Origin of the sequence: Nucisporomicrobium flavum, from assembly GCF_016464385.1 — a bacterium.
Classification (GTDB): domain Bacteria; phylum Actinomycetota; class Actinomycetes; order Mycobacteriales; family Micromonosporaceae; genus Actinoplanes; species Actinoplanes flavus_A.
This window is the reverse complement of sequence record NZ_JADMLH010000028.1, coordinates 1-55,650: the sequence shown is the minus strand read 5'-3', so window position 1 is coordinate 55,650 and position 55,650 is coordinate 1. Positions and strand designations below refer to the sequence as shown.

Below are 55,650 nucleotides of genomic sequence, written 5' to 3'. Positions count from 1 at the left end.
GAGCCAGTGCGGCTGGCTCACGGACACTGCCCCGCCGAGCAGGTTGTCGGTCGTCTGGCGGCTGGACGCCAGGTCGAGCTGACGTCGCAGCTCTCCTAGAGCGCCGAGCGCCGCTTCGGCCGCCCTGACCGCCTCGTGCAGTTCGCGCAGCTCCGCCTCGACCCGGCCGCGCTCGTCCGCCAGCGCCAGCAGGCGGGCGACCTGGGGATCGCCGCTGTCGAGCAGGTGGCGCTCCTTGTCGTCGATCGCCGCGGCGTACCGGGCCGGTACATCGGCCAGGGCGGTCAGCCGAGCCTCGACCGCCGCGCGTTCCGTCTGGATCGCGGCCAGCCGGCTCTCAGCCTCGGCGACCCGGTAGCGGGCCGCATCCGCCTCCGCCCGCTCACGGGACATCTCCTCGGAGTACGTGCCGCGCAATGCGACCAGGACTCGGGACAGCGAAACGCTCTCCAGCCGTTCCACGTCGCGGACCTCGCCGGCCCAGCTCCGCCGCAGCTCGGTCACGGCGGCCGCGTGCTCGGCGTGACGTCGGTCCAGCTCGGCGCGCCGGCTTCGGAGCAGCTCGGCCTCCCGGACCAGGGCGGCAACCTCGACGAGCCGCGCTTCGATATTCTCGATCATGGCCTCATTTGAGCAGGTCAGGGCAAGTATTCGGGCAGCGGGACGGCGTCGGGCGGGCGGTGGCAGTGTGACGGCGGTTGACGTCGCCGGGCCTGAACGGCTGTGGATGGGCGAGGATGGCGGTGTGCCTGTCATTGAGGCGACCATCGTCGTCCCCGTGCCGCCGGATGTCGCTTTCGCCGTGTCGCAGACCACCGTACCGGTGCGGTACCGGTGGGATCCGTTCGTGCGGGAGCAGCATTTCATCGATGGCGCCACCCGGCCTGGCAAGGGCGTACGCACCTTCACCCGGTCGCGGCACGGCATCACGATGATCAGCGAGTACGTGTCGTTCCACCCGCCCACCAACGTCGGCATGAAGATGGTGCGCGGGCCGTGGTTCTTCGAGATGTTCGGCGGCGGCTGGCGTTTCGCGCCCGCACCGGACCAGCCCGGCCACACCGTTGCCACCTGGCGATACAACTTCCGGTGCCGGCCTGCCGTGCTGCGCCCGGCCGCCGAGCGGATCGGTGGGTGGCTGCTCGGCCGCGACATCCGCCGACGGATCGCCGGGTACGCCCGAGGATGCGAGGACCCGATCGTGCTCGCCTCAGCCCGCCAGAGCCTCAATGACCAGCCCGGATAGCTTGCGCCGCCCTGACCCGACCAACGTGACGGCGAGCGTGTCCGGGGGACACGGCTGCGTATCGCCGCCCTGCCGACCCACGGAGGACGTAGTTGTGAAGGCGTACGACGTGGTGCCCGGAACGTACGAGAGTGCCCTGGCCGCCCACAGGGTCGGGCCGCCTCCGCAGCCCGCCGGATGGGCCGGTCCGGCCGGACCCGCGATCACCCCGGCTGCCTGGCCTCGCTCACCGAGAACCGGGCAGCCCTTCGTACACGACGCGACCATCGGCCTGCCGCCCGAGTACCGGCGCCGCAGCGCCGACCTCGTCGCCATCGCGGTCTTCGACTGGCCGGACGGGGACGGCATGATGCCCGCCCCGGCCGGCTTCGCTGCAGGCCTCGCGGGCGATCTGTCCCACGTCGCGCACCCGGACGACCCGTTCTGGGACGACGTCGCCGCCGCCCGCCCGCATCCGCATGCGAGCGTCGTCCGCGACCCGGACACCGGCTTCTTCTACGCCGCGCTCTGGCTCACCGCCGCCGAATTCACCGGTCCACGGACGGAACGTCCACGCCAGGGCCTTCAGCTGGCGGCCGACGAAAGTGACTGGCCGAGCGATGAGCGGGACCGGTTCGGCCGCTTCGGTGACCTGTGGCTCGTCGAGCGTGCCGATGATCCCAACGCCGGCCGCGCACCGGGGCATACCGGTTACGTAGACCTCATCGAGATGGACGACGATGTCTACACCGACGTGCAAGAGCGGTTCTCGCACGTGCACTTCGGCGGCACGATGATGGATTCGAACATCAGCGCCACCTTCGCGGGCTCGAGCGTCAACGACGGTAGCGATCTGTCCGTGTGGTACATGGAGATCCATCGGCTGGGCGGGATGTGGGTCGGCGACGACGGCAACCTGCTCCTCGACCTCGCCACCGACCAGGTCTTCAGCTTCCGCTGAGTCGCCAGGCAGGTCGCCGACGGCGGTATCCGTACGCGTTCTTCGTCCTCGGTGATCGGTTTCCCCGGGGCTGCTCACTGCAAGCCGTCGGCACGGCCCGTGGGAGAATCCCACCATGGCAGATCAGAGTGTGACCGGCAGTGTCGAACAGCGGGTCGCCCTCGCGCGCAATCGCAAGACCTCGCAGGAGAAGCTGTACAGCATGGTCGCGGACCCGTCGGTGCAGGTGCGTGCTGCGCTGGCCGCCCGCCCCGACGCCACGGCGCAGATGCTGCGCGCCCTCACCCGTGACCGGGACCGTGGGGTCCGGGAGATCGTCGCGCGCAACGCCGCCGCTTCGCAGGGCAACCTGCTGCGCCTGCTCGGCGACGCCGACCGGCGGGTGCGCTGGGCCGTCGCCACGAACCCGTCCTGCGACGAGCGCATCCGGGGCGTCATGCTGAAGGCCCAGGACAAGGAGCTGCGGGGCCTGCTCGCCGAGATGCCCGCGCTCGAGCCCGACTCCGCCGCCGAACTCGTCGGGGACGCCTCGTCCGAGGTTCGCGAGCGGCTGGCCACGCACACCGCCATTCCCGAGATCATCGATGCCCTGCTGGAGGACCGCGCCGTACGCGTGCGCAAGGGCCTCGCCGTCAACGAGTGGACCAGCCCGGAGCAGCGGCACCGACTCGCCACGGACTTCTCCCCTGAGATCCGGGCCACGCTGGTGAGCGCCCTCGACCTCGAAGAAGCCGACCTTCGTGCCCTGCTGGACGACCGGTCTGCCGACGTACGAAAGGCGATGGCCACCTCCGACCGCACACCGCAGCACATCCGCGAGGCTCTCATGGCCGACGCCGACGAGCAGGTCAGGCGAGCCGCCCTCACCTATCGGGCTTCGGAGCAGCCACCCGCGGCCGGAGCGCCGGCCGAGGAACGGAAGGTTAGCCTGCGTACCACTGCGCGAAAGCCTGTCGCCCGCAGGTTCCCAGGTAAGAACGCATGACCGGTGCGGAGTTCCCGCCGAGCCGGTCTCCGGCTCGGGCGTGAATGCCGGCACCGTCACCGCGGCCAGGTTCCTCAACCACGCGGGCGAGCTACGAGACGGCCAAGTCCGGCCCGTCCTGGCACCTCAACGTGCAGACTCCCAAGACATGGGCGACAACCACCCAGGTCTTCCGGATCACGCTGGTCGACGGGTCCACGTACGACGCGAAGTTCACCCTGACATGCAGTTCCTGACGTCCTTGGTGGTGCGAACAGCGGCGGTGCTGCTGCTCGCACCTCTGGTGGCGGCATGCACCGGCCCGTCACACGACGGCCTGACCGGCAAAGCGGTCGCCGTGGACGACACCGGGCGCGGTGATTCACCGATCGACGAAGGCTGGATCATCGCCGTACCGGCCGCAGCCGTCGACGACCTGTGGAGCACCACCGGCAACAAGCCGATCGGCCAGCAAGACCTGCCGTACATGGCTGCGCAGCTCAATCGCGACCAGGTGACCCGGGCCGGTGGCGTGGTCGCCCCCCTCGACGATGACGGCGAGTTCGTCCTACCCGCCAAGGAAGGCGAATACCTCCTCTGCCATCTCGAATCGGCCGATATCGGGGGCGGCGAGGTGATTCAAGGCTGCGGGTTCCTGACTCTCCCGGCGTCCGGCGAACTGGAGATCTCCCGCGGAGAAGGCGGCTTCCGCGCTGGGATCAAGGAGTAGTCGCAGGCGCGAACGCCCCGGCGACGACACCGTCGAGTGCCGAGAAGCGGCCAACTAAGGCGTGTCTCACAACCGTTCGCTGATGGTGGACTGATGCGAAGAAGCTCGTGGAGCGCGGGCCGCCGGAGCTGCCACCGCGTCCGGGGGCGGTCTCCTTTGGTGGGTACGTGATCCGAACTGCAACAATGACCGCGTGTCGTCCCCTGTGCAGCGCTACGTGATTGGTCGCCGGCATCGTCAGCTGGTGCTCCGGCTGGCCCGGGCCGCGGTGACCGAGGTGGCGCCCGAGGAGTTGGCGCTGTTCGACCGTACGGCCGGCGCTTTGTTCCGGCGCCGTGGCTGGCCGGCTTTCCGGCACCGCGACGTCTTGAGTTCCGGACTCGAGCTCACGCTGCACACGGTGACGGAGGTGGCGCTGGCTGCGGCGTCGGCCGGAGCCGGGGTGTTCCTGTCGACCGGTGCCGAGCAGCTCAGTGCCGGGTTCTGGGGGAGGCTGACCGGTCGGCTGCGCCGGCGCCGCACGAGCGGCAAGGCCGCCACCGTCGTAGCGTTGTCCGTCGCCGATCTCGAGCGCGTCCGCGACGCCGCGAGCGCCGCCGCTCGGGGCGCAGGCGTGGCCGAACCCACCGCGACGGTGATCGCCGAGGCCATCGTCGGGCGCCTGGTTCTCGGCGGGGGCGCCGAGGCGGTCGCCGCCGACGGCGTGGTCGGGACGGATGCGCCCAGCGCCGGCCCTTCCCCGAAGCTGGACGGCTGAGCGGGATGTCAGCCCCGCCCCTGCACGGCCCGCCCGCCGGGCCGGCAGCGGAGCGGCGGACCGTTCCCGGCACCGGGCCGTGGTCGTCGAGTACCACGGCCCGGTTCGCGGTCCTGGTGATGCTGATGCTGACGGTCACGGCGGGCATCGGATCGCTGTGGCGCGATGCCAGTCAGCCCTGGCTCGACGAGGGCAGCGCCTGTCACCGCACGCTGGTGGCCATCCGGTACGAACTGATCGGCGACCACCAGCGGCAGGCCATGCTCGATGGGCTCGCTTCGCCGGTCCGGACGCCGTGGGCGCCCACGTCAGGCGTCGGCTCACCGGCCGAGCAGACGACCTGGCTTCTGCTGCTGCCCACGCTGACCCGCGACGAGCTGCGGCGGCGCCAGCCGGACTGCTTCCGGACGCCGCTGCCCTTCGGGGATCGGCTGGAGTACGCCCTGCCCGCCGCCGTGGCCGCCGCGGGCCTGCTGTTGTACGGGCTGATGCCGCACTGGCGGATCCGCAGCCGGCGGCTTCTGCCCCTCGCCCAGGTGGCTCCCACCGAGGTCACCGCCGAGGTACGCAGCATGGCGGCGGCCGCCGGGTTACGCGCCCGCTTCCTGGTGCATCCGCTGGACCCGCGGGTGGACGGAGTGGCGTTCGGGCACGTGGGCCGCCGGTACGTGGCGCTCAACCGAGGTGTGCTCCGGCTGCACCGGGTCGACCCCGACGGCTTCCGGGCCGTGGTCGCGCACGAGCTGGGCCACCTGCACAACCGCGATGTGGACCTGGGCGGGCTCACCGTGGCGTTGTGGTACGCGTACCTGCTCGTCGTGGTCACCCCGACGCTCTTCCTGGTCCCGGACTGGACCGGCACGGAAGACCTTTTCTTCGGTACGCGCTCAGCCAGCCTCGGTGCCTGGCTGCACATGGCCGCCCTCACCGCGGTGATCTACCTGGCCCGGAACGGCGTGCTGCAGACTCGTGAGATCTACGCCGATCGCTTCGCCGCCGCCGCGTACGGTCAGCCGCTCGAACAGCTCCTCCGCCGGGCCGTGGCGGAACACGACGCACCCGTCGGCTGGAAAGCCGACGAAGCCCTCCCCGACGCGCGAACCCGGCGAGGCCCCGGCCACCTGTGGCGGCGTCTCGTACGCGTCCACCCCGCACCGGCGGACCGGTACCTCGCCCTCCAGCATGACCAGTACCGGTTCGAGTTCAGCCCCGGCGGCATGTTCGCCCTGAGCGTGGCCGTCATGCTCGTTTTGCCGGTCTGGCTGAACGAGACCAGCGTCCAGATCAAGAAGATCCTGCTGGCCCGGGGCGACCTCGCCGTGGAAAGGATCTGGAGCGAGGCCATGAGCGTGTACCCGGCGCTGGCGGTCCTGATCACCGTTCCGCTGGGCGCGGGCCTGGCGGTCGGTGTGACACGGATCGCCGCGACCGCACCGCGACGTGAGGCCGTACGCCACGCGCTCGCCCTGGCACTCGCGCTGGCCGCCGGGCTGGTGGTCGGGGAGCTGGTCACGCCGGCCGACACCCGGCTGGCCCCGCTGACACCGTACGCCGACGGCTGGCGGTGGCCGCTCCTGGTGGCCGCGGGCGCCCTCGCCAGCGTCCTGCTGCTCCTGCTCACAGCCTGGTCCTGGCACCGTACGACGCGAGGCCGCCGGCCGCGTCCGGCATCGATCCTGGTCGCCGCCCACGGCGCAATACTGATCACGCTGTGGCTACCGGGGCTGATCGCCGCCCGGTACACCTCGCTCGGTACGCGCGACACCTCCATCTCCCTCCCGGCCCTGGCCGACCTCGCCGTGGCATGGCTCCCCGACGGCCTCACCGGCTTCGCCGTCCTCGCCCTCGCCGCCCTCCCGGCAGCCGGCCTGGTGGCACCGCTCGCCGCCGCGGCCGCCGCGCGGGGCCGCTCTTCCCCGGTCGTCGGGCCGCCGCATCCCCCCGAGGGGAGCAGCCGGTGTCGTCGTGGTGGCTGCCAAGGGTGCCGAGCAGGGCGTTGAAGTCGTAGGTCACCACCTCGCAATAACACAGCACCGGGACCAGCTCGACACCGCATGCGGCGACGGCGTCAGCAGGCTGTCAGTTGTGTCTGTATGCCCCGGGCGGCGTCGGACTCGGATATAAGCTGCACTTATAATGAAGGTATGTGGGAGGTGCGGCTGCATCCTGAAGTCGAAGCGTGGTTTCTCGACCTGTGTCGTTCGGATCCTGAAACGGCTGATCTCGTGTCCGAGGCGATCGACGTGTTGACCGACCAAGGGCCGGCGCTCGGCCGGCCACTGGTCGACAGGTTGAAGGGCAGCATCTACCACAACATGAAGGAGTTGCGTCCGGGCTCCGCGGGGACCACCGAAGTTAGGATGATCTTTGCGTTCGATCCGGTCCGCGAGGCGGTCTTCCTCGTGGCCGGTGACAAATCGGGCCGGTGGCAGGCCTGGTACCGCGAAGCGATCGGGCTGGCCGATGCCCGGTTTGCCGAGCACCTGGCGGCCCTGAAGCAGGAGGAGCAGTCATGACCGACGCGGCCAACTGGCGCGACGTCAAGGCGAAGGCCCGCGCCGCTGATCCCACCTGGGACAACGCTGACCGTGTCGCCCGCCGGCAGCAGATGCGCGAACAGATGCTCGCCTCCGTGAGTGGCGCCAAGCTCGCCGAGATCCGGCAGCAGCTCGGCGTCACCCAGACACAATTGGCCGAGGCGACCGGCCTGTCGCAGGCGCGGATCAGTCAGATCGAGAACGGTGACGCCGTCGGCCTGGACACACTGCGCGCCTATGTCGCCGGGCTCGGGGGACACCTCGACATCGTCGCCCGGATCGGCAACATCCAGCTCAACGTGGCGTAGCGGGGGACGGCTCCGCCGACATCATGCCGCGAGCGCCAGACTCATCGTGCGCCACCACGTCGCCGGTCATGCCGCTCCCAGGGTTGTCTCACCGGGGCGGGGTCCCCGAAAGTGATGCCGCGTTATCACCGGGGAAACATGCGAGATCGCGACCCGAAATAGCAGCTGGCGAGCATCGGACGGTGACCGTCGACCAGATCGCCGATGCCGGGCCGCTTGCCGGCTTCACCGTGGCCGTGACCGCCGAGCGGCGGCGGGAGGAGCTTGCCGCCCTGTTGGAGCGGCGGGGGGCCCGGGTGGTGGTCGCTCCCGCCATCACGATCGTGCCGTTGGGGGATGATGAGGCGCTGCTGCATGCGACCGAGGCCTGTGTAGGGCTGGCGCCGGACATTGTCATCGCGACGACCGGGATCGGGTTCCGGGGGTGGCTGGAGGCCGCCGAGGGGTGGGGGATGGGTGACACCCTGCGGGCCGCGCTGGGGCGGGCGCGGCTGATCGCGCGGGGGGCGAAGCCGTGCGGGGCGATCCGGGCCGCCGATCTGACCGAGGAGTGGTCGGCCGCGACCGAGTCGTCGGAGGAGATCCTGGAGCGGCTGTTGTCGCAGGGTATCGCCGGGCGGCGGATCGCGGTGCAGCTGCACGGCGGGCCGCAGGCGGAGTTCACCGCGGCGCTCCGGGCGGCCGGGGCCGCCGTCGTGGAGGTTCCGGTCTACCGGTGGACGCTGCCGCCGGATCCGGCACCCGTACGCCGGCTCGTCGGGCAGCTCGTCGCCGGGCAGGTCGACGCCGTCACCTTCACCAGCGCCCCGGCCGTGCAGGCCCTGCTCGACATCGCCGCCGACGCCGCGGGGGAGGTGCTGGACCGGTTCCGGGGCCGGACCCTGGCGGCCTGCGTCGGTCCGGTCACCGCCGCCTCGCTGGTCGAGCAGCGGGTCCCGGTCGTCACGCCGCACCGGTCGCGGCTGGGGGCGCTGGTCAAGGTGGTCACCGACGAGTTGCCGCGGCGGGCCGTACGGCTGGCGGTGGCCGGTGAGGAGCTGGAGATCCGGGGGCACGCGGTGCTGGTCGGGGGGCGGTTGCAGACCCTCGCGCCGGCCGCGATGGCGATCCTCGGGGCGCTGGCCGCACGGCCGGGGGCCGTCGTCTCCAAGGATCGGCTGGCCGAGGCGCTGCCCCGGGGCACCGACGGGCACGCCGTGGACGTGGCGATCGCCCGGCTGCGGACCGCGCTGGGCGGCGGCGGGCACATCGAGACAGTCATCAAACGGGGTTACCGGCTGAGGGTGGACGAACAGTGAGCGTTCTGCTGGCGGTCGCGCACGGTACGAGGTCCGCCGCGGGCCAGGCGCAGATCCGCGACCTCGTGGACCGGGTCGCCCTGCGCCGCCCGGATGTCGACGTGCGGCTGGCCTACGTGGACGTGCAGCACCCCCGCGTCGGGGAGGTCGCCGGCGATCCCGGCACCGTGATCGTGCCGTTGCTGCTCTCGGCCGGCTACCACGTACGCGTGGACATCGCGGAGGCCGCGGCGGCCGGCGGGGCGAGAGTCGCGCCGCCGCTGGGGCCGGACCCGGTGCTCGTCGACAGCCTCCGCGGACACCTGACGGGCGGGGACGCCGTCGTGCTGGCCGCGGCCGGCTCCTCCGATCCGGCGTGGCGGGCCGATGTGGACCGGGTGGCCGCCGAGCTGGGCGCCACGGTCGCGTACGCCTCCGGCACCGAGCGCCGCGTCCCCGACGTCGTCGCCCGGCTGAGGGAACAGGGGGCCGAGCGGGTGACCGTGGCCGCGTACCTGCTCGCCGAGGGGCTGTTCTACCGGGCGCTGCACAACGCCGGAGCGGACCGGGTCACGCCTCCGCTGTGCGAGGACCCGGCCGTCGTCGACCTGGTGCTGGCCCGGTACGCCGATCTCACAATGGCCGCCGGCCGGTTGTAGGGAATTCCGTACGTCGGCGCAACCGAGCAGCGCCGGTGCGCGAAACGCCACACCAGCACGATCAGTGGCGTGACGGTGACCGAGACCCATTGCCCGTACTGCGCTCTGCAGTGCGGCATCCGGCTGACGCCCGAGATCCCGCGGGTGCGGCTCGAGCCCGCCGAGTTCCCGGTGAACCGGGGCGGGCTGTGCGCCAAGGGCTGGACCGCCGCGGAACTGCTCGACCACAAGGACCGCCTGCTCACCCCGCTGGTCCGCAAGGATCCCGCGGACCGCACCAGCCCGCTGCGCGAGGCCACCTGGGACGAGGCCATGGAGCGGATCGTCACGGCGATCCGGGCCAGCCAGGAGAGGTACGGCCCGGACAGCGTCGGCGCGTTCGGCGGGGGCGGGCTGACCAACGAGAAGGCGTACACGCTGGGCAAGTTCGTCCGGGTGGCGCTGCGCTCGGCGTCCATCGACTACAACGGCCGGTTCTGCATGTCGTCGGCCGCGACGGCCGCCAACCGGGCGTTCGGCGTGGACCGCGGGCTGCCGTTCCCGCTCGAGGACCTCGCTGGGGCCCGTACGGTCCTGCTGGTCGGCGCCAACCCGGCCGACGCGATGCCGCCGTCGATGCAGTACCTGGACGCGGGGCGGGCCGAGGGTGCCCGGCACATCGTCGTGGACCCGCGGCTGACGGCGACCGCGAAGGGCGCGTACCGGCATCTGCAGCCTCTGCCCGGCACGGACCTGGCGCTGGCCAACGGCCTGCTGCACATCGCGATCCGGGAGGGCCTGGTCGACGAGGAGTACATCCGCGAGCGCACGACCGGCTTCGACGCCGTCCGCGCCGCGGTGAACTCCTACTGGCCCGGGCGGGTCGAGCGGATGACCGGCGTTCCCGAGGCGCACCTGCGCGAGACGGTCCGCCTGCTGGCCACCGAGAAGCCGGCGATGATCCTCACCGCGCGGGGCGCCGAACAGCACAGCAACGGTACGGACACCGCCCAGGCCTACCTCAACCTCGCGCTCGCGCTGGGCCTGGTGGGCCGGCCGTTCTCGGGCTACGGGACGATCACCGGCCAGGGCAACGGGCAGGGCGGCCGGGAGCACGGGCAGAAGGCCGACCAGCTGCCCGGGTACCGGCGCCTCGACGACCCGGCCGCCCGCGCGCACGTCGCGAAGGTGTGGGGCATCGACCCCGACGAGCTGCCCAGGCCCGGCCGGAGCGCGTACGAGATGCTCGACCGCCTCGGCACCGACGGCGGCGTCCGGGTCCTGCTCGTGCTGGCCAGCAACATCGCCGTCTCGGCGCCGCACGCGAACCACGTCATCGACCGGCTGCGCGCCCTCGACCTGCTCGTGGTCAGCGACATCTTCCTCTCCGAGACGGCCGCGCTCGCCGACGTCGTGCTGCCGACCGCGCAGTGGGCGGAGGAGGAGGGCACGATGACCAACCTGGAGGGCCGGGTCATCCGCCGCCGCATCGCCCTGCCGCCGCCCCCCGACGTCCGCACCGACCTGCGCTTCCTCAAGGACCTCGCGGACCGCCTCGGCCGCGGCGAGTTCTTCAGCGACGAGCCGCGTGAGGTGTTCGAGGAGCTGCGCCGCGCGAGCGCGGGCGGGGTCGCCGACTACGCCGGCATCACCTGGGAGCGGGTCGAGGCCGAGCAGGGTGTGTTCTGGCCGTGCCCGAGCGAGGACCACCCCGGCACGCCGCGGCTGTTCGCCGACGGCTTCCCGACCCCGGACGGCAGGGCCCGTTTCGTCCGGGTCGAGCACCGCGACCCGCACGAGGTTCCCGACCGGCATTACCCGTACGTCCTGACGACCGGCCGGACGATGCAGCAGTACCAGAGCGGCAACCAGACCCGCCGGATCGCCGCGCTCAGCGTGGCGATGCCGGAGCCCCGCGTCGAGCTGCACCCCGATCTGGCGCGGCGGCACGGCATCGCGGACAGCGACATGGTCGAGCTGCGCAGCCGCCGCGGCCGGGCGTTCTTCCGCGCCCGGCTGAACCCGGGGATCCGCCCCGACACCGTCTTCGCGCCCTTCCACTGGGGCGGCGACAACGCCGTCAACGCCCTCACCGATCCCGCGCTCGACAGGCATTCCCGGATGCCCGCTTTCAAGGCGTGCGCGGTCGCGATCGCGCGTACCGAAGAACCAGAAGGGACCAGTTAGGTGCACTCCACTCCCCGTTTCCTGCAGGGCGTCTTCGCCTTCGAGGGCAAGGGGCTCGACCAGCCGTTGCCGCTCGGCGGTGCCCTGAGCCTCGTGGTGCCCGACGGTGTCGTGGCGCAGGCCGTCTACTTCCGCGGCGGCAACTCCGCCGGCGAACTCGTCTGCGTGGTGCTCATGCGCGACGGCAAGCCGATGCGGTACTTCCCGATCGGCGCCAAGGGCGACGTCCACGTGCCGCTGCGCGTGGTGGAGGACCTGGACTCCGGCACCTCCGTCGAGCTGTGGCTGGCCGCGCCGGACGGCGTGACCGGCACCGTCGTGATCGATCTCGGACTGGTGGAGGTCTGATGGCCCAGCGTCTGGTCGTCATCGGCAACGGCATGGCCGGCGCCCGTACGGTCGAGGAGATCCTCGCCCGCGGCGGGGACTTCGACATCACGGTCTTCGGCGACGAGCCGTACGGCAACTACAACCGGATCATGCTCTCCAACGTCCTCGCGGGCGTGGAGGACGAGTCCGGCATCTTCCTCAACGACCTGTCCTGGTACGCCGACAACGGCATCACGCTGAATGCCGGCGTCCGGGTCGCGCGCATCGACCGGTTCGCCAAGCAGGTGTACGCCGAGGACGGCACCGCCACGCCGTACGACAAGCTGATCATCGCCACCGGCAGCCGCGCGTGGGTGCCGCCGATCCCCGGCGTGCACCGCAAGGGCCGCGGCTACCACCAGGGCGTCTTCGCCTTCCGCACGCTGGACGACACCCGGGCGATGATCCGGTACGCCCGCGAGCACGAACGCGCGGTCGTGATCGGCGGCGGCCTGCTCGGCCTCGAGGCGGCCCGCGGGCTGCAGAACCACCTCGGCCACGTCACGCTCGTGCACGCCGCCGGGCACCTGATGAACACCCAGCTGGACGCGGCGGGCGGTGCGATCCTGCAGCGCAGCGTGGAGGCCCTGGGCATCGAGGTGGTGACCGACGCGCTGACCACCGAGATCCTCGGCAAGCACTCGGTCACCGGCGTCAAGCTCAAGGACGGCCGGACCATTCCCTGCGACGTCGTGGTCATCGCCGCCGGCATCCGCGCCAACGCCGACGTCGCCGAGGTGAGCGGCCTGGTGGTCGAGCGCGGCATCGTCGTCGACGACCAGATGCGCGCATTGGACGAGGCGGACATCTACGCCGTGGGCGAGTGCGCCCAGCACCGCGGCCAGACGTACGGGCTGGTCGCGCCCCTGTGGGACCAGGCCAAGGTGCTCGCCGACCACCTCACCGGCCGGGACCCCGACGCGGCGTACCACGGCTCCCGGATCGCCACCAAGCTCAAGGTCGCCGGGGTGGACGTCGCCGCGATGGGCATCCAGACGGCCGAGCGTGACGACGACGAGACGCTGGTCTTCAGCGAGCCGCGCAAGGGTGTCTACAAGAGCCTCGTCATCCGCGACGGGCGCCTCGTCGGGGCCACGCTCGTCGGCGACGTGCGCAAGTACGCCTTCCTCATGCAGGCCTTCGACCGGGAACTGGCGCTGCCCGAGGACCGCGTCGAGCTCATGTTCGACCTGGGCGGCCCGCCGGCCGAGGTCAGCGCCGCCGACATGGCCGACGACGCGCAGGTCTGCAACTGCAACGGCGTCAGCAAGGGCACCCTCGTCGAGACCGTGCACGGCGGCTGCAAGACCGTCAACGGGGTCATGGACAAGACCCGCGCCGGCAAGGGCTGCGGCACCTGCAAGAGCCTTGTCCAGCAGATCGTCGAGTGGGCCGCCGGGGGAGAGGTCGAGGAGGACCCCAAGGCGAGCTGGTACGTGCCCGGCGTACCGATGCCGAAGCCCGAGCTCATGGCGGCCATCCGTACCCATGGGCTGAAGTCGGTGTCCTCGGTCTTCGCCACGCTCGTGCCCGGCGGTGAGGAGGACGCCAAGAGCAAGATGGGTCTGGCCTCGCTGCTGAAGATGATGTGGGGCGACGAGTACGTCGACGAGCGCGACGCCCGGTTCATCAACGACCGGGTGCACGCCAACATCCAGCGCGACGGCACGTTCTCCGTGGTGCCGCAGATGAAGGGCGGCGTCACCACTCCCGCCCAGCTCAAGCGGATCGCGGAGGTGGCCGAACGGCACTCCGTACCCATGGTCAAGCTGACCGGCGGGCAGCGCATCGACCTGCTCGGGGTGCCCAAGGAGAAGTTGCCGCAGATCTGGTCGGAGCTCGACATGCCGTCCGGGTACGCGTACGGCAAGAGCTTCCGCACGGTGAAGACCTGCGTCGGCTCGGACTTCTGCCGCTTCGGCGTCGGCGACTCCACCGCACTGGGCATCGCCCTCGAGGAGCGCTACCAGGGCATCGAGGGCCCCGGGAAGATGAAGCTCGCCGTCACCGGGTGCCCTCGCAACTGCGCCGAGGCGTACGTGAAGGACCTGGGTGTCGTGGCGATCGACGGCGGCCGCTGGGAGATCTATGTCGGCGGGGCGGCCGGGGCGCACGTGCGCAAGGGTGACCTGCTGGCCACCGTGAGCAGCCCGGACGAGGTCGTCACACTCACCGGCCGGTTCCTGCAGTACTACCGCGAGAACGCCAACTGGCTCGAGCGCACCTACGCGTGGGTCCCCCGGGTGGGCATCGAGCGCATCCGCGAGGTCGTCGTCGACGACGCCGACGGCATCGCCGCCGACCTGGACGCTGCGATGGACGCCTCCGTGGGCGCCTACCGGGACCCGTGGAAGGAACGCGTCGAACCCGTGACACCAGGACAATTCCGTACCTCGCTGCCGCTGGTGGTCCTGCCCCAGGTGCCGGTCCGATGAGCATCCGGCTCGGGCCCGTGGCCGAGATCCCGGTGGGTGAGGGACGCACGTACGCCGTCGACGGCGACATGGTGGCCGTCTTCCGCCTGCGGGACGGCTCCCTGCGCGCACTGTCCGCGGTGTGCCCGCACAAGGGCGGCCCGCTCGCGGACGGGCAGATCGACATGAAGGTCGTGGTCTGCCCGCTGCACCTGAACGCCTTCGACCTGACCACCGGCTGCTCGCTGACCGGGCAGCCCGACCTGACCGTCTACCCCGTCGGCGTCGACGACGAGGGGCACATCGTGATCTATTCGGAGGTTCCCGCATGACTGACTGCACCGAGCAACGCCCGCCGCAGGCCGGAAACGGCCGTGACGGCGAGGGCCAGGAAGGCATGCGAATGGAGGGCACAGCATGACTGCCACCTTGGAACGTCCCGCGGCGAGAAGCGTCCGGGGCCACTGGATCGACGACTGGCGGCCCGAGGACCCCGCCTTCTGGGCCAACGGGGGCGCCGCGATCGCCCGGCGCAACCTGACCTTCTCGATCTTCTCCGAGCACATCGGCTTCTCCGTGTGGACGCTGTGGTCGGTGCTCGTGCTGTTCCTCGGGCCCGCGTACGGCGTCGACCCGGCCGGGAAGTTCCTGCTCACCGCGGTGCCGGCGCTGGTGGGGGCGGTGCTGCGGATCCCGTACACGTTCGCGGTGGCCCGGTTCGGCGGGCGCAACTGGACGATCATCAGCGCCTCCCTGCTGCTCATCCCGGCGGTGCTGGCCGCGTTCCTGATCAAGCCCGGGGTCTCGTACGGCACCCTGCTCCTGCTGGCCGCGGTCGCCGGCGTCGGCGGCGGCAACTTCGCCTCGTCGATGGCCAACATCAACGCGTTCTACCCGGACCGGCTCAAGGGCTGGGCGCTGGGCATCAACGCCGGCGGCGGCAACCTGGGCGTGGCGGCGGTACAGCTCGTCGGGTTGTTCGTGCTGGCGGTCTTCGGCGCCGGCCACCCCGGCATCGTGGCGGGCATCTACCTCCCGCTGATCGTCGTCGCCGCGGTGGGCTCGGCGCTGTCCATGGACAACCTCAGCCAGGCCCGCAACGAGAAGCGGGGGATGCGCGACGCCGCCCGGCAGCCGCACACCTGGATCATGTCGCTGCTGTACATCGGCACGTTCGGCTCGTTCATCGGCTTCGGCTTCGCCTTCGGCCAGGTGCTGCAGGTCCAGTTCGGCGACGTGTTCAGCACCCCGGTCAAGGCCGCGTACCTGACGTTCCTCGGCCCGCTGCTCGGCTCGCTGATCCGCCCGGTCGGCGGCGCCCTCGCGGACCGCCTCGGCGGCGCCCGCGTCACGTTCTGGAACTTCGTCGCGATGGCGGCCGGCGCGAGCGTCGTCCTGCTCGCCTCCCAGCTCAAGTCGCTGCCGCTCTACCTCGTCGGCTTCGTCGCCCTGTTCGTGTTCAGCGGCATCGGCAACGGCTCGACGTACAAGATGATCCCGCGCATCTTCGCCCTGAAGAACCCGGGCGACGAGCACGAGGCCCGCCGCCTCTCCGGCGCGGTCATCGGCATCGCCGGCGCGATCGGCGCCTTCGGCGGCGTACTGGTCAACCTGGCGTTCCGGCAGTCCTTCCTGGAGTACAAGACGGCCGACGCGGCGTACCTGGCGTTCATCGCCTTCTACGCGCTCTGCGTGGCCGTCACCTGGGCGGTCTACCGCCGGCCGGGGCAGAGCCTCACCGGCGTCTGACGGACGCGGCGATCTCCCACTACGATGGCGCGAGCAGATGCCACGGACACCCGGGGCATCTGCTCGCCACATTGTCACGGACGACAGGAGATCGTGGTGGGCACCGAAGGCGACCCCCGGCCGGGCGCGGTCCGGATCGACGCGACCAAGCCTCACCCGGCGCGACGGTACGACTACTGGCTGGGCGGCAAGGACAACTTCCAGGCCGACCGCGAGGCAGCAGAGGCGATCGCCTCGGTCTTCCCGCACATCCGCACCGCGGCCCGTGAGAACCGCGCCTTCATGCGCCGCGCGGTCCGCCACCTCACCGCCGAAGCGGGCATCCGCCAGTTCCTCGACATCGGCACCGGCCTGCCCACGGCGGAGAACGTGCACGACGTCGCGCAGGCCATCGCCCCGACGTCGCGGATCGTGTACGTGGACAACGACCCGCTCGTGCTCACCCACGCCCGCGCCCTGCTGACCAGCTCCGACGAGGGCCGCACCGCGTACATCGACGCCGACGTCCGCGACCCCGAGGCGATCCTCAACGACCCGGCCGTGCGGGAAACCCTCGACTTCTCCCAGCCGGTGGCGCTCCTCCTCGTGGCGATCCTCCACTTCGTCGAGGACCACGAGGACCCGTGGGCGATCGTGAAACGCCTCTTCGACGCGATGCCGGCGGGAAGCTACCTGGTCCTGTCCCATGCGACGTTCGACCCGCTGGACCCCGAGACGATCGCGGCCATGAACGCGGTCAACGAGCCGATCAAGCCCCGGTTCAGCCCCCGGCCGCTGGCGGAGGTGTCACGGTTCTTCGAAGGGCTCGACCTGCTCGAACCGGGCATCGTCTCGGTCTCGGACTGGCGCCCCGAACCGGGGCCGCGACCGACGCCGGCGGAGGCGACGGGGTACGGGGCGGTCGCCCGGGCTCACTGACCCGCTCCGCCGGCGGACGCGCCGAGACCAACAGGTCGCAGACCGCCTGGGTCAGGGGCTGCCCGGTATGCGCCTCGTAGTAGGTGAACACGGGCGAAGGGTTCGCCTCGAAACACAGCCACTTCCCGGCCTCGTCCCGCCGGAAATCGATGCCGGCCAGCGGCAACGACAGGCCGGCCGAGATGCGCAGGCACAGCTCACGCAGCCCGGCCGGCACCGCGACCTGGCTGATCGACACCGGGTGGCCGGAGCGTTCCGCGTATCGGTAGTCGTCGGCCGGGCTGACGACCATGCAGCCCAGGACGAGGCTGCCGATGACGTGGACCCGCCAATCGGGGCCGGGAACGTACGCCTGGAACTGGGTCGGGCACGCGGTCAGGTCGCGCTGGGCGAGCAGCTCCCGGAGGCTGCCGGTGGTGGCCGTCCGCGTCACGCTGCGTACGCCGCTGATCGACTTGAACACCACCCTGCCGTGGCGCCGGCAGAACGCCAGCGCCTCGGCCGGATCGGTGGTCACCAGCGTGGGTGGCACCGTCGCGCCGAGCCCTCGCAGCAGCCCGGTCTGATACGGCTTCGAGTTGTTCGACGCCGCGGCGGCGGGGCGCGTGATCACCAGCGCGGGTGTCGTCTCAGCCCAGTCGAGCACAGCGGGCCGGCCCTCGCCGGGCGCCACGCCGCCCGGCGGTGGTGGCCGGAGATAGGCCGCTGAGATCGTGTTGAGGGGTACGGAGCGACCGTGCACGACCAGCGTGCCGTGGCTGCCATCCGATGCGGGACGCACCGAGAACGGGTCGGCCGCACCGACCTGGATCACCGGCTCGGCGGATGCGCGGAGCCGGTCGCCGACGGCCCGGGCCGGCGGGTCCGACCCCCACACGAGAATCACGAGACCGCCTCGAACAGGGCCCGGCGGGCCGGTGCTCGCAGGGCCGGCCAGCACGTGGCCCCGGTGATCCGGCCGTCCTGGAGGGCCATGGTGAACGTTCCGGCGCCGACCCGTTCCGCCACGGCCGGGACGAACCACGAGCGAAGGGGCGCGGGCGCCCGCCGCTGGATCGTCCTGCCGGCGACCACGTCGAGCCGGCCGGTGAACCGGCCACCGTCGTCGCCCAGCACCGACCCGGCCGTCCGCAGCCACGCCGCCCGGCTGATGTCCGGCCCGGCGAGGTTCCCGGGCGTCGGACGGTTGAGGACGCGGGTGCCCAGGCCGGCCAGCCACGCCAGGAGAAAGGCGTGCGTCTCCTGGGCGGCGAACCCCCGGTCCGCCCTGCGCAGATGCGGCAGTTCGCCCGGCAGCACGACCGGGATCCGTACGTAGACCCCGAGGATGTCGTCTCCCGTGCCGATCCGGCCGCCGGCCGCCCAGCGGCTCGCACCGATGTCGCCCGTCCAGGCCCAGCCCGCCCGGCAGACATCCGCCGGGGTCATCAGGACGGCCGGGGCCCAGCGGTCCCACTCGGCAGCCAGGCGCGCGGCGGCCCGGTCGACCCGGCCGGCGAGCACGATACGCACGCCGGCCGGGCACCGGTCAGCCATCCGTCCGCTCCGCGGGCTCGGTGAACGGCGATGCTTCTCCGTCCGGTATCGCGGCCCGTGCCACCAGCCCCGCCGGGACGGCCCACGAACGGGATGCCCCCAGCCAGTGCGTTCCTTCCAGATGCACCGCCAGCTTCTCGCGCAGACTCTCCTTGTTACCCCACTTGGGATTGTCGCCGGGATCCGTCACCGGCTCCCCGACCTGGACGAGCACCTGCGGCGAGAAGTCGCCGAACCACGTCACGCCGTCCTGCACCATCCGCCACTGGAAGGCGTAGACGCCGGGCGCGGCCGGGGTATGTGCGTCGAAGGCGAAGGTGACCTCGTCGCCGGGGGCGACGTCGTGCGGCAATGCCACCCGGCCGTTTCCCCAGTGGGAGTTGTCCTGCGGGGCCTGGGCGCCGAGGGCGTACGCGGCCTGCGCCGTCCACGCCTGATTCGAGGTGTTCTTCATGGTCACCTGCACCGGGCTCGTCGAGCCGGGTTCCACCCGGGCCGGCGGGCTCACCTGCGACACCACGTCCGCCCCCGACCGGAACAGCTCGTAGCGCATCTTCGCCTCGGTGTCGCCCGCCCCGATGGTGGCGAACGCGACGAACCGGTGCGCCTGGGGGCCCAGCAGCTCCACGCGTCCGGAGTTCGCCCCGATGAACGGGTTGTCGAAGTGCACCCTCATGGTGACGGGGCCGGCCGCCCAGTCGACGTGCCCTTCGACCCCGGTGAAGACGGAGTTCGCCCGGCTGACCCCGCCGAACACCATGGCGGCCTTCGGGCCGAGAAGGTGTGCCGGCGTTTCCGCATAGTCGCCGTGCTCGAAGTGGTCGCCGCTCCTGGTCAACGTCAGATCGGTGTTGTTGTCCACCTCGATGATCACCGATCGTGGTCGGTTCACCAGATGGATCACCTCGACGATCCCCTTGATCTGGCCGGCGGTCGCGCTGATGCCCGCGAAGATTGCACTGATGGACATGATTTCCCCCATGGTTGAGTCGTTTCAAGATGTGGTTGTGCCCGGCCCGGGTCAGGAGATCTGCGCCTCCCAGGTCGCCCGCCAGGTTCGCGGTCCCACGACGCCGTCGGCATCGAGGCCCTTCTCGCGCTGGAATCGCCGGCAGGCGCGGGCCGACTGGTCGCCGTACCATCCGTCGGCCGTGATGGGCCATCCCCGCTGCCGCATGCGGGTCTGCCACATCCGCACATCGCCGCCGTGCATCATCGGATCGGTACGCCGAAGTTCCCGGCCCGGCCACGGCGGAGCCCCATCTGCGTCGCCACTGTCGCCGTAGTCCGGATACCCGTAGCCGACGATGTTGGCGCGCCGCACTCGCCGCGCCACCATGTCGCCGGTGTTCCCCTCGATCGTGACGATCGCCCCGTCGCCCCGAACGGCCTCCACGATCCCGACGTGATCGATGCCCGAGATGTCGTTGCCGCCCCGCCAGTCGAAGAAGACGATCGCTCCGGGCCGCGGGGTCCTGCCCCACCGTCCGTGCTGCCGGAACCAGCCGGCGTGGTGGACGGTGTAGGCGAACCTGCCGACCACGTCGATCAGGCCGCTGCGGTCGGCACACCAGGAAACGAACATGTCGCACCACGCGGCGTGGTTCATGCCGTACCACCGGCCGTACTTGGTGTCGTTGCGGGCGCCCTCCCGATAGCCCAGCTGGGATCGGGCGACATCGAGCAGTCGATCGGCGCCGCCGTGGCGGGCGCGATTCTCGCCGTCCGCGGCCGGACCCGGTTCCTGCGAGACGTCCTGCGGACCGTCCGCCTCGCGGATCCGGTTGTCGGTGCGCGCAGGGCCGGTGTCCACTCCCGGGCCGGGCTGGTCGGTGCCGTGTGTCGTGAACAAGGTGAGCTCCTTTCGTCGAGTGCAGGCAGCGGGAGCGGCCGGGTTGTCGCCTCGGCGACGTGTCCACCCTCCAGCGCCCGGTGCGGGGAGCGCATGAGACGGGTGTCCCGTCCGGATCGGGCGGAGCGCCCGGGTCGCACGGGCCAGAAATGCCTGCATCCCGGGCATATCGGCCCGCACACTGATGGCATGTGGCGACGGCTTGTGATCGGATCGGTCGCGCTCTCCTGCCTCGCCGCCGTCGTGATCGGCGCGGTGTGGCGTATCCGCTCCGATATGGCGTGGCCTTTCCCGGGTATACCCGCGGCTGTGTGGCCGCGCGCCCTGATCGCGGATGTGATCGTGACCGCCCTCGCCGCACTCGGCTGGACCGCTGCCGGTTGTACGCTCGCCGCGCTCCGGCCCCGGAACGTTCTCGGCTGGGTGCTTCTCGCCATGGGGGCGATCCAGTCGTACCTTCAACCGCTCGACGCGGTGATATCGCCCAACGGGCCGGTGATGGCGGACCCGCCGCCGTTGCTGTCGGGCCTCAGCTCGGTCCTGGACGGCGTGCTGTTGCTGAGCCTGCTGAGCGTGGTACTCGCCCTGTATCCGGATGGGCGCCTGCCCGCCCGCTGGTGGCGGTGGCCCGTCGGCGCGGCCACCGCCGGCATCGTGCTGCTGCTCGTGTACGACGTCTTCGAGTCGGTGCTGGATCGCTGGCGGCTGGACCTCTGGGACGACGTCGTCGGCATCTTCCTGTTCACCCCGGCCGCGGTCACGATCTGGGTCGGCACCTTCATCAGATGGCGGCACGCGGTATACCCGTACCGGCAGCAGCTGGCCTGGTACGTCGGCAGTGGCGTGGTGCCGACCGCGTTCTCATGGCTTGCGTTGCTCGTCCCACTCGACCATGTGGAGCTGGAAGCACTCATCAGCGCGTTGACCAGCCCCTGGCTGATGATGCCGTTCGGGATCGCCGTCGGGGTGCTTCAATACCGCCTGCTCGGAGTGCGCGCGGTCCTGCGCCGCGGTCTGGTGTACGCCGTGCTGACCGCTTTGGTGTTCGCCGTCTACCTGACAGTCAGCGCAGTGCTCAGCACGGTTCTGGAGCGCAGCGCGCTTCCAGCCGTGGTAGCCGCGGCGATCGTCGCGGTCGGCCTCGCTCCGGCGCGGGAATGGTTGCAACGGGCGGCGAACCGTGTCATCTACGGAGCCCGCCGGGATCCACTCCGGGCTCTGACGGACCTGAGCAACAGCGTCGCGGTCACTGACCACCTGGAGCTGTTGCCGGCAGCCCTCGCCGCCGTCGTCAGCGCGGTGCGCGCCGACGGCGCGACGATCGTCACTTTGGGAGGAAGGACCCTCGCGTCCGCCGGCGACGAACCGGCCCGGTATCTGGCGCTGCCGCTGCGCTTCGGGGGAGCGGAGATCGGCGAGCTGCGGGTGGCTCACCCTCCGGCAGGTGAGCGGTACGCCGAGGTCGAGGGGCGCCTGTTGACCGCCCTGGCAGCGCAGCTCGCCGTCGTCGTATCGGCGACAGAGCTGACCGAAGCCCTGGACGCGGAGCGCAACAGGGTTGTGACCGCGACCCGCGACGAGCGTGACCGTCTCCGCAGCGACCTGCATGACGGCCTCGGGCCCTCCCTGACCGGCATGAGCCTGGGGCTGCAGGCGCTCGAGGGCCTCGTCGGTGAGCCCTCAGCCGCGACGCTCGTGCGGCGGCTGCGCGAGGAAACAGACACTGCCGTGCGAGACGTCCGACGCATCATCGACGGGCTCCGGCCGACCGTTTTGGACAGCGCGGGGCTGACCCGGGCGATCGAACGGCATGCCGGCACCCTGGACGCGGCCCTGCCCGTGGACGTGACCACCGACGCCCTCCCCGTGCTGGCTCCCGATGTCGAGGTGGCGGCGTACCGCATCATCACCGAGGCGCTGACCAATGCGGCCCGGCACGCCCGCGCCGAGCATGCTCGGGTGGTCATCAGCGCCGATGACGCCCTGCACATCGCGGTCAGCGACGACGGCCACGGCATGGGCAGCCTCGATGCCTCGGCCGGGGTGGGGCTGACGTCGATGCGGCGGCGTGCCGAAGCGCTGGGCGGAGAGTTCGGCGTTCGCTCCACCGACGCGGGTACCACGATCACCGCCACCCTGCCGCTGAGGAGATCATGATGGAGGAGCCGGTCCCGGTACGGGTGGTGATTGCCGATGATCATCCGATGTTCCGCTTCGGGCTGAGCGCGGCCATCAGCGCCGTAGCGCAGATCGATCTGCTCGGCGAGGCCTCGTCCGGTGCGGAGTTGGTCGAGCTGGTGGAGCGTACCGTTCCTGACGTCGTCATCACGGATCTCGCCATGCCCGGCACGGACGGTACGCACGCCACCCGGCAGATCGCCGCCCGGCATCCGCACGTCGCGGTGCTCGTCCTGACGATGCACGAGGACGACGAGGCACTCTTCGGCGCCATGCGGGCCGGGGCACGGGGATACCTGCTCAAAGGAGCGGACCGCGACGACATCATCCGGGCGGTGCTCAGTGTCGCCCGCGGGGACGCCGTGTACGGCACCGGAGTGGCGCAGCGCATCGTGGACTTCTTCACCGGCGCCCACAAGGACTACACCGCCACAGTGTTCCCCGAGCTCACCTGTCGGGAACGCGAAGTCCTGGAGCTCGTCGCCGCCGGACACAGGAATCATGAGATCGCCCGCCGCCTTGTCCTGTCCGAGAAGACCGTCCGCAACCATGTCGCCTCGGTGCTGTTCAAACTTCAGGTCAGTGACCGCGCGGCGGCAGTGGCGCGAGCCCGCGACGCCGGCCTCGGCCAACCGCATTCTCCATCTCCGGGTCGGGCGGGGTAGGACAAAGCGTAGCTCTACGTATATACCGACGTGGACAGACAGCAATGCCGCTGGTACTAGTTATGCGTGCTGAGGGCCTTCGAATGGGTTGTGCTGGGGTTCGGGAGCGCGGCCGCCATCGTCTACGGCGTCCGTCGTCACCGGCCCGCCCGGGTCGGCCCCTGGCTCCTGCTCGCCGGGGCCATCGTGGCGAGCGCCGCCGGCGATGTGCTGACCGCGCTGGGCCGGCCCGGCGTGGCCGACTTCTTCTTCTACGCCATGTTCGTGCTGGTCGCCTGGAGTCTGCTGCGGCTGACCCGCGTCGGCGCGATTCTCGTCGACCGGGCGCGACTCATCGACCTGCTCGCGTTCGCGTGCTCCACGCTGCTGGTGGTCTGGGTGTTCGTCGTCGGCGACGCGGGCCGGATCGGGAACGTCTCCGGGGCGTACGTGATCGGGGCCCTGCTGCTCCTCGCCGTCGTTGCCCGCGTCCTCGTCGCCGTGGGGCGGAATCTCTCCGCCGTGCTGCTGGTCATCGGGGCGGTGGGGGTCCTGGTCAGCGACATCGTGCAGCCGATGTGGCCGGGGCGGCTGAGCGAGTCCGGGTTCGTGGTGCTCTACCTGGCCTGGGGCGCCGCGGCGCTGCACCCGTCGATGGTGAGGCTCACCGAGCCCGCGGCGCCGCGGCCGAGCCCGTGGCGGGCGCGCTGGGCGGCGCTGCTGGGCATCTCGGTCGCGACCCCGCCGGTCGTTCTGCTGATCGAGGCGATCCACGGCACGGTCAGCGACGGCGTGGTGATCGCCGCGGCCGGTGCGATCACGCTTCTGCTGACCATCACGCGCCTGACCGACTCGGTGACCCTCAACGGTCAGGCCCTGGCACGGGAGCGCGCCCTGCGGCAGGCGAGCGCCGCGCTGGTCGCCGCCGCCGACACCGCAGCCGTCGACGCGGCCGTCCGGGCCGCTGTCGCCCAGCTCATGCCACCGTACGCGATCCGCAGCACCGTCTTTTCCCTCGACGACCGCAGGGTCACGCCCGAAGCGGTGCCCGGCCCGGCGCACCGGAGCTGGTGGACCGAGGACTCGGACCGCGACTACGCCACGCTGGTCTGCCCGCTCCGGCTGGAACCGCTCGCCGTCGCCCGGCCCAGCGGCGGAGCCCTCATCCTGGAGGGCCGCCGCGACATCCTCACCGCCACGCGCGACACCCTCGAGGTCCTGGCCGGCCAGGCGGCGCTCGCGCTGGACCGCATCTCCCTGGTCGAGGCGGTCGGCCGCCGCGACAGCGACCTCTACCTGCGCGCGGTGATCCGCAACAGCGCGGACATCATGGTCGTGATCGACGAGGATCAACGCATCCGGTACGCCAGCCCGTCCCTGCGCGAGCTGCTCGGCACCGAGGACCTCCCGCCCCTGGCCACCCTCGACGAGCTGGTGCACCCGGATGATCGCGTACCGCTGCGTCAGGCGTTCCGCAGCTCCGGGGACGGGGTCGTCTACTGCTCGCTGGTACGGGCCGACGGGAGTCAGGTGCTGGTCGAGGCCACGTACCGGGACCTGCGCGCGGACAAGTTGGTCCAGGGCTTCGTCGTGACGATGCGGGATTTTACCCAGGGCCGTGAGCCGGACGAGCGACGGCCCGGACGCGACAACGTGGACGAGATGCCGGCGCGGGTGAACCGGCGCAGCGCCCGGCACAAGTTCCGCTATTAGCCGCTAGCGGCAGCCCGGCGGTCAGAGCCGCGGGATTCGCTCCTGGCTTAACGGCCGGGACCTCGGAAAGGCGGGGTCAGGTCCTAGGGTGGGCCTATGGCTGACCTGCGGCACACCGATGGGCATCGCCGGCCGCTGTTGCGCACGGTGGTCGGTGAGGTGCTGCGCCGCCGGCGGCAGGAGCAGCGCCGCACTCTCGCCGAGGTGGCTCGCGACGCGAACGTCTCCGTGCAGTACCTTTCCGAGGTCGAGCGCGGCCGCAAGGAGCCCAGCTCGGAGATCGTGGCTGCGGTCTGCGATTCGCTGGGCCTCGATCTGGTCGACCTGCTCGCCGAGGTGCGGCAGGACCTCACCGCCGGCCGGGCCGCCGTGCTCCGGTTCGATCAGGCCCGACTGCGCCGGGCCACTGCGGCGCCGGCCCCGATCCGGCCACAGCGCGGCGGCGACGTGATGCTGCTCGCCGCCTGATCCGTACGGGGACGGCCCGCGTTCTACGCGCTCAGGCGGTACGCGCGGGCGGGCCGGGTGGTGATCACCTGGTCGGCCAGGCCGTACGCGACAGCCTCCGCCGCCGTCAGCGCCATGCTGCGGTCGGTGTCCTCGCGGATCTTCGCTGTCGAGTGGCCGGTGTGGTCGGCCAGTATCCGGTCCATCTCGGCCCGTACCTTCGCCACCTCCTTGGCCTCGACCGCCAGGTCGGGCAGGGTGCCGCGGGCCTGGCTCGACGGCTGGTGCAGCGTCACCTTGGCGTGCCGCAGCACCGAGCGCTTGCCCGGGGTGCCGGCCGCCAGCAGAGCGGCCGCCGCTGACGACGCCTGCCCCACGCAGAAGGTCGTGACGTCACAGCGGATGAAGTTCATGGTGTCGTAGATCGCCGTGAGCGCACTGAACGAGCCGCCCGGCGAGTTGATGTACAGCGCGACCTCCTGCTCGCCGGCCGACTCGAGGTGCAGCAGCTGGGCGATCACCACGTTCGCGACGCCGTCGTCGATCTCGGTGCCGAGGAAGATGATGCGGTCGGAGAGCAGCCGGGAGTAGATGTCGAAGGCGCGCTCGCCGGTCGGCGTCCTCTCCACCACGGTGGGAATCGTGTACTGGCTCATGCGCTCAGCCCCATCGGCAGGCGCTGGACGGCGGGGCGCACGTCGTCGACGCTGCCCAGAATGTGGTCGATCAGCCCGTACTCCCGGGCCTCGTCAGCGGTGAACCACCGGTCCCGCCTGCTGTCACGCTCGACGGCCGCCAAGCTCTGCCCGGTGTGCTCGGCGGTGAGCCGAAGCAGGGTGGTCCCGATCCGTTCCAGCTGATCGGCGTAGATCTCCACGTCGGCGGCGGTGCCACCGAAGCCGGCGGAACCCTGATGCATGAGGATCTGCGCGTGCGGAAGGCTGAAGCGTTTACCGGGCGTGCCCGCGGTGAGCAGGAACTGGCCCATGCTTCCGGCCAGACCGAGGGCGAGGGTGCTGACGTCGTTCGGAATCAGCCGCATCGTGTCGTAGATGGCCAGCCCGGCGCTGACCGACCCGCCCGGCGAGTTGATGTAGAGGCTGATCGTGCCGAGCGGATCCTCGGCGGAGAGCAGCAGAAGCTGCCCGCACAGCCGGTTCGCCACCGGATCGTCAACCTCACTCCCGAGCACGATGATCCGCTGATGCAGCAGCCGCGCGGCCACCTGATCGTCGATGGACCCCGCGGTCCAGGGGCTGACCCCATTCGTGAGTTGCATGGTCGCTGTCTCCTCGCGTTCGGCGTTCCGGCCTCCACGATCGGCCGGGAAACGCCGACACCCCAAGGAAATCTGCTGTCAGCGGATGGACTCCTGGCGGTGGAGTTGCGCGCTTCGGCGTTACGTTCCGGAGGCCATCGAGCTCAGGACGGCGCTGCGAGCGGCGGCACCGCCGAACAGGTCCGGGACTGAGCCCACCGGCCTGAGCGCGGCCAGCAGCGCGTGCTTCGGGTCCGGGTCGAGCAGTCCGCGCAACGCGGTGACGAACCAGCCGTACCTGTAGCCCTGCGTTCGCTGCGCATCGCTGAGGCGGGCCCGATCAGGGCCGTTGAGGGAATCGCCCGCTCGTTTCTGGGCCGTCAGCCAGTCGCGGACGTGATGGCCCAGGCCCGAGTCCGCAGCCACGGGTGTGGCAACGCCCTGGGCGGCCGAGTCGAGGAAGTCCGTGAGCTCCGGGATCCCGTCGAGGCCGAGCGTCGCAGCCAACCGGGTCACCTCGGCCACCGCCGACGTCCGCTGTCTCGCAGGGCCGGCGCGTTCGGCCGCCGCGACCAGATCGCCGGTGCCCCGCTCGTACGAGTCGGCGGTCAGGCGATCCCCCGGACCGGGCGGAGTGACGAACCACGGCTCGATCTGCGCGGACAACGCGGCAGCGGTGAACGGGTCCGCGGGCATCCTGGTGCCGGTGACGAGCTCGGCCAGGACCAGAGCCTTGGGACCGGCCGGCTCCCACGAGTCTTCGTCGTCCGCGGACGAATCGGCGAAGCCGGCATCGCGCATGAAAGGCCTGAGGGCAGCTGGATCGCTGCCCCACATCCGATCGCCGGCGGAGAAGTCCGGGTCGAAACCGGCAACGACGGTCCCATCAATCGCGTACGCCACCTGCGGCGACGCGTAATCGTGCCGCAGAACCGACAGCGCTTCCGTGCCACGCGACAGCGACTCCAGCAGCGCGACATCTGAACCCTCGAAACCGTACGGTTCGACCACCACCGACCATGCCCCGAGAGCCAGGGCGGCGGCCATCCGCGGGTACCCCTCGTCGAAGTCGTCCATCAGCTCGTCCAGCTCCGCCTCTGACCGCCGGGCAAAGGTGTCCGCGTAGCCGCCCATCCTGCGCAGCGCTTCCGCCTCATCGACTCCCTTGATGAACGTCGAGCAGAAGATGTCGCCCAGGCGGTAGAACAACGCCTCAGCGCGCACGAGATCAGCCATGCGTCGACCCTAGGTCCCAGCCGGCACGGACGGGGCGGCAACGCCGTAGTTGACCACCGGCCGCGGACGGGCGCGCGAGGATGGAGAAAGCGGGGGGCAACGTGCCACCACGCCGGCTCGTTGACCGTCTGGGGTAAGGAGTTGGATCGGGCCTGGGGAGGCGCGTTGGAGCACGTCGGCACGGTGATATCGCTCGTGAACGGCGCGCGGAAGCTCGTCATGCAGACGGACGAGCGCACGTTGCGGCGAATCGAAAGCGCACTGGAGAAAACCATCGAATGCCAGCTCAGGGACTTGATGTTCGCCGTCCGGTGGAGCGGGCAGCCGCTTGCGTCGCCGAACCTCGATTACTTGAACGCCACCTCGGTCGGTCACGGGATCTGCGCCGCCATCGAACAGCGGTATCACATTCTGCTCGAGGTCATTGAAGCGGACGGGGCGGGTCTGCTGGGCAAGGCGAAGGCCGGCATGCGTCCAGAACGGTGGAGGGTTCGCTCGCGATTCCGGGCGGCTTACCTGGCGATGTCGATTGCCGCGGTACACAGCTTTTGCAGAAACACGCCAGGATGGCTCCTGTGGCAGCGGCGTAGCTGGGACCTGTTCACATCCGTCAGGGGCCATGATGCCACGATCGTTGAGCCCGCTCATCAGATACCGGACGGGATGACCGGCTATCCATCGTACAATATGCTGTGGAAGCCGAACCCGCGATATCTCAGCGACCTCAGGCGATCCCACGACCGGCTCGACGCCGGATTCGATTCTGCGCATCAAATGATTGCAGGATCCGCAGACCGGGAAGCGCTCCTTCGTTGCGCCTTGGACGCCTTACACTTCAAGGCGCCTGTTTCTTCAGGTATGCCGTTGCCGGGAACAACCACTATGTCGCTGCCGCGGACCGCCTGAACGGGGTTCCGGTCGAGGTAATTGCCGAGCACGGGTGCATCCAAGCGACGGCGGGCCGCTCCTGCCTGCTCTTCCTGATCGGTCCGGGCTCCCTGCCCCGGACGCGCTGGAAGGTTCAGCAACGCTGCGGACGAGAACGGAGGGGCGAACCCTTGGTGACCTGTCGTCTTCTGGAGCGTGGACTGGGGAGTTGTGCCGCTGGCGCCAAGCTCCGCCGGCTTCCTGGACATGCTGCACGCCTAGGTACGGCGCAGCTGGTTTCCCGGCTACCACCACGTCCAACACATGATCGTCTATGAAACACTAGGTTGATGAAAAACCTGGTCATCGTCGGCGGCACGATGGGGATCGGCAAGACCGCGACGTGTCGCGAACTGCAGAGGATACTCCCGCGGAACGTGTTTCTTGACGGTGACTGGTGTTGGGACATGCGTCCGTTCGTCGTCACGCAGGAGACGATACGGATGGTTGAGAGCAATATCGCTCACCTGCTCAACGGGTTCCTCGACTGCTCGGAGTTCGACAACATCATCTTCTGCTGGGTGCTCCATGAACAGCGGATACTGGACGATCTCATAGCGAGGCTGAATCATGGAAGCCGCACGGTCCACAGTTTCTCGCTCGTCAGCAATGAAGAGGCGCTGTCGGAAAGGCTGAGCCGCGACATCGCAGCGGGAAAGCGAGGCCCGGAAATTGTGGAGCTCAGCCTGGCGCGCCTGCCGCTGTATGACGAGATCGACACCGTCAAAATTGACGTCACTGATATCTCGCCGGCCGACGCGGCACATCGGATCAAGGGTTTCCTGAAGAGCTGAGCCGTGAAATGCGCCCGACGCGGGTCGTCAGGGTGGCGGCGCCGTTGTCATCTATGCGAACGCCGCTGGAGCGCGGCGGCCGGCAGGCGGTCGTGCTGCTGCTGCTTGCCGCCGGTGGTCGCTGACCGGGACTTGTCGGATGTCGCAGTCCCTGGTCACGGCCCATCCGCCGCGCGCGCCGGCCGCGCTGCTGCGCGTCACCACGAGTCAGCAGAGCTGCTATGACCGTACGGTCTTCGAATTCACCGGCGCGGCTGACGGCTACCACGTCGAGTACGCGGACGCGGTCCACACCGGCGGCGAAGGGTTGAACGTCACGCCGTACGCGGCCGGCGATGCCCACCTCGATGTCGTGCTGCTCGCGCCCGTCTACGCCACCGACGGGACCGTCACCTACAACCGGCGTACGGGCGACCATGCCGTCAATGTCCTGCGCTACCAGACGTTGCGCGACCTGCTCTATGCCGGCAGCTATGAGGGTTACACGAGCTTCGATCTGGGCGTACGCGCCCGGCTGCCGTTCCGGGTCACCGCCTCGACCGGCTCGGACGGGCACGGCCGGATCACCATCGACGTGGCGCACCGCTGGGACCAGTGAGCCGGTCCGCGGCTGCCCCTATTCGGCTCCGGACATCGGAAAGGCGCCCACCCGGAGGTGTGGCGCCTTTTCCGTACTGTCCATCAGGTAATGCTAGAACCAGACTTTTCGGCCACCGACCGGGCGGCCGACGGCGCCGAGGATCCACAGCACCGCGCCGATCACCAGGAGGATGATTCCGATCGTGTAGAGAATCGACACCTTCAGGAAGATGCCCAGCAGCAAGAGGATGAGCCCTACGATCAACATGGTGCGCTCCGTTTCGTCGGCGGGCATCTCCCGCGGGGCAGCCTGTACCCCGTACGTCGAAAAGCTAATCCAATCGATGGCTGACCCCGGACCGTCGGTCTGTGTCCCGTCCCCCGGCCTCACGACGATCGCCATGACGAACTGGCGATGATGGGCACAAGCTTGCCATTCCGGAGCGAAAGGGACTGAAGCCTGAAACCCAACCCCGCCGAAAAATCTCGACCCGGTATGCAACCTTTCCTCAGCCAGCGCGCCTCTAGGTGGCGACGAAGGGAGCACTACCGAGTGGATGCCGAAGACGACGAGGGCTTTCGCGAGTTCGTCCGCGTCCGGTTCGAGCCGCTGCGCGCTCTTGCGTACGTGACCTGCGGCGACTGGCAGGCCGCCGAGGATGCGGTCTCCGGTGCGTTGGCCAAGCTCTATCTGCGGTGGAACAAGGTGAGCACGCCCGAGGCGTACGCCCGGACCATGGTGATCCGGGCCGCGATCGGGGAGAAGCGGCGGCCCTGGCGGCGGGAGCGGTCGGCCGGTGACGCGCTGCCCGAGGTGCCGGTGCGGGACCGGTCCGGTGATGTCGACGAACGGCTGCGGTTGCACGCCGCCCTGCGCCATGTGGCGCCCAGGCAGCGCGCGGTCCTGGTGCTGAGGTTCCTCGAGGGCCTCAGCGTCGAGGAGACCGCGGAGGTCCTGGGGTGCCGGACCGGCACTGTCAAGAGCCAGAGCTCGCGGGGACTGGACACGTTGCGGGCCGTCCTGGCCGCCGAGGACATCACCCTGCGCGAGGAGGAGAGGGACCATGTCCTATCACGTCCGTGACGTGCTGGAAGCGGCGCGGGATTCCGCACCCGCGCCGCGTACGACCACCGATGACATCATCGTCCGGGCCGGGCGGATCCGGGCCCGGCGCCGCCTCGCCGCGGCTACCGGGGCCGGGGCGGCGTGCCTGGCGATCGCAGTGGCGGCGGTGTCGGGGCTGGGTTCCACACCGGCCGGCCGGCAGGCGACCGGGCAGTCGGCCGCGCAGCCCGGCGGGTTCACGCTGCCCGCCGGCTTCACCACCGTCTTCGGTGACGCGCGGGCCGGCGGGTACCGGATCGGGCCCGCCGGTGAGGTGACGGCCGGATACCAGGAGGTGCCGGTCTACCGCGACGGCGCCACCTGGCCCGGGGACGACGGCAAGAACTATCCGCTGGTCGACGGCATGATCACCGTCTACCAGCCGGGCGTCTACAACCCGGACAGCTTCCGCCGGGCCGATCCGCAGACGAAGGTGGGCCCCGAGTTCTCGGTCACGGTCGCCGGCCGGCCCGGCGTCGGCCACACGGTCTCGTACGCCTCGGCCATGGTGAACGTGCCCGGTGCCCCGTCCGCCAGTCCCTCGTTCGACCCGGCGGGCGGCTTCACGCGGGTGGCGCTGGCCTGGCAGTACGGGCAAGGCGCGTGGGCCACGTACGTCCCCCGCGACGCCCAGGTCAACCAGAGCACCGAGGACGCGGTGGCGGTCGCCGAGGCGCTGAGCGTGGTGCCGGAGCGGCCGGTGCGGGCGCCGTACCGGCTCGGTTACCTGCCCGCGGGCTGGCAGCCGATCGCGGTCACCGAGACGGACGCCGACCTGAGCACCACGGTCTCGGAGCTGTACCTGCACGACGGCCCGCTCGCGGACGACCGGGCCGCCGTGGTGGACGAGGCCACCCCCCGTACGGTGAAGATCTTCGTCTCCCGGAGCACCCTGAAGGACGAGGCGATCCGCGGCAGGAAGGGCGTCCACTGCTACGCGCAGCCGGTGTGCACCCGGGTCCTGGGCGAGTACTTCATCCAGGTCGACGGGATGTTCAGCAACGCCCTGCCGGCCGCCGAGGTCAAGAAGATCACCGAGGGGCTCAAGCCGGTCGAGGTGGCGGACCGGGCCGCCTGGGTACCGGTGAAGTAGCGGGACGCGAGGGCGCAGCCGGCGAACGGGTCGGCTGCGCCCGGCGCGCGGGCGGGGCGGTCAGATGCGGGCGTTGATCGCCTGGTAGCCGGAGTCCTCGCGGGTGCCACCCATGCCGTCACCCACCGTGCGGTAGTCGGCGATCCATTCCACGGAGCGGACGTACTTGACCATCTTGTACCCGTGGATCGACTCGACCCGCAGCCGCAGCGGGGCGCCGAAGGTCCACGGCAGGGGCTTGTCGTTCATCGACCAGGCGAAGATGGACTCGTCCTCCAGGCAGTCCGCCAGCGGGATGCAGGAGTAGTACGGCTCGAGCGGCCGGTCCCCGTGCATCTTCTGCGCCGTCCCGAACGACGTGACCAGGAGGTACTGGGCGTCGGCCGGCCGTTCCCCGCCCAGGGCCATCAGGTCGGCGACCTTCGGGCCCTTCCACTTGGCGATGCCCGTCCAGCCCTGCATGCAGGTGTGCATCGCGATCTGCTCCTGCTGAGGCAGCCCCTTGATCTGGTCGAACGTGACGGTCACCGGGTTGTCGGCGGGGCCGATCCGCAGGACATAGTCGCGGAACCCGTCCGCCGCGAGCGCGTGCCACTCGGGCGACTCCTCCGGCGTCGGATGCCTGCCGTTGCTCCAGTGGTACGGCGAGATGTCCTGCTCGGTGTACGTGCCCAGCTTGCGGGTGCGCGGGTGCATCCGGTTGACCGTGACCGCCCGGATGGGCTCCAGCAGGCGGAACAGGAACCGCTGGGTCGCGCGTACGTCGCGGATGCTGAGGTAGCTGATCGCGATCCAGGCGGCGACAACGAGGACCGTCGCCAGCACCATGATGGTCGTCGCCTGCGCCACCTTCGCCGGGTCGTACGAGCCGAAGACCATCTGCGTGACGTTGTGGTCGCGGTGGACGATGAACACCAGCGCGATGTGCATGACCATGAACGCGGTCAGGAACACCATCCCGAGGAAATGGATGGAGCGCGCCGCCTGCCGGCCACCGAAGACCTTCGGGTACCACGGGTACCGGCCGATCACCGCCGGGGACATGACGGGCCCGGTGGCGATCATCAGCGGGGCAGCGATGAAGACGACGGTGAAGTACAGCAGGTGCTGCAGGGAGTCGTACGGCGTGAAGTGCTCGATGCTCGGCACCCCGAACCCGGCGTAAATTTTCAGCGATTCCCACGCCTCGGGGACGATGTCCCATGAGGTGGGAACGATGCGACGCCACTCGCCGGTCAGGAACAGCAGGCCGACGTACGCCGCGCCGTTGAGCACCCAGAGCATGGAGACGAGCCCGTGCCAGTGCCGGCCCAGCCCGATGTTCTTCGCACCGGGCAGGGCCAGCCAGCTGGGCAGCGACGACTCGTCGTCGCGGGCCATGAACGCGCCCTCCTCGGGCGGCACCACCCGCCGGGTGAACTTGATCCACTCGGTGCCCGGCCCGCAGTCGTTGCGCCAGTAGAACCGCGGATGCGTGGCGATGATCTGCCAGCCCGACCGGATCAGCAGCCCCATCAGGAAGAAGTTGATCAGGTGGCTCGCCCGGAGCCAGAGCGGGAAGTCGAGCTCGGGCATCAGGCGAGCCTCCTGCAGGTCGTGTCTTGCCGGACCGCGTCGTTCCAACCCCCAGGACACTGTAGTAAGAAATTCCCTGACGTACTGCTGCTGCGGGCCTACCCCAGGTGGTCGTCCACGGCCGTCGCCAGCATGGGCCACAGCGGCACCCGGGCTCCGAGCGTCGCCTGGAAAGCGTGGTACAGGTCCGCCTTCCCGGGCCAGACCGTGGCCGTCGGCCGGTTCGCCGGGTCCAGCTGGTGGAACCAGGAGCCGTGCTCGTGGTCGATCAGGTACGCGTCCGTGTAGTCCCACCACGTGCGGTACCAGTCCGCGTACGCCTGCTCCCGGGTGTACGCGTGCAGCGCCGCCGCGGCGTTGATGCCCTCGGCCGCCACCCAGTGCATGCGGTCGCGGACAACGGGCCGGCCCGTCCAGTCGGTCGTGTAGACGAAGCCGGGGTTCCCGTCGACCGCCCAGCCGTCGGCGACCGCGCGGTCGAAGAGGTTGCGGGCGGCGGAGGCGAAGGACGGGTCTGCGACGGTCGGGGCCGACGCGGCGTGCAGAAGCAGGCGGGACCACTCGAGGCCGTGGCCGATCGTGGCCCCGTACGGCTTGAAGGCGTGGTCCGGTTTGTCGAGGTTGTAGTCGGGCTGGGGCGTCCACGTGGCGTCGTAGTGCTCGGGGATGCGCCACTGGTGGGCCGACGCGGCGGCCACGACGAAGCGGCAGATGCGCACCGCGCGGTCGATCCAGGCGCGGTCACCGGTCACGCTCGCCACCGACAGCATCGCCTCGACGGTGTGCATGTTGGCGTTGATGCCCCGGTAGTCGTCGAGGGTGGTGAAGGTGGTGTCCCACGTGTCGGCGCACATGCCGGCCTTCTCGTCCCAGAAGCGGTCCAGGAAGACCTGCGACGCCTCCGCGAGCAGGTCGTCGGCGCCGGGCAGCGCGGCCTGCACCCCGGTGGACGCGGCCAGCAGCACGAACGCGTGGTCGTAGCAGCTCTTGCCCGGCTCGGCGGTGCCGTCCTCGGCGACCGAGGAGTGCCATCCGCCGTGCTCGGTGTCGCGCAGCCGGCCGGTGAGCCCGGCCATCGCCTGGGCCGCGATCCGGCCGGCGCCGGGAACGCCGAGCAGCGCGCCGATGCCGTACACGTGGGTCATCCGGCAGCTGATCAGCGCCGAGGTGGGCCGGCCCGGCTCGGGTTCGCCGCGGTCGTCGAGCCAGCGGGCGCCGCCGCCCGGGTCGGCGGTGCGGCGCCCGAAGGCGAGCAGGTCGCGGCTGTGCTGGTCGAGCCAGCGGTGATGGGCGGGACTGGTCGGCCAGACGGACATGTCGATCACTCTAGGTCAGGCCGCCGTGCCGTCCGACGGCCGCCGCCCCGGTGCCCACACCGTGGCCTACTCGGTTAAGCGGAGGCTCCCGGCGATGCTCGGAGCGACGCCGGGAAGAGTCAAGCGGGATGCTCCGAGCGGGCCGTGAGGAACAGCCGGGCCAGGTCGGCGAACTCGTCGGCGCGTTCGATCTGCGGCATGTGCCCGGTCTCGGGGAACAGGTGGGACCGGGCGTCGGGGAACGCCGCCCGCGCCGCGGCGAGGTGCGTGGCCGGCAGGATGAGGTCCCGGTCGCCCCAGACCAGCAGCGTCGGGCGGGGGTGCCGGGCGGCCGCCGCGAGCAGCTCGTCCCGCCACGGCCGCCGGACGCCGCGGAAGCCGCCGAGGGCCTGCGCGGTCTCCAGGAACACCTGGGCGTACCCGGGGCGGGCGGCCACCCGCAGCGCGAACTCGACCCGTTCCGGGGTGACGAGCGCCCGGTCGACGAACAGGCTGCGTTCGACCCGGCGCGCCGCCTTCGCGTCCATGCGCCGCATCAGGCGCCGGCCGACGCCAGGGATCGCCAGGACCCGCAGGAAGAACGCGACCTCCTTGCCGAAGCCGGCGCTGTTGACCAGCGTCAGCGTCGCCACCCGGGCCGGCGCGGCGACCAGCAGCCGCATCGCGACCGCGCCACCGAGCGAGTTGCCCATGACGTGCAGCGGCCGCCGCTCGTCCAGCGCGTCCACCGTGGCCAGCACGCCCTGGGCCAGCGAGGCCAGCGTGATCGGCCCGGGCATCCGGTCGGACAGGCCGAAGCCGGGCAGGTCCACGCTGATCACCCGCCAGGAGTCGGACAGCCGCTCGTGCTGCGGCAGCCAGTCCTCCAGGCTGCGCCCGATGCCGTGCAGCAGCAGGATCGGCGGGTTCGCCGGGTCGCCGGTCTCGTGCACGCGCACGGCGGCGCCGCCTACGGTCAGATGCCTCATCGGGTCACCCGCGCCCGGGTCCTGCCGCCGCGCGCGGCGGCCTCGGTGAGCCGGTTGAGCACGCGCAGGTGCGAGCCGGGCAGCAGCCGGGCGAGCAGGTCGGGGACCTTGGCGCTGACGGCGATCAGGACCCGGCCGCGGCGGCGCCGCACACCCTCCAGGATGTCTGCCGCGGCCTTCTCCGGCGGGTACGTCAGCAGCGCGGCGAACTTCCGCTGCTCGCGCTCCACCTCGTCAGGGGACGCCGCGGCGGCTGCGCGGGCGCTCTCGGCGATCCGGGTACGGACCCCGCCGGGGTGCACCGTCGTCACGCCCACCCCGGACTCGAGCAGTTCGCTGCGCAGCACCTCGCTGAGCCCGCGCAGCGCGAACTTGCTCGAGCTGTACGCCGACTGCCCCGGCGGGGCGATCAGGCCGTACAGGCTGGAGACGTTGACCAGGTGCGAGCCGGGCTCCGCCTTCAGCGCGGGCAGCAGGTGGTGGGTGAGCAGCATCGGCGCGGTGAAGTTCACCGCCATGACCCACTCGAACTCCTCGACGCTGACCTGGTCGAAGCGGCCGCCGAGGGCGACGCCGGCGTTGTTGACCAGCAGGCCGAGCCGCGGGTGCCGCTCCCGGACACCGGTCGCGGCGGCGATCACGGCCTCCCGGTCGGCGAGGTCCACCACGAGCGACTCGACGGTCCGGCCCGGGTGCGCCGCGCGGATCGCCTCGGCGACGGCGTCCAGGCGCAGCGCGTCGCGGTCGATGAGCACCAGGTCGCTGCCGCGCCCGGCGAGGCCGTGCGCCAGCTGCTCGCCGATGCCGCTCGCGGCGCCGGTCACGACCGCGGTCCGGCCGGTGAAACGGTACGGGGTCAGACGCGTCAACGGATCTCCTCGAGGGCGGGGGCGGGTGCGGGGGTACGGCTGAACGTCATGTCCCGGCGTACGTCGGCGCGGGGTGTGGTGAGCACGTCCAGCAGGTAGTTCTGGCGTACGGTCCACGGGTCGCGGTCGCCCTGCCGCGGGAAGCTGTCCAAAGCGCGCTGCACGTACCCGGAGGTCAGGTCGAGCAGCGGCCGCCGGGGTCCGGGCTTCTCCTGCGGCGTGGCCGTGGTGTATCGATGTTTGTCCATGTACGCCAGCAGCCGGCACACGTACCGGTGGGAGAGGTCGGCCCGCAGCGTCCACGACGCGTTGGTGTAGCCGATGCAGTACGCGAAGTTCGGCACGCCGCTGAGCATCACGCCGCGGTAGGCGACGGTCCTGCCGGGCTCCACGGGCGTGCCGTCCACGGTGAGCTGCACGCCGCCGATGGCCAGCAGCGACAGCCCGGTGGCGGAGACGACGACGTCGGCCTCGAGCACCCGCCCGTCGGCGAGCCGGATCCCCTCGGGCACGAACCGGTCGATGTGGGCGGTGACCACCGAGGCGCGGCCGCCCTTGATCGCCTGGAACAGGTCGCCGCTGGGCACCACGCACAGCCGCTGGTCCCACGGCTGGTACGCCGGCGTGAAGTGCTCGTCGAGGTACGCCGGGTCGTCCAGGTGGTGGAGGGCGAAGCGCCGCAGCAGGGCCTTCACGCGCTCGGGTCGCCGCCGGGCAAGCTGGTAGAAGCCCTGCGAGAGCAGGATGTTCTTGGCGCGGACGACCTTGTGCGCCGCGCGGGACGGCAGCCAGCGGCGCAGCCTGTCGGCCACCGGGTCACGCTCGGGCAGCACGGTCATGTACGTGGGGGAGCGCTGCAGCATCGTCACGTGCCCGGCGGTCGTGGCCATCGCGGGCACCAGCGTCACCGCGGTCGCGCCGCTGCCGATGACGATCACCCGCTTGCCCGCGTAGTCGAAATCTTCGGGCCAGAACTGCGGGTGCAGATGCGTGCCGCGGAAGTCGTCGAGCCCCGGGAAGTCCGGCTGGTAACCCTGCGCGTAGTCGTAGTAGCCGGCGCACGCGTACAGAAAGCGGCAGGTCAGGACGCCCTGGCTGGTCGTCACCGTCCAGTGGCCGTCGGCCCAGGCGGCGGTCAGCACCTTGGTGTCGAAGCGGATGTGCGGCATGATGCCGCCGTCCTGCGCCGTCTCCCGGATGTACTCGCGGATCGCGTCGCCGGGAGCCATGGACTTCTCCCCGCGCCACGGGCGGAACGGGTAGCTGAGCGTGAACATGTCCGAGTCCGAGCGCACCCCTGGGTACCGGAACAGGTCCCAGGTGCCGCCGATCGCGGACCGGGCCTCGAGGATGGCGTACGTCGTGCCGGGCCGTTCGCGCTGCAGCCGCCACGCCGCGCCGATCCCGGACAGGCCGGCGCCGATGATGAGGACGTCGAAGTGTTCGGCCATGCGTCCAGTGTTCGCCCGGACGCCGGGAGCCACTTGCCTTTGCGCGACAGGGATTTATCCTCTTGCGACATGGAGTCGGTGGTGCGGGCCGCGGGCCTGCGCGGACTGCCCGCGCTGGTGGACAGCCTGGGCGGGGACGGCGCGGAGCTGCTCGCCCGTTTCGGGGTCACCTGCGCCGCGGTGGAGTCCGACGACGCGGTGATCCCGTCGGCCGCGGCGGGGCTGCTGCTGGAGGTGGCCGCGGCCGAGCTCGGCTGCCCGGACCTCGGCCTGCGCCTGGCCGGGCTGCAGAACGCGTCCGTGCTCGGGCCGCTCGCGCTGGCGATCGAGAACTCGGCCACCTTCGGCGAGGCGCTCGAGATCACCCGCCGGTTCCTGTTCGTGCACAGCCCCGCCCTCACGGTCTCGCAGATCCCCGACCCGTCGGGCCGGCCGGGCGTGATGGGCCTGCTCTACCGGGGTACGGACGCCGAGCCGCTCCCGCCGCAGGTCGCGGATGTGGGGCTGGGCCTGTTCCACCGGATCATCGTGCTGCTGCACGGCGGCCCGTACGGGCTGCGCTCGGTGCACCTGCCGCACGCGGCGCTGGCCCCGGCGGAGGCGTACACCCGCTTCTTCGGCGCCGAGGTCCGGTTCGGGCGGCCGGACGCCGTGCTGCGGGTGCCCGCCGGCCTGGCCAGCATGCCGGTGCGCGGCGGCAACCAGGTGCTGCGCGACATCGCCCTGGACTACATCACCAGCCACTTCCCGGCGCCCGGGCAGAGCGTCGCCGACCGGGTGCACCTGCTGCTCGCCCGGTCGCTGGGCTCCGCGCCGGTCGAGGTGGCGGCGATCGCCCGGATGCTGCGGACCCATCCGCGTACCCTGCAGCGGCGGCTGGCGGCCGAGGGCATCACGTTCGACGCGATCCTCGACGACGTGCGCCGGGCCGCCGCGTACCGGCTCGTGACCCAGACCGACCTGCCGTTCACCCAGGTCACGGCGATGGTCGGGCTGACCGAGCAGTCGGCGCTGAGCCGGGCGGTGCGCCGCTGGTACGGGGTCACGCCCCGGCAGCTGCGCTCCACGGCGGCCGTCCGGTCCCGGTGAGGCGGACGCCGCCCCACGGGTCGGGCTCGCCCAGCCGTGCCGGCGCCTCGCGCTCGCCGATGCGGACGGTCACGTCCCGCGCGCCGGCACGCAGCTGCGCGCTCAACGTGTCGTCGGGCGCGGCCCGGCCGCCCCAGCGGTAGCGTCCCTCGACCGGCTCGAACCGTACCGACAGCCGGACCGCGACGGTGACCGCCGCCTCCCCGGCCCGGATGACGGCCTCGCCCCGGTATTCCTCGTCGCTGTCGCTCACAGTCCCGTCGCCGCCAATCCGCCCGGTGTGTCCGCGGCGGCCCGGATGCCGGTCACGCCGCCCCAGAGAAACGTGGTCACGTAGGTCGCCAGCGCCTCGCGGCTGATCGGCTGCTGGTGCCGCAGCCACCAGTCGCCGACCGTCTGGACGTAGCCGACGATGCCGTACGCCCACGGCAGCGCCGGTCCGGAGTCGAGCCCGAGCGCCCGCAGCCGGTCGCCGAGGATCCGCGCGAGGCCGCTGGCGACCGTGTCGATCGCGTCGGCCACCACGTCGCGCTCGCGGGCGATGCCGCGCTGGTGGACCACGAATCGGTACAGGTGCGGGTCCGCCTCGATGTACGCCAGATACGCGTCGACCGCCGCGGCCACGACGTCGCGCTCCTCGCGTACGGCTGCCACGGCCGGGGCGACGGCCTCGACCACCGCGGTGGCGGCCCGGCGCCCGACGGCCTCCCACAGACCGGATTTGTCCTGGAAGTAGCGGTAGAGCACCGGCTTGCTGACCCCGGCGTGCGCGGCGACCGCATCGATGCCCGGCTCGGGGCCGAGCTCGCGGATCGCCTCGATCACCGCGTCGACGAGGTCCTCGCGGCGGCGTTCCCGGTGATCGGCCCAGCGTTTGCTGCGCCCGTCCGGCGATGTGTTGACGCCGGGATCGGTGGAGTTCATAGTACGAGAAGTAGCTGTTACTTCCGGTAACGTCAACCCCTCGCGGAGGCAGACGTGGTTCTCTCCGACCGTTCCCAGACCGCGACCCGGCTCCTGCGCTCGTCGGCGTCGCACTCGTACGACCCCGAGGTGGAGATCGACTGGGACGCGCCCCTGCTGCCCGACGCCTTCTTCGCGCCCGAGCACCGCTCCTCGCTGTACGGCACGCCGCTCTGGGACGGCCTGACCCCCGAGCAGCGCCGTACGCTGACGAAGCACGAGGTCGCGAGCATCGCCAGCCTCGGCGTCTGGTTCGAGACGATCCTCATGCAGCTGTTGCTCCGCGAGTACTACCGGCAGGACCCGACCGCCCCGCACGCCCAGTACGCGCTCACCGAGGTCGCCGACGAGTGCCGCCACTCGGTGATGTTCGGCCGCATGATCGAGAAGCTGGGCTGCCCGGTCTACCGCGTCGGCGCGTTCGACAACGGCCTCGGCAAGTGGATCGCCGCGACCGCCACCGGCCCCCGGATGTACGCGGCCATCCTCATCGCCGAGGAGATCCTCGACTCCCTGCAGCGCGAGGCCGCCGCCGACGAGAGCCTCCAGCCGCTGGTCCGCATGGTGTCGCGCATCCACGTCATCGAGGAGGCCCGGCACGTGCGCTACGCCCGCGAGGAGCTCGCCCGCCAGGTCCGCGCGGCCGGGCGCAGCCGGCTCGCCCACGACCGGATCATCATCGCGCGGGCGGCGTACCTGACCGGGCGGCGGCTCATCTCGCCGGAGGTCTACCGGTCGGTGGGCATCGACCCGCGGGTGGGTGCGCGGGCGGCACGGGAGAACCCGTACTTCCGGGAGACGATGCGCTGGGCGGGGGAGAAGGTCGTCGCGTTCCTGAAGGACCTGGACCTCATCGGCGGCCCCGGCATGGCCCTGTGGCGCCGCTCCGGCCTGCTCTGACCGGCGCGGCCCGCTCTGACCGGGCGCGGCCCCGGCCGGCTCAGGCGGTGAACTTCAGGTACTGCCAGGAGCCGGTCGCCGCGGCGTTCGTCGCGTCGCCGGCGAAGGTGGACCGCAGCCGCCAGCGCATTCCCGAGGTGTGCGAGCCGATCAGCTCCACCCCGCCGATGCTGTCGCCGTTGAGCGTGAAGCAGGTCTTCGTGAGGACCGTACGCCAGGCCTTCGACACGTACGCCTGGGCCTGGAAGCCGTAGCAGCCGCCCGGGCGCGCCGGCAGGATGCGGGTGAGCAGGAGCGGGTCCACGCTGCGGTGGTAGAGCTTGTCCTTGCCCGACGTGCCGTACTGACGGTCCAGGACCTGGGAGATCTGCGCGCGGGCGGTCGCCGAGGTGCTCACCGTGCGGGGCAGGTACCACTGGTCGCCCGCGAAGGCCGCGCTGAAGGTCGTCCGGCGGGTGATGCGGTAGGCGGCGGTGACCGTACCCGAGCCACACTTGATCTTGACCTTGGTGCCGCCCCTCGGCGTCGCGTAGAGACACACCGTGCGCACGTCGTGGGTCGTCCCCAGCTTCGCGGTGACCGTGGCGGCCGCGTGGTACGCGTACGTCGAGGCGTTGCGGGTGACGCTCAGCGTGGCTGCCCGGCGCGAGACCGTGACCGTGACCTGCCGGCTCACCGGCCCGTACGCGTCATCGCCCGCCCAGCTCACCGTGTACGTGTTGGCGCCGCCCACCGGGGGCTTGTCGTGCACGGTGAAGGCGCCCGCCGCGTCCGCGGTGACCGCGGCGAGCGGATGGGAGCCGGCCAGGTCCCGGCGGGTGACGCTCAGCGGGCCCGCGCCGGCCGACAGCGTGCCCGTCAGCGTGAGCGAGCCCAGCCGGGCCACCGTCGCGGGCGCCTCCAGCGTGAGCGACGCCGGGTCGCCGACCGCCGCGAGCGTCGCCCGGGCGCCGGTCCCCGGATCCGCCAGCGCCGCCACGGGTACGGTCAGCGCGGCCGCGCCCCCGGCGGCGACCACAGCGAGCCAAGCCCAGCCCTTGTTCAGCAACGTCTGACCTCCCGTACGGCGCCGGGCGGACCCCGGCGGCGAACCGTGCCGTCGGCAGGCCGGGGTTATATGTGAGCATTGTCAGCTTCATGTGGCCCGGACCACCGCTTTTCGCGGCGTCGGCTAGCGTCGTCAGGTCGGCGATGATCGAGTCGCGGTGCGAGGGGGAGCGGTGGCGAAGCCCGGGGGAGTGTTCTGCGTCGAGGGGCAGTGGGAGGACGACCTCACCGAGCGGGGTTCCGTGCTGCCCACCCTCGAGCTGCTCGAACGCCTCGGCAGCATCCGCTTCATCCACCGCGACACCGCCACCATCGAGGAACTGCACTACTACCTCGACACGTGGCTCTCCCGGAAGTACCAGGACTTCAAGGTCGGGTTCTTCGCCCTGCACGGCCAGCCGTCCCAGCTGTGCCTCACCGCCAAGACCACGGTCGAGCTCGACGAGATCGCCGCCTGGATGTCCGGCCGCTGCGCCGGCCGCACCCTGTACTTCGGCAGCTGCTCCGTGCTGCGCGCCTCCGACCGGGTGCTCAAGGAATTCCTCCACGAGACCAAGGCCGCGATGCTGTGCGGCTTCACCAAGGCCATCGACTGGGTGGAGTCGGCGGCCTTCGAGACCGTGGTGCTGAACGCGCTGGTCAACGGCGGCCGCATCGACAGCGTGGAACGGCTCGTCCGCTCGGGCCGCTGGGCGGCGCTCGCCGAGCACCTCGGCTTCCGCGTCGTGTACGCCAACGGCCGTACCGGCTGACCGGCGGACGGGACCCCGCCGCGAGGCCGTCCGGGGCATGATGGGCCGGTGACCTATCCACCTCCGCTGTACCACGGGGACGAGGGCGAGATCAGCGCCACCCACCGCCCGGACAGCACCGCACCGGAGCTCGTCTACCCCAACGGCACCCGCGTGCACTACCTGTCCACCGGCGCCTCGACCGGCGGCCTGTTCGGCCTCTACCGCTGGGAATGCGGGCCGGACGTGACCGGGCCCGACCCGCACTTCCACCACTCGCTGACGGAGTCCTTCTACATCCTGACCGGCACGATGCGCATCTACGACGGGCGCCGCTGGATCGACGCCGAGCCCGGCGACTACGTGCACGTCCCGGCCGGCGGCATCCACGGCTTCAAGAACGAGTCCGGGAAGCCGGCGTCGATGCTGCTGCACTTCTCCCCGGGTGCGCCACGGGAGGGCTACTTCGAGGGCCTGGCCCGAGTCGCGGAGATGTCCGACGAGGAACGCACGGCGTTCTACCTCGAGCACGACAACATCTGGGTCCCGAAGCGCTGACGCCCGGCCCAGCGGATCAGTCGAGCGCGGCGAGGACGCGCTGCCGCAGGAGTTCGTACTGGCCGCGGCCTCGCCGGGGGGCGTCCGGCGGGCGGTGCTGCACCTCGCCTCCGACCACGACCTCGTCCGGGTGGAACTGGTCGGCGGTGAGGTCCACCTCGCGGCCGTCGGGCAGCCGATTCCAGTAGTGGTACCCGGCCTTCGTGTCCCCGGCGAAGACCTCGCCGAGGATCAGGTCGCCGCCGAGCAGGTCCTGCACGACCAGCGCGGTCACCCCGCACTGGCCGCGGGCCGGGTTGCCGGGGTGCCAGTTCGGCATGTCGTGCGGGTCGCAGGTGTCGGCTCCCCAGGCGGCTCGCAGGATGGGACGCAGCTGTTCCAGGTCGGTCATCGATGGTCTCCTCACTCGCCACGCTGATCGGGCGTCACCGGTGAGGGTGGGCCCTCGACGTGGTCGAGGGTCAAGGGGCGGAGGGTACGCTCGGCCGGTGTTCTCGCCCCAGGGTCCGACTCTGCGCGAGCTCGGCGTCCAGGCGCTGTCCTCGGTGGAGCGCGGCTACGACCTCCTGGCCCCGAAGTTCGACCACACACCCTTCCGGACGCCCGGCTCCGTCATCGAGGCGACCGTGCAGGTGCTGTCCGGGCTCGGTCCGTTCGGCCACGGGCTGGACGTCTGCTGCGGCACCGGCGCGGGCCTGGCAGCGCTCGACTCGCTCTGCCAGGGCCGGGTCACCGGCGTGGACTTCAGCGCCGGCATGCTCGCGCAGGCGCACCTCGCCCATCCGGAGGCCACGCTCGTCCGGGGTGACGTCCGCGCGCTCCCGTTCGCCGGTGGCTTCGACCTCGCGGTCACGTTCGGGGCGCTCGGCCACTTCCTGCCCGCGGAACGCCCGGCGCTGCTCGAGGGCGTGCGCCGGGCGCTGCGGCCCGGCGGGCTCTTCGCCTTCCCGATCTGGGCGCCGCCACCGGTCGCCTCGGTCGACCACTGGGCGATGGCCGGGTTCGACCTGGCGATGCGGGTCCGCAACGCCGTCTGGCGCCCGCCGTTCGTCATGTACTACCGCACCACCGGGTTCCGCGCCCTCCGGGCCGACCTGACCGCGGCCGGCTTCACCGTGGCGACGCGCGCCCTGACCGCTCTCGGCCAGGCCCGCGACGGTACGCCCCGGTTCTGGCTCGTCCTCGCACGCTCGTGAACGTCGACGCGCTGGTGGAGTTCTGGTCGAGCACCGGTTACCGGCCTCGCCCAGCCCGTACCCGTCAGGAGCTGGAGTCCTTCGCGGCCGCGGTTCGCTCGCGCTTCGGTCTTGAGGTGCCCGACGACTACCGGCGCTTCCTGACGCTCACCGACGGCGGGCAGTACGACCACGCGTGGTTCCACGGCGTCGGGCCCGAGGACTCGGTGCTGGATCGCTGCGACGACCTGCGGACCGGGCGGGTGCCGGTGATCGGCGGCTCCGGGAACGTCGACGCGTACGTCCTGCGCCCGGACGGCCGTGCGGAGGTCGTGAACCTGTGGGATCTGGGCGAGGTCTCCGAGTCGTTCCCGTCCTTCACCGGCCTGCTGGAACGGCAGCTGATCGGCGTGCCGTAGCCGCGCCTGGGGAATTGGCTGCTGCCCGGCGGCGGGATGCGTGGATACCGTACGGCCATGACGGACAGCAAGATCGTCGGGTTTCTGGGGCTCGGGGTGATGGGTGAGCCGATGGCGCTCAACCTGGCCCGCGCCGGCACCCCGCTGCTGGTGTGGACCCGGGACCCGCGCCGGTGCGAGGCCGTACGCGAAGCCGGCGCAACCGTCGCGGCGAGCCCGGCCGAGGTCCTGCAGCGGGCCGGGGTGGTGCTGATGATGCTCGCGAACGGCGAGGCGATCGACGCGGTGCTGGGCCGCGGGACACCGGCGTTCGGCGCGGTCGCCGGGCGGCTGCTGGTCCACATGGGTACGACCGCACCCGGCTACTCCCGCGGGCTCGCGGACGACGTGGCCGCCGCCGGGGGCCGGTACGTCGAGGCCCCCGTGTCCGGGTCGCGCAAGCCCGCCGAGGCGGGGCAGCTGGTCGCGATGCTGGCCGGGGATCCCGCGGACGTCGCCGAGGTACGCCCGCTGCTGGCGCCGATGACCCGCGACGCGGTCGAGTGCGGGCCGGTGCCGCAGGCGCTGCTGATGAAGCTCGCCGTCAACCTGTACCTGATCAGCATGGTGACCGGGCTGGCCGAGGCGTACCACTTCGCCGAGCGGCACGGGCTGGACCTGGCGCGGCTGACCGCGGTGCTGGACGCCGGCCCGATGGCCAGCGACGTGTCCCGGGTGAAGGCTGCGAAGCTGCTCGGCCGGGAATTCGCCGTGCAGGCCGCCCTGCAGGACGTGCTGTACAACAACGAGCTGATCGCCGCCGCCGCCCGGCAGGCCGGGATCGCCTCGCCGGTGCTCGACGCATGTCACGCGCTGTACGCGGAGGCGGTGGCCCTCGGGCACGGAACCGAGGACATGGCCGCCGTCGTGAAGGCTCTCGAGAACCGGGACGGCTAGGGAAGCTTCCAGGACTGCGACGCGTCACCGGTGCAGGTGGACACCGTGGCGGTGCCGCCGGCCGAACCGGGGTCGGTGAGGCACTGCCCGGTCGCCGGGTTCACCAGTGAGCCGCCCGGCCCGGCGCGCCACTGGGCACTCTCGCGGTCGTCGCAGCGTACGGTTCGGACCTCGCCGTCGCCGGTGACCTGGGCGCAGCGTCCCGCGACCCGCAGAGTGCCGTCGGCCGCCAGGGTGAACGACTGGTAGCTGACGCCGCTGCAGCCGCTCACCTGGATGGGGCTGCCGTCGAGCCCGAGCAGGCCGCCGAGCGCGAGGCAGCGGCCGCCGGCCGCGGTGACCGCTCCGGTGCGGTCCGCCGCAGGTGGCGGGGCGAGCGTGGCCGACGGGGCAGCCGCCGACGCCGGCGCCGACGTGGTACCGGCGGGCGGGACGGCCTGCCCCGGCCGCGATGTGGACTCCGTGCGGGCCGGGGTGGTGGTGGACGGGCGAGGTGTGCGACCGGCAGCCGCGGAGGCGCGTGGGGAGCCGGGGGCGTCGCCCAGCGAGCCGGTGACCCCGGGCGCGGGCAGCGTCGCCTGGGTCTCCGGCAGCGGCGGCTTGTCGTCGCCGCCCGTACCGAGCAGCACGAACGCGGCCGCCGCGAGCGCGAGCACGAGGACTCCACCGAGGACGATGAGCCGCTGCCGCAGCGGGGTGACGCCGCGGCCGGGCGGCGGGGGCACGGCGGCCGGGGCGGCCGCGGGTTCGCCGGGTGCCGGCTCCTCGTCGGGCAGCATGGCCGTCTCCGGCCAGGTCTCCTCCGGACGGTCCACGGGCGTGGCGGGCTCGGTGCTGCTCGGCTCCGTCCTGATGTACGGGCGTACCAGCACGGGATCCTGCCGCTGGAGCTCGTCGTCCTCGTCCGCCATGTCGTTCCGCCTCGCTGTCCGCCCGTCGGCCGGTACGTCAAGATACGCGAAACAGGGCCGTAAAGATCATTGCGGTCCCGGGCGGGCAGCTACAGCGAGCGGATCCGGGCAGCGGCGAACAGGACCTCGCCGTCGCCGTACTCCGGGTCGCCGTTCACGCCGAGCATCACCCGGCCGGCGACCAGCGCGGGGTCGGTGACCGGCGTCTGGAAAGCGGGTTGCGCGTCGACCGCCACGGTGGCGACCCGGCCGCGCAGCTCGATCGCGATCCGGTGCTTCGCGCCGAGGGTGAAGGCGGGTGCGGCCACGGTGGTCAGCGTGGTCTCGTTGCTGTCGTCGATGAGCTGGAGCTTGAGCGTGCCCTCGCACGCCGACAGCAGGTAGCCGCTGGGCCCGGTCCAGCGGAACCAGATCAGCCCGCAGCTGCCCCGTTTTCTCAGCGTCACGTCGGCCGCGATGCTCTGATCGCCGGCGAAGGTGTCGTCCGGGCCGGGGCAGTGGATCTCCCCGAGGTCGCCGGTGCGCATCCGCAGGCCGTCGGCGGTGAAGGCGCAGGTGCCGTTGACGCCGGCGGTGGGGTACCACTGGCCGGGGCGGTCGAGCGGGTCGATCACCGAGGGGCCCCGGACCTGCCGCGGCGCCGGTGGTGCCACGGACATCTGCTGGACCGCGCTCTTGTCGTCGCCGGAGGCGCCGCCGTTCACGAGGTGCATGGTCAGGACGGTGCCGAGCACGGCGGCCACCACGGCAGCGGCCGCCAGCGGGATGAGGTGCCGGCGCCGTCGCCGCCGGGGTGGGGCGTCGGTGAGCGTACGGGTGGTCCGCCGCCGTCGCTGGTCCCCGGTGGAGTGCCGTCCCGAGTGCTGCACGGCCTCGGCGGCTTCCCGGAGCTCCGGGCGCTGCGCGAGGCCCAGCGCCTCCTGCGGCCCCGCGGCGAGCAGCATGTCGAGCAGCTCGTGCGCGGTCGGCCGCTCGGCGGGGTCCTTGGCCAGCGTGAGCGCCACGAGGTCACGCAGCGGCGCCGGCAACCCGGCCAGTTCGGGCGGCTGGGTCAGGATGCGTGCCGCGGTCGCCGCGGGGGAGTCGGCGGCGAAGGGCGTACGGCCGGTGCCCGCGTACGTGACAACGGCGCCCCACGCGAACACGTCGGCGGCCGGCCCGGTCGCGCGGCTGTCGGAGTCGAAGCGTTCCGGGGCCATGTACGCGACCGTGCCCACCATCTGATCGGTGCGCGTGTGGGCGCTCGTCACCTCGAGCGCCCGGGCGATGCCGAAGTCGATGACCTTCGGGGTGCCCAGGGAGAACAGCACGTTGCGGGGCTTGAGGTCACGGTGGATGACGCCGGCGCCGTGGATCGCCGCGATGGCGGTGGCCACGCCGACGGCCACGCTGTGCAGGTTCCCCGCGGTCAGCGGCCCGTTCTCGCCGACCACCTCGGCGAGGCTGGGCCCGTCGACGTACTCGACCACGAGGTAGGGCGTGGGGTGCTCGGGGTCGGCGTCGAGCACCTCGGCGGTGCAGAACGGCGGGACCTGGCGGGCGCGGGTGACCTCGCTGCGGAACCGGGCGCGGAACTCGTCCTCGTACGCGTACTCGGGCCGGATGACCTTGACGGCGACCAGCCGGCCGTTCGCGGCGCGGGCGAGGAACACCGTGCCCATGCCGCCCTCGCCGAGCCGGGACAGCAGTTCGTACCCACCCAGTTGCCGTGGGTCACTGGTGCGGAGGGGTCTGGTCACCGCGACGTCCGTCCTGAGACGCGGGCAGCCATGGGGACGAACACTACACTCAGGCCGTGGAGCGCACCGACGACCTGCTGCCCGGGCTGCTCGCCGACATCGAGGAGCTGGTGCGGTGCGAGTCGCCGTCGGTGGATCCGGAGGCGCTGGCGCGCAGCACCGAGGTCGTCGCCGCGCTGGGCGAGCGCCGCCTGGGCGAGCGGCCCGAGCGGGTGGAGTCCGGCGGCCGGGTGCACCTGCGGTGGCGCTTCGGCACGGGTCCGCGGCGCGTGCTGGTGCTCGGTCACCACGACACCGTCTGGCCGATCGGGACGCTGCTGACCCATCCGTACGCGATCAGCGACGGTGTCCTGCGCGGGCCCGGCTGCGTCGACATGAAGGCCGGGCTGGTCCTGGCGATGCACGCGATCGCCGGGCTGCCCTCGCGGGCCGGGCTGACCCTGCTGGTGACCTGTGACGAGGAGCTGGGCTCGCCGACCTCCCGGGCGCTGGTGGAGAGCGAGGCCGCCGGCTGCGCCGCGGCCCTGGTCCTGGAGGCGGCCGGGCCCGGCGGCGCGCTCAAGACCGAGCGCAAGGGCGTCTCCCGATATCGGGTACGCGTGCACGGCCGCGCCGCCCACGCCGGGCTGGAGCCGGAGCGGGGCGTCAACGCCACCGTCGAGCTGGCCCACCAGGTGCTCGCGCTGGCCGCCCTCGCCGATCCGGGGCGCGGCACCACGGTCACGCCCACGCTGCTCACCGCCGGTACGTCGGAGAACACCGTGTCGGCGACCGGGGAGGTGGCGGTGGACGTGCGGGTCCGGGACCTCGCCGAGCAGCAGCGCGTCGATGAGGCCGTCCGTACCCTGCGCCCGCTGCTTCCCGACGCCCGGCTCGAAGTGCTCGGCGGCCCGAACCGCCCGCCGCTGGAACCGTCGGCGTCGGCGGCCCTGTTCGCCCGCGCCGTCGCCCTGTCCGAGCGGCTGGGCCTCCCGGAGCCCACCGCCGCGGCCGTGGGCGGCGGGTCGGACGGCAACTTCACCGCGGGCATCGGTACGCCGGCCCTCGACGGGCTGGGCGCGGTCGGTGGCGGTGCCCACGCCGACGACGAGCACGTGCTGGTCGCGGCCCTGCCGCAGCGCGTACGGCTCGTGGCCGCCCTGATCGAGGAGACGCTGCGAGCGTGAGCATCGAGGTGCGTACGGTGTCCGAGCTCGCCGACCTCACGGCGGTGGACGGGCTGCTGGCCGACATCTGGAACGACGAGCCGGGCGGCGTGCTGCTGGGCACCGAGCTGCTGCGGGCCCTCGCCAAGTGCGGCAACTACGTCGCGGCCGCGTACGACGGCACCGCCCTGGCCGGAGCCTGCGTGGGCTTCTTCGGCCCGCCCGGGCAGCGCGAGCTGCACAGCCACGTCGCGGGTGTGGCCCCGGCCGCCATGGGCCGCGCGGTCGGGTACGCCCTCAAGAACCACCAGCGTGCGTGGGCCCTTGACCGGGGCGCCACGCTCATCAGCTGGACGTTCGACCCGCTCGTGGCGCGTAACGCGTACTTCAACCTCGCGAAGCTCGGCGCCGCCCCGGTCGAGTACCTGCCGGACTTCTACGGCGTCATGCACGACCGGATCAACGGCGACGAGGAGTCCGACCGGCTCCTCGTGCACTGGGACCTGGTCGGCGGCGCGCCGCTGCGCGACGACACGGCCGGCGGGGTCGTCGCCCTGGGTCGCTCGGGCGAGCGCGGTTCGCTCGACGGCGAGAAATTGCTGGTCGCCGTGCCGCACGATGTGGAGGGGCTGCGCCGCAGCGATCCCGCCGCCGCGCGCCGGTGGCGGGTCGCCGTCCGGGACACCCTGACCGCCCTGCTGGCCGGCGGCGCCCGGTTCACCGGGTTCGACCGGTCCGGCTGGTACGTGCTGAGGAGGCCCTCGTGAAGCTGGAAGGCGTCGAGCTGCGCCGCGTCGCCATGCCGCTGGTCGCGCCGTTCCGTACCTCGTTCGGCACGGAGACCACGCGCGACGTGCTGCTGGTCCGCGTGGTCACCGGCGCGGCCGAGGGCTGGGGCGAGTGCGTGGCCATGGCCGACCCCCGCTATTCGCCGGAGTACGCCGAGGCGGCCGCGGACGTGCTGCGGCGCTACCTGGTGCCGGCGCTGGCGGCCGCGCCGCGGCTCGACGCGTACGCGGTGGCGCCCGCGCTGGAGCAGTTCAAGGGGCACCGCATGGCGAAGGCGGCGCTGGAGACCGCGGTCCTCGACGCCGAGCTGCGCGCCGAGGGGCGGTCGTTCGCGCGCGAGCTCGGCGCGGTCCGCGACCGGGTGCCGTGCGGCGTCTCCGTGGGGATCATGGGGTCGGTTCCCGAGCTGCTCGACGCGGTCGGCGGCTACCTCGACGCGGGCTACGTGCGGATCAAGCTGAAGATCGAGCCCGGCTGGGACGTCGAGCCGGTCCGCGCCGTACGGGAGCGTTTCGGCGACGACGTGTTGCTGCAGGTGGACGCGAACACCGCGTACACGCTGGCGGACGCCCGGCATCTCGCCCGGCTGGACCCGTTCGGGCTGCTGCTGATCGAGCAGCCGCTCGACGAGGAGGACGTGCTGGGCCACGCCGAGCTGGCGAAGCAGATCCGTACCCCGGTGTGCCTGGACGAGTCGATCACGTCGGCCCGGACCGCCGCGGCGGCCCTGACGCTGGGGGCCTGCGCGATCGTCAACGTCAAGCCCGGCCGCGTCGGCGGTTACCTGGAGGCGCGGCGCATCCACGACCTGTGCGCGGCGCACGGGGTGCCGGTGTGGTGCGGCGGCATGCTCGAAACCGGTCTCGGCCGCGCGGCCAACGTGGCGCTCGCCGCGCTGCCCGGCTTCACCCTGCCCGGCGACACCTCGGCGTCGGACCGCTACTTCGCCACCGACCTGACCGCGCCGTTCGTGCTCGAGAACGGTCACCTGCCGGTGCCGGCCGGCCCGGGGCTGGGCGTCGAACCGCTCGCCGAGGTGCTCGAGGCGGTGACGACCGCCACCCAGTGGCTGCCGTTGCAGCGAGAATTTCCGCCCGCACGGGCAACCTCGGCGGCCCCGGCGGCCACTGAGGAGCATGACCCGGTTCTTCCGTTGTGACCCGCAGCGCGTACCCCGCAGGGACCCGTACCTGATGATCGCGGCGGACGTGCCCCAGCTCACGCCGCAGCTGCTCGGCGACGCGTACGAGTTGCTGCGCAGCTTCGACGCCGTGATCGGCCCCACCAGCGACGGGGGCTGGTACGCGTTCGGCGTCCGGGAGCCGGCGAAGGGCGCCGATCTCAACACGCTGACCGACTCCGGGGAGCTCACGATGGCGGCTTTGCGGCGCGGGATGCGGGTGGCGCTGCTCCCCGTTCTGCCCGCCGGAAAGTGAAGATCAAGTCACTCAAAAGGTGTAAACAACGTCACCTTTGACCCGGGAAACTTGGCCGCGCCCCCGGAGAAGTGGTTACGGTCGGCCGGTCCGCTCAGCGGGCCCCGCGGTCGGTAACGCCGAGTCCTGCCGCCGACCGGACCGGGACATCCAACGATCAGGCATGGAGCGGGGGACCCACACGTTCCTCGGCGCGCTGGTGCGCGCCTCGGGGTGAAGCCGCCACGTGCGGCCGGGCTCCTCGGCCCGAACCCGACAGCTGACCTCGTAGGCGTGGAGGGTTTCAAAATCATGGCACAGATCCGTAAGCAGTCCCTGCGCGCCCTCGGCCTGGCGGTCGCCGGTGCGGCCGGCACGATGGCCCTGCTCGCCCCGGCCTCCGCGGCCCAGGCGAAGTCCAGCGTCAACTGGGACGCGATCGCGCAGTGCGAGTCCGGTGGCAACTGGAGCATCAACACCGGCAACGGTTACTACGGCGGCCTGCAGTTCAGCCGCAGCACGTGGAAGGCGTACGGCGGCGGCAAGTACGCCGGCACCGCCAACAAGGCGAGCCGCTCGGAGCAGATCCGCATCGCCGAGAAGGTCCTCGACGGTCAGGGCATCGGCGCCTGGCCGGTGTGCGGCAAGAAGGCCGGCTCGTCCAAGTCCTACAAGGCGAAGAACACCGCCGGCGCCTCCTCGAAGTCGCACAAGTCGTCCTCGCACAAGTCGTCGTCCCGCAAGACCACGACGCACAAGAGCACCGCCAAGGCGACGAAGAGCACGGCGGCGCGCTCGACCGGCGGGACCTACGTGGTGCGCTCCGGCGACACCCTCGCGAAGATCGCCAGCAGCAAGCACGTCAAGGGCGGCTGGCGCGCGCTGTACCAGCTGAACCGCGGCGAGATCGGTGGCAACCCCAACCTGATCTTCCCGGGTCAGCGCCTGGCCCTCTGACGGGCCGGCAACAAGACGGCCCGGTCGCCCTCCCCCGTGGGGCGGCCGGGCCCCCGCCGCCGGCCCGTCCCCAGTGGACGCCGCCGGACCGGCATGATGGGTGCATGAGGCTGGTCGAGCCCGCCCCCGCGATGGTCGCCGCGGCGCTGCCGTGGTTCGACCATCCGCAGGTGCAGCGCTACCTCGGCGGCCGGGACTGGCTGCCCACCGCGCTGGCCGTCGCGGCCCGCGGCGGCGGCGAGGTCTTCCGCGGCAACCTCGTGGTGCGCTGCCACGCCTGGTTCGGCGTGGACGCCCCATCCGACCACCCCGCCGCCACCCACAACCGGACTGAAGGCCCCCTATCCAACCACCCCGCCGCCACCCACAAACGGACTGAAGGCCCGGCCGGCGAGGTCGGTTTCGTCGGCGGCGACGTGTACGCCGACGGCCGCGGAATGCGCTCGATGGGGCTCGGCTTCGTCGTCGACCCCCGCCGCTGGCGTGAGGGCCGCGGCCGCGCGCTGCTGCGCGCCGCCACGACGGCCCCCGAGGTGGCGGACGTCGACGAGTTCTTCTGCGGGATCGAGCCGGACAACACGGCGAGCCGCACCTGCTGCGCCGCCGCCGGCTTCGTGCCCGACCGCGACCTCACCGATGAAGGCTTCCTGTACTACCGGCTGCGGCCGGATCGGAAAATTTCCGCGGAGGCGGGCAACCTTTCCGGGCCCGGCGGCCACTGAAGGAGTGTTCGCCCGCGGGGAGGCCGTTTCCCGGACCTCACCGGCCTCCCCGCAGGCGAGCCGCGTACGACCTGATTGCCAGGGACTGCGACGCCGTGGAGGCGGTATCTTTCGGCCCTCCAGGAGCGGACCGCCGGCTGCCCCGGTCCCCATGCCCCCTTGCGGGGCAGCCGGCACCGTCGCCGCGCCGCACGTCAGGAAGGACCGCGTGACCGACCCCGATACTGAGCGTGCCTTCCGGCGCTTCTTCGACCAGCACCATGCGGACCTGTCCCGGCTCGCCTACCTCGTCACGGGCGAGGCCGGCGCCGCCGACGACCTGGCAGCGGACGCGTTCGTGGAGGTGTGGAAGCACTGGGAGCGGGTGGTGGCGGCGGACAACCCGCTCGCGTACGCCCGCGGCATCGTCGCCAACCTGGCCCGGCAGTGGATCAAGCGGCAGACCCGCGAACGGCACGGCCTGCTCCGCCTCGGCCTGATGCGCCGGGACCGCAGCGACCCGGACACCGCGGCGGTGCTGGACGTGCGCGAGGCGCTGAGCCGGCTGCCGGTGCGGCGCCGCGAGTGCGTGGTGCTGCGGTACGCCTTCGACGTGCCCGAGCGGGAGGTCGCGGAGATCCTCGGCATCTCGGTCGGCGCGGTGAAGAGCCAGACCTCGCGCGGCGCCGCGCAACTGAGCGTGTTCTTGCAGGAGCTACCGGTGGGCATAGGAGGCCGCAGTGCGGGAGCCTGAGGAGGACCTGCGGGTCCTGCTGCGCGAGGAGGCGGAGCGGCACCGCCCGGACCGGGACGCCATGTTCGACCGGATCGTCCGGGTCCGCGCCGAGTCGCGCCGGTCCACGCTGGTCCGGCTGCGCCCGCTCGCGGCCGCCGCGGCGGTCGGTCTCGTGGTCGTCGGGGTCGTGGGGGTCCGCGTCGCCGGCGGCGGTGAGGGTGAGGGTGACAGCGCACCTGCACCGGCGGCCGCACCATCCCTCGCCCCGGCCGAGCCGTCGCCGAAGCCGTCGCACCCGCCGGCCCGGCCCGCGACGAGCGCCCCGCCGAAGGCGTCGGTCTCGAGCAAGGCGGTGCACCGGCCCGGGTTCGTCACCGGCGCGGCCGTGATCGATCCGCATTCGAACCCGAACTGGTCGCAGGGCAACCTCACGCTCCGCCTCGCCCGGAAGGTCACCGCGCTGGCGGTCACGGTCTCCGTCGCGCGGACGGCCGGGGTGGCGAGCACCGGCCAGTGGAGCACCGTTCCGAACCAGCTGACCACCCTGAGCGTGACCGAGCGGCCCGACCGGCTCGTCTACCGGTTCGAGCTGGTCGAGGGCGCCACGCTGGAACCCGGCCACTACACCTTCGCCGTGCAGTACAACCACGCGGACGGGCGCTCGCCGGCCGCCGACACCTACGTGGTGACGGCGACCGGCGGCGGTGACCAGACCCGGACGGCCGGCGCGTTCTAGGTGTAGTGATCACGAGCGTTGTTGACGCGGCGTGTCGGCTTGAGATGTGAGAAGACCTCCGGCGAGGTGGAAGTTGCGACGCTTCACCGAACCGGAGGTCTCTATGGCCCACCGTAACGCCCGCCTGA

At 71.7% G+C, this 55,650-nt stretch carries 59 protein-coding genes and 1 riboswitch (1 of these 60 only partly in view); of the genes, 40 read left to right on the top strand and 19 right to left on the bottom strand.

Translation table 11 applies throughout. From position 1 onward, the window contains the following. Positions 1-621, bottom strand: the 5' portion of a protein-coding gene (locus IT780_RS38705; RefSeq protein WP_199516853.1) for a hypothetical protein. 309 nt of this gene lie to the left of the window's left edge; the window shows 621 of its 930 coding nt (coding positions 1-621); it begins with the start codon at positions 619-621; the stop codon falls past the left edge of the window. 124 nt (positions 622-745) lie between these two features. Here IT780_RS38705 and IT780_RS38700 point away from each other — a divergent pair, with 124 nt between their 5' ends. The 16 genes from IT780_RS38700 (at position 746) to IT780_RS38625 (ending at position 17,034) form a co-directional block, all read left to right on the top strand. Beyond that, positions 746-1,246 carry an SRPBCC family protein gene (locus IT780_RS38700; RefSeq protein ID WP_199516852.1) on the top strand — a complete coding sequence of 167 codons (501 nt, stop codon included), beginning with the start codon at positions 746-748 and terminating at the stop codon, positions 1,244-1,246. Between the two features lie 346 nt (positions 1,247-1,592). After that, entirely contained in the window at positions 1,593-2,186 is a 594-nt protein-coding gene (locus IT780_RS38695) for a hypothetical protein (protein ID WP_199516851.1), read from the top strand. Between the two features lie 115 nt (positions 2,187-2,301). Then, the gene (locus IT780_RS38690; RefSeq protein WP_199516850.1) at positions 2,302-3,171 is read left to right on the top strand and encodes a hypothetical protein; all 870 of its coding nucleotides are present in this window, start codon (positions 2,302-2,304) and stop codon (positions 3,169-3,171) included. Between the two features lie 223 nt (positions 3,172-3,394). Next, positions 3,395-3,880: a hypothetical protein gene (locus tag IT780_RS38685; protein WP_199516849.1), complete on the top strand. Its 486-nt coding sequence runs from the start codon at positions 3,395-3,397 to the stop codon at positions 3,878-3,880. A gap of 193 nt (positions 3,881-4,073) precedes the next feature. Then, positions 4,074-4,637, top strand: coding sequence for a hypothetical protein (locus IT780_RS38680; protein ID WP_199516848.1), 564 nt, complete (start codon positions 4,074-4,076; stop codon positions 4,635-4,637). Positions 4,638-4,642: 5 nt separating this feature from the next. Next, complete coding sequence (locus IT780_RS38675; RefSeq protein WP_199516847.1) at positions 4,643-6,637, top strand: M48 family metalloprotease; 1,995 nt, start codon at positions 4,643-4,645, stop codon at positions 6,635-6,637. A gap of 144 nt (positions 6,638-6,781) precedes the next feature. Beyond that, positions 6,782-7,153: a type II toxin-antitoxin system RelE/ParE family toxin gene (locus IT780_RS38670; RefSeq protein ID WP_199516846.1), complete on the top strand. Its 372-nt coding sequence runs from the start codon at positions 6,782-6,784 to the stop codon at positions 7,151-7,153. Beyond that, positions 7,150-7,482, top strand: coding sequence for a helix-turn-helix domain-containing protein (locus IT780_RS38665; protein WP_199516845.1), 333 nt, complete (start codon positions 7,150-7,152; stop codon positions 7,480-7,482). Before IT780_RS38670 ends, IT780_RS38665 begins: the two co-directional genes overlap by 4 nt. Before the next feature lie 197 nt (positions 7,483-7,679). Further along, complete coding sequence (locus IT780_RS38660; protein ID WP_307831615.1) at positions 7,680-8,780, top strand: uroporphyrinogen-III synthase; 1,101 nt, start codon at positions 7,680-7,682, stop codon at positions 8,778-8,780. After that, positions 8,777-9,418, top strand: coding sequence for a sirohydrochlorin chelatase (locus IT780_RS38655; protein WP_199516843.1), 642 nt, complete (start codon positions 8,777-8,779; stop codon positions 9,416-9,418). Before IT780_RS38660 ends, IT780_RS38655 begins: the two co-directional genes overlap by 4 nt. 69 nt (positions 9,419-9,487) lie before the next feature. Continuing rightward, a complete protein-coding gene (locus tag IT780_RS38650) occupies positions 9,488-11,584 on the top strand; it encodes a molybdopterin oxidoreductase family protein (RefSeq protein WP_199516842.1) in 2,097 nt (698 codons plus the stop codon). Then, the gene (locus tag IT780_RS38645) at positions 11,585-11,932 is read left to right on the top strand and encodes a molybdopterin oxidoreductase (RefSeq protein WP_199516841.1); all 348 of its coding nucleotides are present in this window, start codon (positions 11,585-11,587) and stop codon (positions 11,930-11,932) included. After that, a complete protein-coding gene (nirB, locus tag IT780_RS38640) occupies positions 11,932-14,388 on the top strand; it encodes a nitrite reductase large subunit NirB (RefSeq protein ID WP_199516840.1) in 2,457 nt (818 codons plus the stop codon). The genes IT780_RS38645 and nirB overlap by 1 nt, the downstream gene beginning before the upstream one ends. Continuing rightward, the gene (locus tag IT780_RS38635; RefSeq protein WP_199516839.1) at positions 14,385-14,699 is read left to right on the top strand and encodes a Rieske (2Fe-2S) protein; all 315 of its coding nucleotides are present in this window, start codon (positions 14,385-14,387) and stop codon (positions 14,697-14,699) included. Before nirB ends, IT780_RS38635 begins: the two co-directional genes overlap by 4 nt. Positions 14,700-14,784: 85 nt before the next feature. Beyond that, positions 14,785-16,116, top strand: coding sequence for a nitrate/nitrite transporter (locus tag IT780_RS38630; protein ID WP_199516838.1), 1,332 nt, complete (start codon positions 14,785-14,787; stop codon positions 16,114-16,116). 96 nt (positions 16,117-16,212) lie between these two features. Then, entirely contained in the window at positions 16,213-17,034 is an 822-nt protein-coding gene (locus IT780_RS38625; protein ID WP_307831612.1) for an SAM-dependent methyltransferase, read from the top strand. Between the two features lie 882 nt (positions 17,035-17,916). Here the strand turns inward: IT780_RS38625 and IT780_RS38620 are convergent. Genes IT780_RS38620 through IT780_RS38610 form a run of 3 tightly spaced genes read right to left on the bottom strand, consistent with a single transcriptional unit; the run spans position 17,917 to position 20,422 of the window. After that, on the bottom strand, positions 17,917-18,570 hold the full coding sequence (locus IT780_RS38620; RefSeq protein WP_199516836.1) for a hypothetical protein: 654 nt from the start codon (positions 18,568-18,570) through the stop codon (positions 17,917-17,919). Next, on the bottom strand, positions 18,563-19,540 hold the full coding sequence (locus IT780_RS38615; protein WP_199516835.1) for an NBR1-Ig-like domain-containing protein: 978 nt from the start codon (positions 19,538-19,540) through the stop codon (positions 18,563-18,565). Before IT780_RS38615 ends, IT780_RS38620 begins: the two co-directional genes overlap by 8 nt. 51 nt (positions 19,541-19,591) lie before the next feature. Further along, positions 19,592-20,422: a CHAP domain-containing protein gene (locus IT780_RS38610; RefSeq protein ID WP_199516834.1), complete on the bottom strand. Its 831-nt coding sequence runs from the start codon at positions 20,420-20,422 to the stop codon at positions 19,592-19,594. Between the two features lie 189 nt (positions 20,423-20,611). Here IT780_RS38610 and IT780_RS38605 point away from each other — a divergent pair, with 189 nt between their 5' ends. The 4 genes from IT780_RS38605 (at position 20,612) to IT780_RS38590 (ending at position 25,425) form a co-directional block, all read left to right on the top strand. Then, on the top strand, positions 20,612-22,579 hold the full coding sequence (locus tag IT780_RS38605) for a sensor histidine kinase (protein ID WP_199516833.1): 1,968 nt from the start codon (positions 20,612-20,614) through the stop codon (positions 22,577-22,579). Further along, entirely contained in the window at positions 22,579-23,265 is a 687-nt protein-coding gene (locus tag IT780_RS38600; protein ID WP_199516832.1) for a response regulator transcription factor, read from the top strand. Before IT780_RS38605 ends, IT780_RS38600 begins: the two co-directional genes overlap by 1 nt. 66 nt (positions 23,266-23,331) lie before the next feature. Then, positions 23,332-24,957, top strand: a complete 1,626-nt coding sequence (locus tag IT780_RS38595) for a PAS domain S-box protein (protein WP_199516831.1) — start codon at positions 23,332-23,334, stop codon at positions 24,955-24,957. Positions 24,958-25,053: 96 nt separating this feature from the next. Continuing rightward, the gene (locus tag IT780_RS38590) at positions 25,054-25,425 is read left to right on the top strand and encodes a helix-turn-helix domain-containing protein (RefSeq protein ID WP_199516830.1); all 372 of its coding nucleotides are present in this window, start codon (positions 25,054-25,056) and stop codon (positions 25,423-25,425) included. A 23-nt stretch (positions 25,426-25,448) separates the two neighbouring features. Here the strand turns inward: IT780_RS38590 and IT780_RS38585 are convergent, their stop codons facing one another. The 3 genes from IT780_RS38585 to IT780_RS38575 all read right to left on the bottom strand — a co-directional run bounded on the left by IT780_RS38585 (position 25,449) and on the right by IT780_RS38575 (position 27,898). Continuing rightward, a complete protein-coding gene (locus IT780_RS38585; protein WP_199516829.1) occupies positions 25,449-26,060 on the bottom strand; it encodes a ClpP family protease in 612 nt (203 codons plus the stop codon). Further along, positions 26,057-26,683 carry a ClpP family protease gene (locus tag IT780_RS38580; protein WP_199516828.1) on the bottom strand — a complete coding sequence of 209 codons (627 nt, stop codon included), beginning with the start codon at positions 26,681-26,683 and terminating at the stop codon, positions 26,057-26,059. Before IT780_RS38580 ends, IT780_RS38585 begins: the two co-directional genes overlap by 4 nt. Positions 26,684-26,803: 120 nt before the next feature. Then, complete coding sequence (locus IT780_RS38575; protein WP_199516827.1) at positions 26,804-27,898, bottom strand: DUF6461 domain-containing protein; 1,095 nt, start codon at positions 27,896-27,898, stop codon at positions 26,804-26,806. 165 nt (positions 27,899-28,063) lie between these two features. Between IT780_RS38575 and IT780_RS38570 the strand changes: the two genes are divergently transcribed. The 3 genes from IT780_RS38570 to IT780_RS38560 all read left to right on the top strand — a co-directional run bounded on the left by IT780_RS38570 (position 28,064) and on the right by IT780_RS38560 (position 30,217). Continuing rightward, complete coding sequence (locus tag IT780_RS38570; RefSeq protein ID WP_199516826.1) at positions 28,064-28,804, top strand: hypothetical protein; 741 nt, start codon at positions 28,064-28,066, stop codon at positions 28,802-28,804. 311 nt (positions 28,805-29,115) lie between these two features. Next, positions 29,116-29,619: an ATP-binding protein gene (locus tag IT780_RS38565; protein ID WP_199516825.1), complete on the top strand. Its 504-nt coding sequence runs from the start codon at positions 29,116-29,118 to the stop codon at positions 29,617-29,619. 139 nt (positions 29,620-29,758) lie between these two features. Next, positions 29,759-30,217 (top strand): AMIN-like domain-containing (lipo)protein, encoded by a 459-nt coding sequence (locus tag IT780_RS38560; protein ID WP_199516824.1) that lies wholly within the window; start codon positions 29,759-29,761, stop codon positions 30,215-30,217. Positions 30,218-30,310: 93 nt separating this feature from the next. Here IT780_RS38560 and IT780_RS38555 read toward each other — a convergent pair whose 3' ends face one another. Next, positions 30,311-30,601 (bottom strand): hypothetical protein, encoded by a 291-nt coding sequence (locus IT780_RS38555; RefSeq protein ID WP_199516879.1) that lies wholly within the window; start codon positions 30,599-30,601, stop codon positions 30,311-30,313. A 150-nt stretch (positions 30,602-30,751) separates the two neighbouring features. Here IT780_RS38555 and IT780_RS38550 point away from each other — a divergent pair, with 150 nt between their 5' ends. Both IT780_RS38550 and IT780_RS38545 read left to right on the top strand, forming a co-directional pair. Continuing rightward, the gene (locus IT780_RS38550) at positions 30,752-31,282 is read left to right on the top strand and encodes a SigE family RNA polymerase sigma factor (protein WP_199516823.1); all 531 of its coding nucleotides are present in this window, start codon (positions 30,752-30,754) and stop codon (positions 31,280-31,282) included. Continuing rightward, positions 31,263-32,396, top strand: coding sequence for a hypothetical protein (locus IT780_RS38545; protein WP_199516822.1), 1,134 nt, complete (start codon positions 31,263-31,265; stop codon positions 32,394-32,396). The genes IT780_RS38550 and IT780_RS38545 overlap by 20 nt, the downstream gene beginning before the upstream one ends. 60 nt (positions 32,397-32,456) lie before the next feature. Here the strand turns inward: IT780_RS38545 and IT780_RS38540 are convergent, their stop codons facing one another. From IT780_RS38540 to IT780_RS38520, 5 genes are all read right to left on the bottom strand, one after another. Next, positions 32,457-33,971: a molybdopterin-dependent oxidoreductase gene (locus IT780_RS38540; protein WP_199516821.1), complete on the bottom strand. Its 1,515-nt coding sequence runs from the start codon at positions 33,969-33,971 to the stop codon at positions 32,457-32,459. A gap of 98 nt (positions 33,972-34,069) precedes the next feature. Beyond that, on the bottom strand, positions 34,070-35,287 hold the full coding sequence (locus IT780_RS38535; RefSeq protein ID WP_233414208.1) for an AGE family epimerase/isomerase: 1,218 nt from the start codon (positions 35,285-35,287) through the stop codon (positions 34,070-34,072). 119 nt (positions 35,288-35,406) lie between these two features. Continuing rightward, positions 35,407-36,255: an alpha/beta fold hydrolase gene (locus IT780_RS38530; RefSeq protein WP_199516819.1), complete on the bottom strand. Its 849-nt coding sequence runs from the start codon at positions 36,253-36,255 to the stop codon at positions 35,407-35,409. Then, the gene (locus IT780_RS38525; RefSeq protein ID WP_372443903.1) at positions 36,252-37,124 is read right to left on the bottom strand and encodes an SDR family NAD(P)-dependent oxidoreductase; all 873 of its coding nucleotides are present in this window, start codon (positions 37,122-37,124) and stop codon (positions 36,252-36,254) included. The genes IT780_RS38530 and IT780_RS38525 overlap by 4 nt, the downstream gene beginning before the upstream one ends. After that, on the bottom strand, positions 37,121-38,575 hold the full coding sequence (locus IT780_RS38520) for a flavin-containing monooxygenase (RefSeq protein WP_199516818.1): 1,455 nt from the start codon (positions 38,573-38,575) through the stop codon (positions 37,121-37,123). Before IT780_RS38520 ends, IT780_RS38525 begins: the two co-directional genes overlap by 4 nt. A 69-nt stretch (positions 38,576-38,644) precedes the next feature. Here IT780_RS38520 and IT780_RS38515 point away from each other — a divergent pair, with 69 nt between their 5' ends. Then, positions 38,645-39,664: an AraC family transcriptional regulator gene (locus IT780_RS38515; protein WP_199516817.1), complete on the top strand. Its 1,020-nt coding sequence runs from the start codon at positions 38,645-38,647 to the stop codon at positions 39,662-39,664. On the opposite strand, the gene IT780_RS38510 is transcribed toward IT780_RS38515, so the two are convergent. After that, positions 39,618-39,917 (bottom strand): DUF4873 domain-containing protein, encoded by a 300-nt coding sequence (locus IT780_RS38510; RefSeq protein WP_199516816.1) that lies wholly within the window; start codon positions 39,915-39,917, stop codon positions 39,618-39,620. The genes IT780_RS38515 and IT780_RS38510 overlap by 47 nt on opposite strands. Further along, positions 39,914-40,588: a TetR family transcriptional regulator gene (locus IT780_RS38505; RefSeq protein ID WP_199516815.1), complete on the bottom strand. Its 675-nt coding sequence runs from the start codon at positions 40,586-40,588 to the stop codon at positions 39,914-39,916. The genes IT780_RS38510 and IT780_RS38505 overlap by 4 nt, the downstream gene beginning before the upstream one ends. Before the next feature lie 54 nt (positions 40,589-40,642). Between IT780_RS38505 and IT780_RS38500 the strand changes: the two genes are divergently transcribed. After that, positions 40,643-41,527 carry an AurF N-oxygenase family protein gene (locus IT780_RS38500; protein WP_199516814.1) on the top strand — a complete coding sequence of 295 codons (885 nt, stop codon included), beginning with the start codon at positions 40,643-40,645 and terminating at the stop codon, positions 41,525-41,527. Between the two features lie 40 nt (positions 41,528-41,567). Here IT780_RS38500 and IT780_RS38495 read toward each other — a convergent pair whose 3' ends face one another. After that, positions 41,568-42,575, bottom strand: coding sequence for a hypothetical protein (locus IT780_RS38495; protein ID WP_199516813.1), 1,008 nt, complete (start codon positions 42,573-42,575; stop codon positions 41,568-41,570). A gap of 172 nt (positions 42,576-42,747) precedes the next feature. Between IT780_RS38495 and IT780_RS38490 the strand changes: the two genes are divergently transcribed. Continuing rightward, positions 42,748-43,326, top strand: coding sequence for a DUF6642 family protein (locus IT780_RS38490; RefSeq protein WP_199516812.1), 579 nt, complete (start codon positions 42,748-42,750; stop codon positions 43,324-43,326). Between the two features lie 48 nt (positions 43,327-43,374). Then, positions 43,375-43,863, top strand: a complete 489-nt coding sequence (locus IT780_RS38485) for a cupin domain-containing protein (RefSeq protein WP_199516811.1) — start codon at positions 43,375-43,377, stop codon at positions 43,861-43,863. Positions 43,864-43,879: 16 nt separating this feature from the next. On the opposite strand, the gene IT780_RS38480 is transcribed toward IT780_RS38485, so the two are convergent. Then, positions 43,880-44,254, bottom strand: a complete 375-nt coding sequence (locus tag IT780_RS38480; protein ID WP_199516810.1) for a YunG family protein — start codon at positions 44,252-44,254, stop codon at positions 43,880-43,882. A gap of 97 nt (positions 44,255-44,351) precedes the next feature. On the opposite strand from IT780_RS38480, the gene IT780_RS38475 reads away from it, so the two are divergent. From IT780_RS38475 to IT780_RS38465, 3 genes are read left to right on the top strand one after another with little or no spacing between them, the layout of a single operon-like run. After that, positions 44,352-45,059 carry a class I SAM-dependent methyltransferase gene (locus IT780_RS38475; RefSeq protein WP_199516809.1) on the top strand — a complete coding sequence of 236 codons (708 nt, stop codon included), beginning with the start codon at positions 44,352-44,354 and terminating at the stop codon, positions 45,057-45,059. Further along, positions 45,056-45,457 carry an SMI1/KNR4 family protein gene (locus IT780_RS38470; protein ID WP_199516808.1) on the top strand — a complete coding sequence of 134 codons (402 nt, stop codon included), beginning with the start codon at positions 45,056-45,058 and terminating at the stop codon, positions 45,455-45,457. Before IT780_RS38475 ends, IT780_RS38470 begins: the two co-directional genes overlap by 4 nt. A gap of 57 nt (positions 45,458-45,514) precedes the next feature. Beyond that, the gene (locus IT780_RS38465) at positions 45,515-46,393 is read left to right on the top strand and encodes an NAD(P)-dependent oxidoreductase (RefSeq protein ID WP_199516807.1); all 879 of its coding nucleotides are present in this window, start codon (positions 45,515-45,517) and stop codon (positions 46,391-46,393) included. Here IT780_RS38465 and IT780_RS38460 read toward each other — a convergent pair. Together IT780_RS38460 and IT780_RS38455 are read right to left on the bottom strand one after the other, a co-directional pair. Next, positions 46,390-47,304 carry a ricin-type beta-trefoil lectin domain protein gene (locus IT780_RS38460; RefSeq protein WP_199516806.1) on the bottom strand — a complete coding sequence of 305 codons (915 nt, stop codon included), beginning with the start codon at positions 47,302-47,304 and terminating at the stop codon, positions 46,390-46,392. The two genes, IT780_RS38465 and IT780_RS38460, sit on opposite strands and share 4 nt — an antisense overlap. Before the next feature lie 89 nt (positions 47,305-47,393). After that, positions 47,394-49,043, bottom strand: coding sequence for a serine/threonine protein kinase (locus tag IT780_RS38455; protein ID WP_199516805.1), 1,650 nt, complete (start codon positions 49,041-49,043; stop codon positions 47,394-47,396). Between the two features lie 56 nt (positions 49,044-49,099). Here IT780_RS38455 and IT780_RS38450 point away from each other — a divergent pair, with 56 nt between their 5' ends. From IT780_RS38450 to IT780_RS38415, 8 genes are all read left to right on the top strand, one after another. Beyond that, on the top strand, positions 49,100-50,209 hold the full coding sequence (locus IT780_RS38450; RefSeq protein ID WP_307831611.1) for a M20 family metallopeptidase: 1,110 nt from the start codon (positions 49,100-49,102) through the stop codon (positions 50,207-50,209). Next, the gene (locus IT780_RS38445) at positions 50,206-50,955 is read left to right on the top strand and encodes a GNAT family N-acetyltransferase (protein WP_199516804.1); all 750 of its coding nucleotides are present in this window, start codon (positions 50,206-50,208) and stop codon (positions 50,953-50,955) included. The genes IT780_RS38450 and IT780_RS38445 overlap by 4 nt, the downstream gene beginning before the upstream one ends. Beyond that, the gene (gene menC, locus IT780_RS38440; protein ID WP_199516803.1) at positions 50,952-52,136 is read left to right on the top strand and encodes an o-succinylbenzoate synthase; all 1,185 of its coding nucleotides are present in this window, start codon (positions 50,952-50,954) and stop codon (positions 52,134-52,136) included. The genes IT780_RS38445 and menC overlap by 4 nt, the downstream gene beginning before the upstream one ends. Next, positions 52,114-52,413 (top strand): DUF2064 domain-containing protein, encoded by a 300-nt coding sequence (locus tag IT780_RS38435; protein ID WP_199516802.1) that lies wholly within the window; start codon positions 52,114-52,116, stop codon positions 52,411-52,413. Before menC ends, IT780_RS38435 begins: the two co-directional genes overlap by 23 nt. 110 nt (positions 52,414-52,523) lie before the next feature. Next, positions 52,524-52,702: riboswitch (cyclic di-AMP (ydaO/yuaA leader) on the top strand. A 2-nt stretch (positions 52,703-52,704) separates the two neighbouring features. Continuing rightward, on the top strand, positions 52,705-53,349 hold the full coding sequence (locus tag IT780_RS38430) for a LysM peptidoglycan-binding domain-containing protein (RefSeq protein WP_199516801.1): 645 nt from the start codon (positions 52,705-52,707) through the stop codon (positions 53,347-53,349). A gap of 104 nt (positions 53,350-53,453) precedes the next feature. Beyond that, positions 53,454-54,071 (top strand): GNAT family N-acetyltransferase, encoded by a 618-nt coding sequence (locus IT780_RS38425; protein WP_199516800.1) that lies wholly within the window; start codon positions 53,454-53,456, stop codon positions 54,069-54,071. 208 nt (positions 54,072-54,279) lie between these two features. Further along, a complete protein-coding gene (locus IT780_RS38420) occupies positions 54,280-54,804 on the top strand; it encodes a SigE family RNA polymerase sigma factor (RefSeq protein ID WP_307831610.1) in 525 nt (174 codons plus the stop codon). Then, positions 54,791-55,522 carry a hypothetical protein gene (locus IT780_RS38415; RefSeq protein WP_199516798.1) on the top strand — a complete coding sequence of 244 codons (732 nt, stop codon included), beginning with the start codon at positions 54,791-54,793 and terminating at the stop codon, positions 55,520-55,522. Before IT780_RS38420 ends, IT780_RS38415 begins: the two co-directional genes overlap by 14 nt. The last annotated feature ends 128 nt before the right edge of the window (positions 55,523-55,650 follow it).

Bases quoted from the DNA above. Each gene is read 5' to 3' on its own strand.
- IT780_RS38630 (WP_199516838.1), top strand. From the start codon at position 14,785: ATGACTGCCACCTTGGAACGTCCCGCGGCGAGAAGCGTCCGGGGCCAC.
- IT780_RS38590 (WP_199516830.1), top strand. From the start codon at position 25,054: ATGGCTGACCTGCGGCACACCGATGGGCATCGCCGGCCGCTGTTGCGC.
- IT780_RS38565 (WP_199516825.1), top strand. From the start codon at position 29,116: ATGAAAAACCTGGTCATCGTCGGCGGCACGATGGGGATCGGCAAGACC.
- IT780_RS38605 (WP_199516833.1), top strand. From the start codon at position 20,612: ATGTGGCGACGGCTTGTGATCGGATCGGTCGCGCTCTCCTGCCTCGCC.
- IT780_RS38535 (WP_233414208.1), bottom strand. From the start codon at position 35,287: ATGTCCGTCTGGCCGACCAGTCCCGCCCATCACCGCTGGCTCGACCAG.
- IT780_RS38635 (WP_199516839.1), top strand. From the start codon at position 14,385: ATGAGCATCCGGCTCGGGCCCGTGGCCGAGATCCCGGTGGGTGAGGGA.
- IT780_RS38685 (WP_199516849.1), top strand. From the start codon at position 3,395: ATGCAGTTCCTGACGTCCTTGGTGGTGCGAACAGCGGCGGTGCTGCTG.
- IT780_RS38560 (WP_199516824.1), top strand. From the start codon at position 29,759: ATGTCGCAGTCCCTGGTCACGGCCCATCCGCCGCGCGCGCCGGCCGCG.
- IT780_RS38620 (WP_199516836.1), bottom strand. From the start codon at position 18,570: ATGGCTGACCGGTGCCCGGCCGGCGTGCGTATCGTGCTCGCCGGCCGG.
- IT780_RS38670 (WP_199516846.1), top strand. From the start codon at position 6,782: ATGTGGGAGGTGCGGCTGCATCCTGAAGTCGAAGCGTGGTTTCTCGAC.
- IT780_RS38435 (WP_199516802.1), top strand. From the start codon at position 52,114: ATGACCCGGTTCTTCCGTTGTGACCCGCAGCGCGTACCCCGCAGGGAC.
- IT780_RS38600 (WP_199516832.1), top strand. From the start codon at position 22,579: ATGGAGGAGCCGGTCCCGGTACGGGTGGTGATTGCCGATGATCATCCG.
- IT780_RS38555 (WP_199516879.1), bottom strand. From the start codon at position 30,601: ATGGCGATCGTCGTGAGGCCGGGGGACGGGACACAGACCGACGGTCCG.
- IT780_RS38695 (WP_199516851.1), top strand. From the start codon at position 1,593: ATGATGCCCGCCCCGGCCGGCTTCGCTGCAGGCCTCGCGGGCGATCTG.
- IT780_RS38580 (WP_199516828.1), bottom strand. From the start codon at position 26,683: ATGCAACTCACGAATGGGGTCAGCCCCTGGACCGCGGGGTCCATCGAC.
- IT780_RS38690 (WP_199516850.1), top strand. From the start codon at position 2,302: ATGGCAGATCAGAGTGTGACCGGCAGTGTCGAACAGCGGGTCGCCCTC.
- IT780_RS38540 (WP_199516821.1), bottom strand. From the start codon at position 33,971: ATGCCCGAGCTCGACTTCCCGCTCTGGCTCCGGGCGAGCCACCTGATC.
- IT780_RS38585 (WP_199516829.1), bottom strand. From the start codon at position 26,060: ATGAGCCAGTACACGATTCCCACCGTGGTGGAGAGGACGCCGACCGGC.
- IT780_RS38460 (WP_199516806.1), bottom strand. From the start codon at position 47,304: ATGGCGGACGAGGACGACGAGCTCCAGCGGCAGGATCCCGTGCTGGTA.
- IT780_RS38425 (WP_199516800.1), top strand. From the start codon at position 53,454: ATGAGGCTGGTCGAGCCCGCCCCCGCGATGGTCGCCGCGGCGCTGCCG.
- IT780_RS38465 (WP_199516807.1), top strand. From the start codon at position 45,515: ATGACGGACAGCAAGATCGTCGGGTTTCTGGGGCTCGGGGTGATGGGT.
- IT780_RS38515 (WP_199516817.1), top strand. From the start codon at position 38,645: ATGGAGTCGGTGGTGCGGGCCGCGGGCCTGCGCGGACTGCCCGCGCTG.
- IT780_RS38520 (WP_199516818.1), bottom strand. From the start codon at position 38,575: ATGGCCGAACACTTCGACGTCCTCATCATCGGCGCCGGCCTGTCCGGG.
- IT780_RS38615 (WP_199516835.1), bottom strand. From the start codon at position 19,540: ATGTCCATCAGTGCAATCTTCGCGGGCATCAGCGCGACCGCCGGCCAG.
- IT780_RS38675 (WP_199516847.1), top strand. From the start codon at position 4,643: ATGTCAGCCCCGCCCCTGCACGGCCCGCCCGCCGGGCCGGCAGCGGAG.
- IT780_RS38545 (WP_199516822.1), top strand. From the start codon at position 31,263: ATGTCCTATCACGTCCGTGACGTGCTGGAAGCGGCGCGGGATTCCGCA.
- IT780_RS38575 (WP_199516827.1), bottom strand. From the start codon at position 27,898: ATGGCTGATCTCGTGCGCGCTGAGGCGTTGTTCTACCGCCTGGGCGAC.
- IT780_RS38505 (WP_199516815.1), bottom strand. From the start codon at position 40,588: ATGAACTCCACCGATCCCGGCGTCAACACATCGCCGGACGGGCGCAGC.
- IT780_RS38530 (WP_199516819.1), bottom strand. From the start codon at position 36,255: ATGAGGCATCTGACCGTAGGCGGCGCCGCCGTGCGCGTGCACGAGACC.
- IT780_RS38430 (WP_199516801.1), top strand. From the start codon at position 52,705: ATGGCACAGATCCGTAAGCAGTCCCTGCGCGCCCTCGGCCTGGCGGTC.
- nirB (WP_199516840.1), top strand. From the start codon at position 11,932: ATGGCCCAGCGTCTGGTCGTCATCGGCAACGGCATGGCCGGCGCCCGT.
- IT780_RS38665 (WP_199516845.1), top strand. From the start codon at position 7,150: ATGACCGACGCGGCCAACTGGCGCGACGTCAAGGCGAAGGCCCGCGCC.
- IT780_RS38480 (WP_199516810.1), bottom strand. From the start codon at position 44,254: ATGACCGACCTGGAACAGCTGCGTCCCATCCTGCGAGCCGCCTGGGGA.